The sequence below is a fragment of the Streptomyces sp. NPDC052496 genome (genome assembly GCF_040679095.1).
Taxonomy (GTDB): domain Bacteria; phylum Actinomycetota; class Actinomycetes; order Streptomycetales; family Streptomycetaceae; genus Streptomyces.
Map to the genome: position 1 here is coordinate 57672 of NZ_JBFAUH010000003.1, position 57671 is coordinate 115342.

A 57671-nucleotide genomic window follows, 5' to 3' on the forward strand; every position below is an offset into this window, starting at 1 on the left:
TCACCGACCACTGCGTGACCGGCATCGCCTGCCGCCAGCCGGTGAAGCCGCCCACCGGTACCGCGTGCGCGACCGCGAGCCGTACGAGCTCGCCGCCGTGCCGCCGGTACCAGTCGGCGAGCAGCGCCTCGGACTCCAGCGTGACGGTGTTGGCGACCAGTCGGCCGCCCGGCGGCAGCGCCGCCCAGCACGCCTCCAGGAGGCCGGGCGCGGTCAGGCCGCCGCCGATGAACACGGCGTCGGGCGCCGGGAGCCCGGCGAGCGCTTCGGGCGCGCGGCCGGTGACGACGCGCAGGGCCGGTACGCCGAGCGCGTCCGCGTTGCGGGTGATGCGGCCGGCCCGTACGGCGTCGCGCTCGACGGCGACGGCGCGGCAGGCGCGGTGCGTACGCATCCACTCGATGCCGATGGAGCCGGAGCCGCCGCCGATGTCCCACAGCAGTTCACCGGGCGCGGGGGCCAGGGCGGCGAGCGTGGCGGCGCGTACGTGACGTTTGGTCAGCTGGCCGTCGTGTTCGTACGCGGCGTCGGGGAGGCCGGGGGCGGCGGCGAGCCGGAGGGCGTCCGGGGCGCGGACGCAGTCCAGGGCGACGACGTTGAGCGGGTCGGTGCCGCCGGCAGCCGACGGGGGCGGCCAGTCGGCGGCCGTGGTGTCCCCGGCCTGCCGTTCGCGCGGCCCGCCGAGCTGCTCCAGTACGCGCATCCGGGTCGCCCCGAAACCGCGCTCCCGCAGCAGCCCGGCGACCTGGGCGGGCGTCTCGGCCCCCGCGGAGAGGACGAGCAGCCGGCGGCCGTCGTGCAGGGCGGCCGCCAGTCCGGCGAGGGGGCGGCCGACGAGGGTGACGACCTCCGTGTCCTCCACGGGCCAGCCGAGCCGGGCGCACGCGTACGCGACGGAGGACGGGTGCGGCAGCACCCGGGGCGGCTCGGCACCCGCCTCGGCGAGCACCTCGGTCAGCGTCCGCCCGATGCCGTAGAACATCGGATCGCCGCTGGCCAGGACGCACACCTCGCGCCCGGCGTGCGCGGCGAGCAGCCCCGGTACGGCGGGCCGCAGCGGCGACGGCCACGGCACCCGCTCGCCCGCGCACTCGGCGGGCAGCAGGGCGAGCTGCCGCGCGCCGCCGACGAGCGTCCCGGCGCCGCGCAGTGCCTCCTGCGAGGCGGCCGGCAACCCGTCCCAGCCGTCGGCGCCGATCCCGACGACGGTGACGCGGGCGGCGGGGACACGTGGCGCGGGAGTGTCCGGCACGGACGGCGCGGGCGTCGCGGACGGCGCGGACGGCCCGGAAGTGTCCGGCGCGGACGTCGCGGACGGCCCGGAAGTGTCCGGCGCGGGCGTCGCGGACGGCGGGGCGGGGCTCACTGCCGGTCACCTCATGGCTATCGGGTCGGCCGCCGTACGGGTGGCACGACGGGGTCCGGTTCGGGCTCCGGCCGGACGCGGGAAGTCAACCGGAAGTCGACCGGGTCAACCGGGAGCAGCCACCCGGTCGGTGCGTTTCCAGAGTAAGAGGCGGCCCCCGGCCGCCTCACCGGCGGGCTCGTACGTCCGGATGCGCAGGTATCCGCACAAGCCCTCCCGATTTCGTTTCGTGGCCGCATAATTGGCTACTCCTAGTAATCGTAGTTTCACCGGACGATGCTCTTCGGTGAAGCGCGACATGGGCACCGAGGGAAGGCGCTGCGATCATGGACACAGTGGAACGCGCGACGGCGGACGGCCAGATCAGGGACGCGGAGGCAGCACGCGACGAGCTGCAAGCCGCCCTGGCCGGGGTGGGGATCACCCTGCCGTCACTGGGACTGGACGGCCCGTCGCTGGCGGCCGACGCACCACGGCCCCTGGTGGAACTGGGCCGCTGCGCCCCCGACGTGGCCCGCCGGCTGGCGGCCGCGCTGCGGTGTACGGGCCGGGATCTCTGACGACGCGGCAGGCGGCCCGGGAGACGGACCGGGCCGCCGCGCGGTCTTCTGAGCGCACCGCTGTGACCTGCGGTGATGCGCCGTCCGACGGTAATGACAACGGTCACCGCTGCAGCCTTTGGATCTAGCGGCGAAGTGCGGTTTGCTTCCTTGCGCACGTCCTTTCGGACGCCCCGAGGAGGAGCGCGCCCCATGACCGAGCACGCCCACGCCACCGACGACGCAGCCGCCGCAGACGCGGCCACCGCGGACGCGGCCACCACCGACACCACCACCGGCAGCGGACACCGCCCGCCCACCGCACCCGGGCACGGCCCCCATCAGGACCACGACCACGACCACAACCACAGCCAGGGGCACGCGCACTCGCACTCGCACGCGCACTCCCATGCGCACGCGCACTCCCACTCCCTCTCCCCCGACGCCGACCGCCGCTGGCTGCGGGCCGCGCTGACGCTGATCACCGCGTTCATGGCCGTGGAGGTGGTGATCGGATTCCTGGCGCGCTCCCTGGCGCTGATCTCCGACGCGGCCCACATGCTCACCGACGCCGCGTCGATCGTGCTGGCCCTCGTCGCGATGCGGCTGGCCGCGCGGCCCGCGCGTGGCGGCTACACGTACGGACTCAAGCGCGCCGAGATCCTGTCCGCGCAGGCCAACGGCATCACGCTGCTCGTGCTGTCCCTCTGGCTCGGGTACGAGGCGATCACCCGCCTGGTGTCACCGCCCGAGGTGACCGGCGGCCTGGTCCTGGTCACCGCGCTCGCCGGGATCGTCGTCAACATCGCGGCCGCCTGGTGCATCTCCAAGGCCAACCGCAGCAGCCTGAACGTCGAAGGTGCCTACCAGCACATCCTGACAGACCTGTTCGGCTTCATCGCCACCGCCGTCGCCGGTGCGGTCGTGCTGACCACCGGCTTCGCGCGGGCGGACGCCATCGCCTCGCTCGTCGTGGTCGTCCTGATGCTGCGGGCCGGCACCGGCCTGGTCCGCGAGTCCGGACGGATCTTCATGGAGGCCGCGCCGAGCGGGGTGGACCCGGACGCGCTGGGGGACCACCTCGTCGAGGCGGACCAGGTCGTGGAGGTCCACGACCTGCACATCTGGGAGATCACCTCCGGCGAGCCGGCCCTGTCCGCGCACATCCTGGTGGCCCCGGGCGGCGACTGCCACGCCGTACGCCGCAGCCTGCACGAACTCCTGAGCCTGAAGTACGGCATCACCCACGCCACCCTCCAGGTCGACCACGTGGGAGAACAGCCGCTGCCCGGCGAGGTGCTGCACATAGCGGCCGGCCCGGACGACACGGCGCTCGCGCCCCCGCACTGCGAGGACACCCACGGGCCGGTGCACCGGTCGGGGCCGCACGATCACTGAGCCAGCGTGTGCGGTGTACGGGCGCCTGGGCGTCGGGTTCGGGGCGTACGGCTGCCGGGTGGCCGGACTCCGGCCGTACGGGCGCCTAGAGGTCGGGCTTTAGCCGTACGGCCGCCTGGGCACCGGGCTCCGGGCCTACGACTGCCGAGAGGCCGCACTCCGGCCGTGCCGTACGGGCGTCCCGGCTGCCCCCTCCCCGGCCTCAGAACGTGATGACCAGCTTCCCCTGCGCATGCCCCGCCCGGCTGAGCTCCAGCGCCTCCGGGGCCTCCTCCAGGGCGGCTTCGTGGCCGAAGAGCACGGTCAGCCGTCCCGCGTCGAGCTGCCCGGCGAGGATCTCCAGCAGCTGCGGCGAGGGCCGGTTCTGGAAGTTGAAGCCGCGCAGGTTGTGGTCGGTCAGGACGTCCGCGTCGGCGGACCCGACCGTGGAGACGGCCGTCCCGCCGTCCCGCACGGTCCGGGTCATCTCGCCGAACTCGACCGGTCCGCTGACCAGGTCGAGCAGCACGTCCACGCCGTCCGGGTGGGTCGCCAGCACCTGGTCGGCCACCGGGCCCAGCGTGTGGTCGACCGTCCCCGCGGCGCCCAGGCTGACCATCAGGTCCGCCAGGCCCGGCCGCGCGGTGGCGATCACCTCCGCGCCCCGGCCGGCCGCGAGCTGGGTGGCGAAGGTGCCGACGCCGCCGGTCGCGCCGACGATCAGGACCCGTTTGCCCTCGCCGATCCGGGTCTCCTCCACCAGGTTGTAGGCGGTCGTCCCGGCCGTGGGGACGGCGGCCGACGTCGCGTACGTGACGGTGCGGGCCGCGCCGGCCAACGCCTTCTCCTCGGCCGCCGCGAACTCGCCGTACGACCCGCCGCCCCGCCCCGGCCGCTGGAACTGGCCGAACACCGAGTCCCCGACCGTGAAGCGGCGCACGCCGGTGCCGACGGCGACCACCTCGCCCGCGCCGTCCGACCCCAGGACGAGCGGGAAGGAGTGCTGTGTCGTGTCCTTGAGGAGACCGTCGGCGATCTTCCAGTCGAGCGGGTTGACCCCGGCGGCGGACATCCGCACCAGGACTTCGCCGGGTCCGGGATCGGGCTCCGACAGCTCCATGAGCTGGGGCTGCTCGCCGAATGCGGTCACTGCTACGGCCTTCATCGTCGCGTTCCCTTCCGCCCGAACGATCCACCCTCCCGACCGATGGCAGGGCACGGGCCGCCGTCAACGTGGCGCCCGTCGCGGCCCGCTTTCGGGTGAAACGACGCCGGGTGACGACAGCCCTCAGGATCGTAAGCACGCGAACCGGGCGTATCCGGCAGGACGAGGGGCGGTGCCCCGGAAGCAACTCGTACGGCCCCCCGCCGAACCGGTGCCCTCCGGCCCGCTCGGCGCGCCGCGTTTGCCCCCCGGCCCGCCCGGTTACCCGTCCTCGGTATGAGCGGCAGCAGCGGCGGCGCGGACGACGCACACACCATCAAAGCGGGGCGGCGTACGGTCGAAGTCAGCCGGCCCGGCAAGGTCCTCTTCCCGGACGACGGGATCACCAAGGCCGACCTCGCCGACCATTACAAGGCGGTCGCCCGGCGCGCGGTACCGCACCTGCGCGACCGGCCCCTGATGATGGAGCGCCACCCCGACGGCATCGGCGGCAGGCCCCTGATGCAGAAGAACGCCCCCGAGTATTTCCCCGAGTGGGTACGGCGTTCCGAGCAGTCCAAGGAGGGCGGCACCGTCACCCACGTCGTGTGCGACGACGCGGCGACCCTGGTCTACCTCGCGGACCAGGCCACCGTCACCGTCCACCGCTGGCTCTCCCGCGAACACCGCCCCGACCACCCCGACCTGCTGATCTTCGACCTCGACCCGTCCGAGGGCGCCGGCTTCGAGGACGTACGGTGGACCGCCCACCGGGTCTGCGAGCTGTGGGACGAACTGAAGCTGCCCGCCCGCCTGATGACCACCGGATCGCGCGGCCTGCACGTCATCGCCCCGCTGGACGGCGGCTCCGACTTCGACACGGTGCGCGACTTCGCGCACCTGGCCGCCGAACGGCTCGCCCGGCAGCACCCGGACCGGCTCACCACCGAGCAGCGCAAGGCCGAGCGCAAGGGCCGCGTCTACCTGGACGTGCAGCGCAACGCGTACGCGCAGACGGCGGTCGCGCCCTATTCCGTACGGGCCCTGCCGGGCGCGCCGGTGGCCACCCCGATCAGCCGCGACGAGCTGGACGACCCCGGGCTGACGGCCCGGCGGTGGACGGTGGCCACCCTCCCCGACCGCCTCGCCGAGGACGACCCGTGGGCCGGACTGTCCTGGCGCGGCCGGTCGGTACGGGCGGCGCGGGAGCGGTTGGAGGGGCTGGGAGGGGTGGGAGGGGTGAAGGAGTAGAGCGCGTTTCGGTGCGGAGCAGGGCGCTTCTCGGTACGGAGCAGGGCGCTTCTCGGCGAGAAGGCCCGTTTGCCCGTATAAGGCGACCGGCTCCCGGGTGCGGGCTTCAATGGACCAATGATCCGGTTCGAGTCCGTCACCAAGCGCTACCCCGACGGCACCACCGCCGTGGACGACCTGTCCTTCGAGGTCGCCGAGGGCGAGCTGGTGACGCTGGTCGGGCCGTCCGGCTGCGGCAAGACCACGACGATGAAGATGGTCAACCGGCTCATCGACCCGACCGGCGGCCGCATCCTCGTCGAGGACGAGGACATCGCGACGGCCGACCCCGTACGCCTGCGCCGCCGCATCGGTTACGTCATCCAGCAGACCGGCCTCTTCCCGCACCGCACCGTCCTCGACAACACCGCCACCGTCCCGCTCCTGCTCGGCCGGCCGCGCAAGAAGGCCCGCGCCCGCGCCGCCGAACTCCTGGAGCTGGTGGGCCTGGACCCGGCCCTGCACGGGCCGCGTTACCCGGACCAGCTCTCCGGCGGCGAGCGGCAGCGCGTCGGGGTGGCCCGCGCGCTGGCCGCCGACCCGCCCGTCCTGCTGATGGACGAACCGTTCGGGGCGGTCGACCCGGTCGTCCGCGACCGGCTCCAGAAGGAGTTCCTGCGGCTCCAGGCGGCGCTGCACAAGACGGTGCTGCTGGTCACCCACGACATCGAGGAGGCCATCCGGCTGGGCGACCGGATCGCGGTCTACGGGCAGGGCCGCATCGAGCAGTACGACACCCCGGCGAGCGTGCTGGGCGCGCCGGCCTCCCCGTACGTGGCCGAGTTCGTCGGCAGCGACCGGGCCCTGAAGCAGCTCGCGGTCACCGGCATCGACCCCGGCGACCTGGAGCACCCGCCCTTCGCCCGCCTCGGCGAGCCGGCCGCCCGGGCGGCGGACCGGCTGCGCGCGCAGGACGCGCGCTGGGCCGTCGTCCTGGACGAGGAGGGCGGGCTGCACGGGTGGGTGGGTACGGAGGAGATGTCCGGCACGCAAGGGAACGTTTCGGCGCAGGCCCGCCGGATGGAGGCCTGGGTACCGGTGACCGGCTCCCTCAAGGACGCCTTCAGCGAGATGCTCAAGTACGACGCGGGCTGGATCGCCGTCGTGGACGGCACCCGCTTCCTGGGCGTCCTGACCCCGGCCCGGCTGCACGAGGCACTACGGCGCACGATCGGGTCGGACGAGCAGGGGGTGCCGCGGGAGGAGGCGGAGGTGGACTCGGTGCCTACGGAGTGAGGTGCCTACGGGGGGTGAGGTGTCTACGGGGTGAGGTGCCTACGGAGTGAGGTGCTACGGGCTGAGGTGCCTCGGAGTGATCGGGCGGTCCGGCTCGGGGCCCCCGCGGCCCCGCAGCCCCGGAACCACGGCAGCTCCCTTCCACCGACTCACAGCAGCCCCCCTCCCACCGGCTCACAGCAGCCCCTTCTTCCGCAGATAGTCCCGCGCCACGTCCTCCGGGAGCCGCCGCCAGCTGTCCACCCGCTGGTTCAGCTCGGCCAGGTCCTCCGTCGTCAGGACGGAGTTGAGCTTGCCGAGGGCCGCGGCGACCCGCGCACTGCCCGCACGGGCCCGGTTGACCACCGGAACGACGTAGTCCGCGTTCTGGAGCTTCTTGTCGTCCTCCAGGAAGACCAGCCCGAACTGCTCGACCGTCGCGTCCGTACTGGTCGTCAGCACCATCTGGTCCTGCCCGTTCTGCACGGCCTGCTTGGCGGGCGTGGTGCCCACCCCCTTCGGGTCGACGGCCGTGATGTCGATCCCGTACGTACGCTTCAGGCCCGGCGCGCAGAACGGCCGCTGTACGCACTCGTCGCCCGCCGCCAGCCGTACCGGCAGCTTGGCGCGCCCCAGGTCGCTGAGCGTCTTCAGGCGGTGCTGCTCCGCGTACGGGGCGGCCACGGCGAACGCGTTCTGGTCGACGGCCCGGCCCGGCGGCAGCACGGTCAGGCCGCGGGGCGTGGCCAGGGCGCGCAGCGCCCGCATCGTCGTGCCGAGATCCGGCGAGGCTACCGGGTCGGCGTCGGCGCCGTTGGTCTTGGCGTTCAGCCAGTCGGCGAAGGTCGCCGCGTACTCGGGTACGACGTCGATCTGGCCGCTCTCCAGGGACGGCTCGTACAGCTCACGGTTGCCGACGGTCAGGATGCCGGCCTCGTAACCCGCTTTGCGGAGCAGTACCGCGTACATCTGGGCCAGCAGCTCGCTCTCGGTGAAGCCGGCCGAACCGATGGACAGGTGCTTGCTGTCGCCGGGCGCGGCGGTGACCTGGCCGCGGTTCTCCAGGGAGGGGCCGGTGGCGCAGCCGGCGAGAAGCACCAGCGCCAGCAGTGCGCCCAGGTGAAGCCTCCGGCGCGTACGCCGGAGCCCGCCCACCAGCTCACCACCCCGCCCGCTCATCGCGCCCTCCCCCGTGTCCAGGCCGGCCCCAGCCGCTGCACCACCTCGAACACCGCCTCCATCAGCAGCGCGAACACCGCCACGATCACCGCCCCCGCGACCACCTGCGGCGTACTCGCCAAGTTGAAGCCCGCGGTGATGATCCGTCCGAGCCCGCCCCCGCCGACCAGCGCGGCCAGCGTCGCCGTCGCCACCAGCTGCACCGCCGCGATCCGCACCCCGGTCAGCACCAGCGGCAGCGCCAGCGGCACCTCCACCCGCCACACCAGCTGCCCGCCGGACATCCCCATCCCGCGCGCCGCCTCCACCACGTCCCGGTCCACCTCCCGCATCCCGACGTACGCGTTGGTCAGCAGCGGCGGCAGCGCGAACAGCACGAGCGCGATGAACGTCGGCCAGTCCCCGTGCCGCCCGAGCGGGGTGAGCAGGAGCAGCACCAGTACCGCGAAGGTGGGCACGGCGCGCCCCACGTTGGCGAGATTGACGGCCAGGGCGCCACCGCGGCCGAGGTGCCCGAGGGTGACGGCGACGGGCAGCGCGATCAGGCAGGCGGCGAGCAGACAGCCGACGGTCAGCAGCAGGTGTTCCGTGAGGCGGTGCCAGATGCCGTTCTCACCGGCCCAGTGCGCGCCCGTACCGAGCCAGGACCAGACGTCCGCGAGCGTCTTCACGCGCGCCGCCACGGTGTCAGCAGCCGCTCCAGACCGAGCAGCAGCAGGTCGAAGGCGACCGCGATGACGACGCACAGCACGGACGCCGTCAGCACCTGCGCCTTGAAGAACGAGTTCATGCCCGCGTAGATCAGGTTGCCCAGCCCGCCGTGGCCGACGATCGCCCCGATCGTCGTCAGTGCGACGGCGGAGACGGTCGCGATCCGCAGCCCGGCCATCGCGGCGGGCACCGCCAGCGGCAGCTCGACGGCCAGCAGCTGCCGCAGCGGCCCGTACCCCATGCCGCGGGCCGCCTCCTTCGCCTCCTCCGGTACGCCGGCCAGGCCCGCCAGGATGTTCCGTACGAGGAGGGTGAGCGAGTACAGCGCCAGCCCCACGATCACGAGGGTGGACGACAGCCCGTACAGCGGCAGCAGCAGCGAGAACATCGCCAGCGACGGGATCGTGTAGAGCACGGTCGTGACGCCCAGCACCGGCCCCACCGTCCAGCGCCACTGGCGCGCGATCAGCGCCAGCGGCAACGCGATCACCAGGCCGAGCAGCACGGACACCACGGTCAGGTGCAGATGCTGGAGCGCCGCGTCGAGGAGGATGTGGCGGCGGGTGGCGAGGTAGTCACCACAGATCCAGTCGTTGCGGGCCAGGCAGTCGTCCGGAGGGGCAGTCACTGTAGAAGTCCACCGCGGCGGGGGGTGGGTGTCTTGCGGGGTGGGCTGGACGGGTTACGGGTTACGGGTTACGGGTCATGGGCTACGGATTACGGGCTACGGGCTATGGGTCACGGGTCGCGGGTCACGGGTTACGGGGATGGGCGCAGACGCTGGCTGCTACCGGGGCCTGGCACCGCGGACGGCGTCGCCCCCGCCCCCGGCCGCTTCGGTGGCGCGTGCGCGGACTCCACATCCTGCGGGAACGTCAGCTGCCGGCCCTGCCACTCCAGAGCCGGCGCGACCTCCCGCCGCCACGTCGAGAACTGGTGGCTGCCGCGCGGCAGGATGATGGAGTCCACGGTCATCGGAGGCTTCGCCGCCTGGATGAACCGCAGGGTGTCGCGGTAGTTCGGCTCGCCCAGGCGGCTGCTGGCCACCAGCGCCGAGACCCGCGGTACGTGCAGGCGCGCCAGGCGCCACAGCAGATCGTGCTCGCGCTCCCGCCGCGCGGCAGCCGCTCCGCCGCCGAACAGGTTCCCCGTCGTCAGGTCGTCCTTGACGGCGTAATCGCCGGAGAGCGAGACCGCGGACGTGTAGACGCCGGGGTTGCGCAGGGCCAGCAGCAGCGAGCACGTACCACCGGACGAATACCCGAAGGCACCCCAGGCGCTCGGATCGTGTCCCACTCGGTAGGCCGCCTTGACGGCCTCCGGCAGGTCCTGCGTGAAGAACGTCTCGGCCTGCGGCCCGCCCGGTACGTCCACACACTCGGTGTCCCGCGGCGGCGCGATCGTCGGCCGGACCATCACCAGCACGGTCGGCTGCATCCGGCCCGCCTCGATCAGCTCGCCCGCGGTCTGCGGGATCCGGAGGTGCTGCGCGAGGTTCATGATGCCGCCCGGGTAGCCGCTGATCACGACGGAGACGGGGAAGCGCTGGCGGCGGTACTGGTGCTGGAAGTACTGCGGCGGCAGGTAGACGAAGGCCGGGTTCACGACGCGGGTACGGCGCCCGACGATCCGTACGGACTCCACCTTGCCGGCCTCACTGGGCGCGCCCTGCGGCAGGCCGGTCACCCGGTCCAGCCCCTGCGGGCCCGCGGGCTGGACCAGCCCGCCCCGGAGGCTGCGGGCGTCGGCGTACCGCGGGCCGCCGCCCTTGTTCACCGCCACCGGTGCGTCATCGGTGTTGCCCAGGAGCTCGTCCCAGCTGCTGTAGAACTCGAAACTGGAGTTCACCGCCAGGGCGAGCGAACACAGGACCGCCACCTGGGTGACGAGGATGGAACCGATCCTGCCCAGTACGGGGAGCACGCCGCGCCCGGACAGCCGCGGCCAGCGCCACACCGTGAGCACCACGCACGCCACGGCCAGCGTGATCATCGCGATTTCGAGCGACTGACTGGTCAGCCCCATGCGCCCACCTCTCCCGTCACCCGTACGCGAGCCGCCCGGACCTCCGGACCGCCGCCAGGGTCAACGGGCGTACGGGCTTTGGGTCACCACACGAGCTACACCCCACCCCTTCGCACACCCGCCCGCCGCACATACGCTCTCCCCACACACGCCCCGCCCGCACACCCCCACCAGCTCCCGCACCCCCACACCAGCTCAAGCCACAAAACACTCAAACGGGGCGTACCGCGAGACGCGCGGTGTCCCACGATGGGACCGGCCCAGGCGGCTACCCTTACGTGTCCGGCCTGGTCAGGGACATGTCCGCGCTTCTCGGACATTCGCCGCACCGCACACACGCTAGAGAGGTTCGCCGATGGGCATTCGGAGTCTGCTGCGCAACGCTTTCGGTCGCTCCAAGGCGGCCCGCGAGGAATCGAACGAGGCGGCGAGCGGCACTCGGACGCCGGAAACAGCGACGATCCCGGAGGCCCGCGAAGAGGCCACCCCGGAACCCGCCACCCCCCGCGACCCCGCCGTCCCCACCGCCCGCACCGCCCCCACCGACCCGCCGGCCACATCCCTGCCCAACCAGGCGACATCGTCCGGCAGCCCGTCCCCCTCCGAGAACTCCGCTTCCGACCTCGTCTCCCAGGCCTTCGACACACAGAAGCGTGCATCGGAGGCGGAGGTACGGGAGGCGAAGGTACGTGAGGCGGAGGTACGGGAGGCGGAGGTCCCGGTCGTCGAGACCCCGGAGGCGCCGGTCGTCGAGACCCGGGAGGCGGAGGCGCCGACCGCCGAGACCCGCGAGCCGGAGGCCGGGGCCAAGGCGGAGCCGACGCCTGAAGCCAAGGCGGAGCCGGCGCCCGAGGCTGCCAAGCCCGAGCCGAAGGTCGAACCAGAGGCCGAGCCGCAGGTCGAGCCGAAGGTCGAGCCGAAGACCGAAGCCAAGCCCGAACCTGAGCCCGAGACCAAGCCTGAGCCCGAGCCCGAAACAGAACTCGGAACCGGAACCGGAACCGAACCCGAAACTGAACCCGGAACCGGAACCAAGGTGGCCCCCACCCCCACCCCCACCTCCCTCACCAAAGTCGAAACCCAGGCCCCCGCCCTCGTCAGCCTCTACAAAGCTGCCCGGGTGTCCCTGGAGAAGCAGGGGCTGGCCACCCAGCGGGCCGCGGTCTACCTCGTCCTCGACCGTTCGGGGTCGATGCGCAACTACTACAAGGACGGCACGGTCCAGCACTTGGCCGAACAGGCCCTCGGCCTGTCCGCCAACCTCGACGACGACGGCACCGTACCGGTGGTCTTCTTCTCCACCGACGTCGACGGCACCGCCGAACTCGACCTGGGCAACTACGAGGGCCGCATCGAGGAGTTGCACGCGGGCCTCGGCCACATGGGCCGCACGAACTACCACTGGGCCATCAACGCCGTGATCGAGCACTACGAGAAGTCCGGCGCGACCGACCCCGCCTTCGTCATCTTCCAGACCGACGGCGCCCCCACCTCCAAGCCGGCCGCGGAGAAGGCCCTCTGCGAGGCCGCGAAGCTGCCCATCTTCTGGCAGTTCGTCGGCTTCGGCGACCCGGACGCCAAGGGCTTCGACTTCCTCCGCAAGCTGGACGACCTGGCCGTACCGGAGAAGCGCGTCGTCGACAACGCGGGCTTCTTCCACGCCGGCCGCGACCCCCGCTCCCTCGCCGACGCCGACCTCTACCAGCAGTTGATGGTCGAGTTCCCCGCCTGGCTCCAGGAAGCCCGCACCGCCGGCATCCTCCCCTCCTGACGCCCCAGCCCCACCAGCCCCACCCTGCACCTCGTGCAGACCCAGCCCCACCCACCGGCCGCGGCCGGGCCACCCGGCCCGCCGCGGCCGTGGTCATTTCCACCGCGACGCCTGGTTGAATTCTTCATCACATCAGCCGCCCGGCCGGCTTCCACCCACCTCAGCCGCATTGTCAGTGCCATGTGTAAGAGTGTTACGCGTTGACCACACGGGGGTGGGGGGCTGCTATGCCATTGACCGAAGAAATTGCCGGTATGTACGCGTACGAAGGCGACCCGGCGGCGCTCATCGGGGAATTCCGGCGCACGAGCGTCCTGGTGCCCGTATCCGATGACGGGCTCATGTCCGCCGAATGGGGCGGAATACGCTGGCTCTACGCATTCACGGACGAGGACGCCCTCAACCGCTTCGCGCTCGCCAGAGGCAGCGCACCGGAGACACACTGGCAGTACGTCTCCGCACTGGGCGCCCGGCTGCTCGATGTCGTCGTCCCGGCCGTCGGGGGACCGGCCGGTGTCGCCCTGGACGCCGGTAGTGAACAGGGAATGCTCTTCCCGCCGGCGCCCGGCATCGTGCCGGACTCCGTAGCCGTGCACACCGATGAGGGCGAGCAGGCGCCCGCCTCCGGCTCCACGCCCCTGCCCGGCCCCGGCGGTGACCGCATATGAGCGCGGGGAACGGCTACAAGCTCGACCAGCAGGCACTCCAGCAGGTCAGCAAAGGCATCAACGACACCATCTCGGAACTCAAAGAGCTGGGATTCGACAGCCAGGCACAGCTCGGCCACGGCTTCGAGAAGATCCAGCTGACCGGAATGGAAGCCGGACATGCCGAACTCGCGTCGACTTTCGAGACGTTCTGCGAACGCTGGACCTGGGGAGTCCGCGCCCTGGTGCACGAGGCCAATTCCTTCGCCCGCCGCCTCGACCTGTCGGCCGGCCTCTACCACGAGCAGGAACAGTACGTTTCCGATCAGCTCAAGATCACGACAAACGCGGCGATCGGTGACCCCGCGCTGTCCTCGGAGGAGATCAAGAAGAAGTCCTGGGAGCAGATCCGCGACGACAACCCGTTCACCCAGATCAGGGACGCCGATTACGACATGAACTCGGCGGCTTCGAAGGAGTCGTACGAGCGGATCCGTACGTCGTGGGAGCAGACGAAGCAGGACTGGTCCACGTCCAAGTGGGCGGGCGACGCCGACCACAACCTGGCGCTGAAGGCCATGGGCGTCGGCCAGACCGAGGCCAAGGACGCGCAGCACGACGGTGGTGAGGGCTGATGGGCATCCTCGACGGGCTGGGCAACGTCGTCGACACGGTGGCCGACAAGACCGGGGACATCGTCGACGGCGCCAAGGAAAAGCTGGGCGAGGGGGTCGAGTTCGTCACCGACAAGACCGCCGACGCCCTGGACTCGGTCGGCGCGGAAGGAGTCGCCGACAAGGTCCGCTCCGCGGGCGAGGACGTCGCCGACAACCTCGGCGCCCACGTCGACGAGCGGAACCTGGGCGAGTCCGACGACCCCAAGGACCTGGTGCACGGTGACGCCTCCGCGATCAACGAGTCCGCCGCGCACCTGAAGGACTTCTACACCGCGTTCGAACGGGTCGGGCAGGGCCTGCGCAAGCTGGACTCCGGCGGCTGGGAGGGCAAGGCGGCGGACAGCTTCCACGAGGAGTTCGACGCCCACCCGAAGCAGTGGATGCAGGCCGCGGACGCCTGCGAAGCTGCGAGCAAGGCCCTGCACGCGTACGGGGAGACGGTCTCCTGGGCCCAGAGCAAGGCCGAGACGGCCATCCACAAGTACAAGGCCGCGCAGGACGCCACGAAAAAGGCCGTCGACGCCTACCAGGCCCAGGTGGAGTCGTACAACTCCAAGGTCGACGCGTACAACGCCGCCCTGGAGAAGAACGCCGACCCGGGGCAGCAGCCCCAGAAGCCGGGCGCCTTCACCGACCCCGGTGAGGAAGGGCGCAAGGCCGCCCAGGAATTGCTCAAGAACGCCCGCCACCAGCGGGACGAGGCCGCGGAGCGTGCCCAGCACGCGATCAGCCAGGCGCTGGCCCACGCGCCGCGGGAGCCCAAGTTCACCCAGCAGTTCCTCTCCGACGTGTCGGACGGGGCGGTGTCCGGCGGTATCCAGCTCATGCACCTGGCAGGCGGTGCGCTCAGGGCCGGGGCCGAAACGGTGAAGCTGGTCCGTACGGTCAACCCGCTGGACGTCTACAACCTCACCCATCCCTTCCAGTACATGTCCAACGTGTCCACCACGCTCCTGGGCCTCACCACCACCGTCGCCCATCCCGAGCGGCTGCCCAAGGCCCTGCTCGGCACGGGCTGGGGCAGTGACCCGGCGGACGCGGCAGGATCCCTGATCGTCAACCTCGTGGGCGGCAAGGGGGCGGGCGGCCTGGCCAAGGGAGCCGCCAAGGCCGGCGCGAAGGGTCTCGCCAAGGACACCGCACGCTCCGCGGTCAAGGACGCCGGAAAGACCACCCTGCGCGACCGCGCCCGCCGCGCCTGGTGCAAGACCTTCGGCAGCGACCCGATCGACATGGCCACCGGCCGCATGATCCTGCCGCAGACCGACATCACCCTGCCCGGCAGCCTGCCGCTCACCTTCAGCCGCACCTTCGAATCGTCCTACCGGACGGGCCGCTGGTTCGGCCCCACCTGGATGAGCACCGTCGACCAGCGCCTGGAGATCGACGCCGAGGGCGTCATCCTCGTCGGCGAGGAAGGCAATCTGCTCGCCTACCCGCACCCGGCCGTCGGCGTGCCCACCCTGCCCGTCGAGGGCGAGGGCCACCCGCTGGAGCGGACGCCGGACGGTGACTACGTCGTCGTCGACCCCGTCGGCGGCACCCGCTGGTACTTCACCACGTACACCGACGACATCGCCGTCCTCGACGAGATGTCCGACCGCCGGGGCAACCGCCACACCTTCGACTACGACGAGACCGGCACGCCGACCGCCATCACCCACAGCGCCGGCTACCGTCTGCTGCTCACCACCGAGGCGGGCCGCGTCACCGCCCTCCACCTGGCCGGAGCGGCCCCCGGCGGAGGCGACCAGCTCATCCGCCGCTACGGCTACGACGAGTCCGGCAACCTCACCACCGTCACCGACTCCTCCGAGCTGCCGCTGCGTTTCACGTACGACGCCGCGGACCGCATCACGTCATGGACGGACACCAACCACAGCTCGTACAGCTACGCGTACGACGACCAGCACCGCTGCATATGGCAGAGCGGCACCGAAGGGCACCTGCGCGCCCACTTCGACTGGGGCGACCCCGATCCCGACACCGGGCTGCGGACCAACCTCCACCACAACTCCCACGGCCAGGTCACCCGCCACCTGGTCAACGACCGCCACCAGGTCGTCGCCACCACCGACCCCACCGGCGCCACGACCCGGACGGTCCGCGACGCGAAACACCGCGTCCTGTCCGTGACCGACCCGCTCGGCCGCACGACCCGCTTCACGTACGACGACGAAGGCCGCCCCACCGAGGTCACCCTCCCCGACGGCAGCCGCACCACGTCCACGTACAACGACCGCGGCCTGCCGCTCACCACCACCGGACCGGACGGCACCACCTGGTCCCACACCTACGACCTCGGCGGCAACCGCACCTCCTCCACGGACCCCGCAGGCGCCACCACCCACTACGCCTACGACTCCCGGGGCCACCTCTCCTCCGTCACCGACGCCCTCGGCAACACCACCCGCCTCTACTGCAACGAAGCGGGACTGCCGCTCTCCACCACCGACCCGCTCGGCGCCCGCACCCACTACCGCCGCGACGCCTTCGGCCGCATCACCTCCGTAACAGACCCTCTCGGCGAGACCACACACCTCGTCTGGACCGTCGAGGGCCGGCTCGCCACCCGCATCGACCCCACCGGCGCCGCCGAGCACTGGACGTACGACGGCGAGGGCAACCGCACCTCACACACCGACGCCATCGGCCAGGTCACCCGCTTCGAATACACCCACTTCGACCTGCTCGCGGCCCGCACCGATCCGGACGGCACCCGCCACACCTTCACCCACGACACCGAGCTGCGCCTCACCCAGGTCACCAACCCACAGGGCCTGACCTGGAACTACGCCTACGACGGCGCAGGACGCCTGACCTCCGAGACCGACTTCGACGATCGCGTCCTGACCTACACCCACGACGCGTCCGGCCAACTCACCACCCGCACCGACGCACTCGGCCAGACCACCACCTACACCCACACCCCCCTCGGCCACCTCGCCGAGAAGAACGCCGCGGGCCTCGTCACCACCTACGAGTACGACACCGCCGGCCGCCTCCTCCGCACCAGCAACCCCGACGCGACCGTCACCTACACCCGCGACGCTCTCGGCCGCGCCCTCACCGAAACCGTCAACGGCCGCACGCTTTCCTTCACCTACGACGCGCTCGGCCGCCGCACCTCCCGCACGACACCCACCGGCGCCACCACCACCTACACCTACGACGCCGCCGGCAACCGCACCCACATGTCGGCCTCCGGCCACCCGCTCGCCTTCGACCACGACGCCGCCGGCCGCGAAACCGCCCGCCACCTCTCCGACGCCCTCACCCTCACCCAGGCCTGGGATCCCACAGGCCGCCTGGCCTCCCAGTCCCTCACCTCTTCCTCACCCCACACCCCCCTCACGCCCCTCCTCTCCCGCACCTACACCTACCGCCCCGACGGCAACCTCACCGGAATCGACGACTCCGCCCGGGGCCACCGCACCTTCGACCTCGACCGCGCGGGCCGCGTCACGGCCGTCAACGCCGCGGACTGGTCGGAGACCTACACCTACGACGAGTCCGGCAACCAGACCCACGCCACCTGGCCCACCGAACACGCCGGCGCCGCCGCCCAGGGCCCCCGCTCCTACACCGGCACCCGCATCAACCGCGCCGGCTCGATCCGCTACGAACACGACGCCCTCGGCCGCGTCACCCTCCGCCAGAAGACCCGCCTCTCCCGCAAGCCGGACACCTGGCACTACACCTGGAACGCGGAAGACCGCCTCACCGCCGTCACCACCCCCGACGGCACCCCCTGGCGCTACACCTACGACCCCCTCGGCCGCCGCACCGCCAAACACCGCCTGACCCCCGACGGCTCCACAATCCTCGAATCCACCCACTTCACCTGGGACGGTCCCACCCTCACCGAACAATCCACCACCACCCCCACCTCCCCCCACTCCCTAACCCTCACCTGGGACCACCAGGACCTGACCCCACTCACCCAAACCGAACGCAAACTCACCACGCCCGGCCTGTCCTCCGCACCACAACAGGTGATCGACGAGCGCTTCTTCAGCATCGTCACGGATTTGGTGGGGACTCCTACGGAGTTGGTCTCGGAGTCGGGGGAGGTGGCGTGGCAGACCAGGACCACCCTTTGGGGAACCACGGGGTGGAAGAAGGGTGCCACTGCATACACCCCCCTGCGTTTCCCAGGCCAATACTTCGACGCGGAAACACAGCTTCACTACAACTATTTCCGGCACTACGACCCGGACGTGGGCCGCTACGCGTCGCCGGACCCTCTGGGGCTCGAACCTGCACCGAACCCGATCGCTTACGTAGATAATCCGCACGGCTGGTCGGATCCATGGGGCCTGTCCCCCTGCGCACGGGCATCATGGGAGAAGAAGGCCGACTTTTCGAGCCAAAAGGTGATGAGCAAGAAGTACCATGCGCATGCATCAGACTTCCTGGACTCACCAGGAAACATGAATGGCGCGAATATGAAAAAATTCGAGCAGGCCATGCGCGAACACATGACGGCCGGGGACACAAAAATATACCGCTTCAATTACAGGAACCAGGGATCCGCCGTCGGCTTCATTGACCCCGCCACGAACAAAATGGTCATGCTTCGAGCCGACGGAAGGTTCTGGTCGGCCTGGAAGCTCGGCGACAGGCAATTTTCGGACATTGTTGACAAGGGAAGGCTGTGGTGATGACCAAGTGTCACCCAATGACGACTCATTCCTGACAACCGACCTTATTTCCTCCAACAATTCCTTCTCCCCTTCCTGGCTAAGAAAGAATGGTAAGCGAGTAGCGCCGCTGCCAGTATCCAATGATTCAGATCCTGGCCCCCTACGGCGCTTGATTGCGGGGTGCCGAGAAAGCGGTACGGAAGAATTGTATTTCATCGCCTTGCTAGGCGATCGGAGCCCACAGGGGGTAGGGCGCACAACGCAAGTGCCGGCCGGTCACCTACAGGAAGAATTCCTACGGCGCCCGGGGCAGCGCCTGGCCGCACCCTTGTCGCTCACCGGAGCACTGCTCTACCCGGGTTCTGGTTACGCACTCATCGCCGGAACCCCCCGCTTCCTCAAGGGAGCCTTCCCCGAAGGAGTTGATCAAGCTCTCGTCGACTTTTCGAGGTACGCCAAGAAGGCCACCCGACACCGGTCGACCCTGATTGAGGTAGCCAAAACTTTTCCTCCATTTAAGCATTCTTGGGCAAAGCCAGATGACGTAGCCGACGGAAGCGGGACATATGAGCAACTGGAGCTCATGCAGTCCCTTCTGAACGGACGCCTGGCGGTGTCTCGTTTCGCTGAGGAATGGCTGGCTGCCCGGCGTCGAGCCCTGAGCGAAGGGGATCGCTTGCGCTCCCCTCTTGACGCGGCGTTGGACGAAGTCTTCTACACCCTGGAGGATTACTCGATCGATCCAGCATTCAAGGAGCCCGAAGACCTGACGGAGGCGGAAGTTGTGGAGCGAGTACGAGAGATTTTTGGACGGCTCACGCAAACGGGTCAGTAGCGCCGCATGCTCACTTGAGTGCAGCGCTCAGCGCATGAGTCCGAATCCGTTCGCAGTGGATGGGGAGGGATTAATGGATAAGACCGACCGCATCCGTCGCTGGATCCCGGTACCGATCGAGGAAAGCCAGTCCGAATCGGCCGACGGGCGGGGAGGCGGGGCAGCGCCTACGCTGGATTCGGGCTGCGACCTCCCGGTCGGGGTGGTCGCTGACTGTTGACCACGGCGGAGGCGGGTCCTCATGAGCCAGAGTCGGACGCAGGGGTCGGGGGCGGTGGGTGGGGCTGGGGAGCCTGATCCGCGGCGGTGGTGGGGGCTTGTTGTCATTGCGCTGGCGCAGTTGATGGTGGTGTTGGATGCGACGATTGTGAATATTGCGTTGCCGTCTGCGCAGCGGGAGCTGCATATGTCGGATGCGAATCGGCAGTGGGTGATCACTGCGTATACGTTGGCGTTCGGTGGGTTGTTGCTGTTGGGTGGGCGGATTGCTGATCTGGTGGGGCGGAAGCGGGCGTTCGAGGTGGGGCTGGTCGGGTTTGCCATTGCTTCTGCGTTGGGTGGGGCGGCTTCGGGGCAGGGGTTGTTGTTCGGGGCGCGGGCGTTGCAGGGGGCGTTTGCGGCGATGTTGGCGCCGTCCGCGTTGTCGTTGTTGACGACGACGTTCACGGACGGGAAGGAGCGGGGGAAGGCGTTCGGGATTTATGGCGCCATCGCGGGTGGAGGGTCTGCGATCGGGTTGATCGCGGGTGGGTTGCTGACGGAGTACCTGGACTGGCGGTGGTGTCTTTATGTGAATGTGCCGATCGCGGTGGTGGCCATCGCGGGGGCCTGGGTCTTTCTGCACGACCGGCGGGGGCACGGGGAGGCTCGGCTGGACGTGCCGGGTGCGGTGTTGGGGTGTGGTGGGCTGGTCGCGATTGTTTACGGGTGCAGTGAGGCGCAGCCGCGGGGGTGGGGTGATGGGCTGGTTGTGGGGTTGTTGGTGGGTGGTGTGGTGTTGTTGGCCCTTTTCGCGTGGTGGCAGGGGCGGGCGCGGTCGCCGCTGCTGCCCTTGCACATCGTGCGGGACCGGAATCGTGCGGGTGCGTTTCTGACCATGGCGTTGGCGGTCATCGCCATGTTCGGGATGTTCTTGTTCATGACGTATTACCTGCAGGTGGTGCTGGGGTATTCGCCGGTGAAGACGGGGATGGCGTTCCTGCCGGTTACGGCGGCGATCATTGTGGGGTCGACGCAGATATCGGCGCGCCTGCTGCACCATCTGCCGCCGCGGGCGCTGATGGTGCCGGGTGCGGTGTTCGCGGCGGCGGGGCTGTTCTGGCTGACGACGTTGACCGCGGAGCCCGCGTACGTATCGCATGTGCTGCCGTCCGAGCTGCTGATCGGCCTCGGGATGGGCCTGATCTTCATGCCGGTGATGTCCACGGCCACGTCAGGGGTCGCGCCGCAGGATTCCGGGGTGACGTCCGCGACGGTGAACACGGCGCAGCAGGTGGGCGGTTCGATCGGTACGGCGTTGCTGAACACCATCGCGACGTCGACGAGTGCGACGTACATCGGCAGCCACCTGGCGACGGCCGCGCGGGAGGCCGGCGGGCGTCTCACGCCCGCGATGCGGGAGGGCGTGGTGAAGGACGGGGTGGTGCACGGCTTCACGGTGGCCATCGGGTGGGGCGCGGGGATCATGCTGCTGGCGGCAGTGGTCGCGGGCGTGATGGTGAATGGGAAGGCGCCGAAGCATGGTGGTGCGTCCGGGCCCAGCGCACCCGGAGCGGCTGCGGACAGGGGCTGAGACACGGCTCGGAAAAAATCTTGGTCGTCGGTGTCGAGAATCCGTGAGCGGCTCCGTCCCCGTAGTGAACGCGACCACAATGGGCCGCACCAGTACGGAGGAGACCCACGATGGCCAAGTACCTGCTGCTGAAGCACTACCGCGGCGCCCCGGCTCCGGTGAACAACGTTCCGATGGACCAGTGGAAGCCGGAGGAGATCTCCGCCCACATGCAGTACATGCAGGACTTCGCGGACCGGCTGGAGAAGACCGGCGAGTTCGTGGACGGCCAGGCGCTGGCTGCCGAGGGGGCGTGGGTCCGGTACGACGGGGAGGGGCGTCCGCCGGTCACGGACGGGCCGTTCGCCGAGACCAAGGATCTGATCGCCGGCTGGATGATCATCGACGTCGACAGTTACGAGCGCGCCGTCGAGCTGGCCGGGGAGCTGTCGGCCGCCCCCGGGGCGGGCGGGAAGCCGATTCACGAGTGGCTGGAGGTACGTCCCTTCCTGGCCGCGCCGCCCACCGTCACGGAGTGACTCCGCAGATGGACGGGGCGCTGCTGCGGAGCCTCATCCCGAGTGTGCTCGCCGTCCTCGTCCGCCGCGGAGCCGACTTCGCGGCGGCCGAGGACGCCGTGCAGGACGCGCTGGTCGAGGCGGTCCGCGTCTGGCCGGACGACCAGCCGCACGACCCCAAGGGCTGGTTGGTGACCGTGGCCTGGCGCCGGTTCCTCGACGCCACCCGGGCGGACGCGTCGCGCCGCCGGCGGGAGGACCGCGTCGACCAGGAGCCGGCGCCCGGGCCCGCGCCCGCGGGGGACGACACGCTCCAGCTGTACTTCCTGTGCGCCCATCCGTCGCTCACGCCGTCGTCCGCGGTCGCGCTCACGCTGCGGGCCGTCGGCGGGCTCACCACCCGCCAGATCGCCCGGGCGTACCTGGTGCCCGAGGCGACGATGGCGCAGCGGATCAGCCGGGCGAAACGGACCGTGTCCGGCGTACGTCTCGACCAGCCCGGCGACGTCGCCACCGTGTTGCGCGTCCTGTACCTGGTGTTCAACGAGGGGTACTCCGGCGATGTCGATCTCGCCGCCGAGGCCGTCCGGCTCACCCGGCAGCTCGCGTCCGTGATCGACCACCCCGAGGTGGCGGGCCTGCTCGCGCTGATGCTGCTGCACCACGCGCGGCGCGCCGCCCGTACCGCGCCCGACGGCAGCCTGGTGCCGCTCGCCGAGCAGGACCGCGGCCGGTGGGACACCGGGGCGATCGCCGAGGGTGTCGCGATCCTCCAGGCGGCGCTCGCCCGCGACCGGCTGGGCGAGTTCCAGGCCCAGGCCGCGGTCGCGGCGCTGCACGCCGACGCGCGGACCGCCGAGGAGACCGACTGGGTGCAGATCGTCGAGTGGTACGACGAGCTGGCGCGGCTGACCGACAGCCCGGTCGTACGGCTCAACCGCGCGGTGGCCGTCGGTGAGGCCGACGGGCCGCGGGCCGGGCTGGCGGCGCTCGCGGAGCTGGACGACGCCTTGCCCCGCCATGCCGCGGTGGCGGCGTACCTGCACGAGCGGGACGGTGACCTGGCGACGGCGGCCCGGCTGTACGCGGAGGCCGCCGGAAAGGCGCCCAACCTCGCCGAACGCGATCACCTGACGCGCCAGGCGGCCCGACTCAACGCCCTGAGAGGGGACTGACAGGCGCCCGGCTGCTCAAGGTCCTGAGGGGGCTGGCAGGCGCCCGGTTCAACGACCTGGGAAGGAACTGACAGACCGCCCACCTCAACGACCTGGAAAGGAACTGACAGACCGCCCACCTCAACACCCGCCCTGCGGGCTGACTGCCAGGCGCCCGTCTCAACCCCCGCGGGCTGACAGACAGACCCCCGCGGAACAGCCCGGCACCGGACAGCCCGCCGCCGAACAACCCACCACCGAAGACCCCCGCACCGGACAGCCCGCCGCCGAACAACCCACCACCGAAGACCCCCGCACCGGACAGCCCGCCGCCGAACAACCCACCACCGAAGACCCCGCCTCAGTACCCTGGCCCCGTGTTCACCCCCGAGGGACCGACGCTCCGCGAGCTGACCGTGCAGGCGCTCTCCTCCGTGGAGCGCGGCTACGACCTGCTGGCACCGAAGTTCGATCACACGCCGTTCCGTACGCCGGACCGGATTCTCGACGCGACGGCGGAGGCGTTGCGGGAGCTCGGCCGGGGAGCGGCCGGGCCGGTCGGTGGCCCGGCCGGCGCAGCGCGCGCGGCCACCGCCCCGTTCGAGGCCGGGCTCGACGTCTGCTGTGGCACGGGCGCGGGCATGGGCGTGCTGCGGTCCCTGTGCCGGGAGCGGATCGTGGGGGCCGACTTCAGTACGGGGATGCTCGCGGCGGCTACGGAGAGGCTCGCGGCGGCCCGCCGGGCCGTGGCCGCGCCCCCGCGCACGGAGCCCGCCGTCACGTACGTACGCGCCGACGCCCGCGCCCTCCCCTTCACCTCCGCCTTCGACCTCGCCGTCACCTTCGGTGCCCTCGGCCACTTCCTGCCCGCCGAGCGCGCGGCCGTCTTCGCCGGGGTCCACCGGGCGCTGCGGCCGGGCGGGATCTTCGCCTTTCCGATCGCCGCGCCCCCGCACCCCCGCTCCGCGCTGTACTGGACGCTGCTCGGTTTCGACGCCGTGATGCGCGTACGGAATGTGCTGTGGCGTCCGCCGTTCGTCATGTATTACCGGACCTGCGCGCTGCGCGACATACGGGCGGATCTGCGCGAGGCCGGGTTCGCCGTGGAGCTCCTACCGGTACGCGGGGCCGCCCGCCGCGCCGACGGCAGCCCCGGCTGGGCCCTCGTGGTGGCCCGACGGCCCTGATCGCGCGGAAGAGACGATCAAGGGCCGTACAGGACGCGGAAACCAGGCACGGTCGCCCCGTACCCGTCCAGTACGATATTGACGTTCCGTAGAACAAAACCTCACTCACCGTAGCGACTTGGGAGCAGCCGGCAATGGCTCGACACCTCATCACCAGCGCCCTTCCGTACATCAACGGGATCAAGCACCTGGGCAACATGGTGGGGTCCATGCTCCCGGCCGACGTGTACGGGCGGTATATGCGCCAGCGCGGCCACGAGGTGCTCTACATCTGTGCCACGGACGAGCACGGCACGCCCGCCGAGCTGGCGGCCAAGGACGCCGGGCAGTCCGTCGACGCGTACTGCGGCGAGCAGCACGACGCGCAGAAGGCGATCTACGACGGCTTCCACCTGCAGTTCGACCACTTCGGCCGCAGCTCGTCGCAGCAGAACGTGGAGCTGACGCAGCACTTCGCGCGCAAGCTCCACGAGAACGGCTTCATCGAGGAGCGCGCCATCCGGCAGGTCTACTCGATCGCCGACGAGCGCTTCCTGCCGGACCGCTACATCGTCGGTACGTGCCCGCACTGCGGCTACGACAAGGCCCGCGGCGACCAGTGCGAGAACTGCACCCGCGTCCTGGACCCGACCGACCTGATCGACGCGCGTTCGGCGATCAGCGGCAGCAGCGACCTGGAGGTGCGCGAGACCAAGCATCTCTTCCTGCTCCAGTCCAAGCTCCAGGGCGAGGTCGAGCAGTGGATCGACGACAGCAGCGAGGAGTGGCCGACGCTGGCGTCGTCCATCGCCCGCAAGTGGCTGACCGAGGGTCTGCACGACCGGGCGATCACGCGTGACCTGGACTGGGGCGTGCCGGTGCCGGCCGACGTGTGGCCGGAGCTGGCCGCCGAGGGCAAGGTCTTCTACGTCTGGTTCGACGCGCCGATCGAGTACATCGCCTCGACGAAGGAGTGGGCGGACGCCGACCCGGCGCACCGCGACTGGAAGTCGTGGTGGTACGAGGCCGACGACGTGCGCTACACCGAGTTCATGGCCAAGGACAACGTCCCGTTCCACTCGGTGATGTTCCCGGCCACCGAGCTGGGCACCCGCGAGCCGTGGAAGAAGGTCGACTTCCTCAAGGCGTTCAACTGGCTGACGTACTACGGCGGCAAGTTCTCCACCTCGCAGAAGCGCGGCATCTTCACCGACGCGGCGCTGGAGCTGCTGCCCGCGGACTACTGGCGCTACTTCCTGATCGCCAACGCGCCGGAGTCCGACGACACGTCCTTCACCTGGGAACTGTTCTCCTCCTCGGTCAACAAGGACCTGGCGGACACCCTCGGCAACTTCGTCAACCGGGTGCTGTCCTTCTCCCGCAAGCGCTTCGGCGACGAGGTGCCGGCGGGCGCGGCGGCCGGCGAGGCCGAGGCGAAGCTGGGCGAGCAGATCGCCGAGCTGCTGGCGGAGTACGAGGGTCACATGGAGGCCCTCCAGTTCCGCAAGGCGGCCGCGGCGCTGCGGGCCCTGTGGAGCGCGGGCAACTCCTACCTGGAGGAGAAGGCCCCCTGGCTGGAGATCAAGACCGACCAGGAAGCGGCGGCGCTGACGCTGCGTACGGCGATGAACCTGATCCACCTGTACGCGGTCGTCTCGGAGCCGTTCATCCCGGCGGCGGCGAAGGCGATGCGCGGCGCGTTCGCGCTGGACGGCGATACGGCGGCCTGGGTCACGGCGGACGAGGCCCGCGCGCTGGCCTCGGTCCCGGCGGGTACGGCGTTCACCGTACCGCCGGTGCTCTTCGCGAAGATCACGGAGGATGACCTGGCGGCGTACCGGGAGCGGTTCGGGGCGGCGGAGTAGGCGCACGGCGCAGGCAGGTCGAGGGGCCCGGAACCGGTGAACGGTTCCGGGCCCCTCGGCGTTCGGCGGACGACGCCTACGCGGACGTAGCGCCGGTGCCTCCAGTCCCGCCGTACGGGTGCCAGCCCGCCGTCCGTACCGTGAAGCCCATGGGCTCGGGCAGAGGGATCTCCTGGCCGAAGATGCCCTTCGCGGTCTCGACGTAGTGGCGGCCGTCCAGCTGGAGCACGTGCCAGGTGGCGTCGTTGGGGTCGACGATCAGGTAGACGGGGATGCCGGCCTCGGCGTACCGCTCGCGCTTGTCCTCCCAGTCCCGCTTGATGGCCGTACGGGTCGTGGAGACCGTTTCCACGACGGCGAGGACGATCTGCGGCGGCAGGTCCGCTTCTGCGAAGTCGGGGGCCGGGCGGTCTTCCGCACGGATGATGACGGCGTCGGCACGGGGCCGGTAATCATCGGCCACCAAGATGCCGCGCTCGCTCCATGCCTCGAAAGGCTCTGGAGTGTGCCGGACGAGGCTGCGGGCGGGGAGGTCATGAACGATCCCCGGATTCGCCTGCACGACGAGTTCGCCGTCGAGCAGCTCGGCACGCAGACCACCGGGAATGTCCTGCTCGTGCCACATCTTGATGAGCGCATGGATGTTGCTGTCCACTGGAGGTCCTCCCAGCGCCCTGGCTCAGGTCCAGCTTAGGGCGCGGAGCCCGTGTCGAAGTCGCCGTTCGCTCCCATTTCGCGCAGCTCGGCGAGCGCTATGGCCCGACTACGCCGCCTGACCACCCACCTCCATCAACGCCATGTTGACGGTGTCCTTCTTGGTCTTCGTGCCGAGGAGCTTCTGGGCTTCCGCCAGCGCCTCGTCGTCGATCTCCAGCAGAAGTTTCGACATGCCGACCGGCCTCCATATATGCGCCTACGAAAACCGGCACGCCGCCTCAGTGCACCCAGCCCTTCAGCGGCTCGGTGTCCAGGTCGATGCCCACCGGGTCCGGCAGGGTGACCACCTTCCCGAACGGCACGGTCAGGAGCATCTCGTAGCGTCCGCCGTCGGGCTGCGAGTGCACTTGGACCTCGCAGGTGTCCCGGTCGATCAGCAGGTACACCGGGATGCCGGTCTCGGCGTACGCCTTGGGCTTGTCCTCGCGGTCCCGGCGATTGGTGTCGTAGTCACGGGAAGTGACCTCGACGGCCATGAGCACTCCCTCGGCATCCGCCCACTCACCCTGGCCGACGAAGGCATCACTCGATGCGAGGCAGCCGTCGGGGCGGGCATTGCCCTTGCGGTACGTCTCGACCCGCAGGCCCTGATCCGGATGCAGCCACCAGTCGACGTCGGCCTGGATACACACGCGTGTCAGCCACTGGATGATCCGCCCGTGGTCGCCGTCCGGCAACGCCTTTTCCCCGATCTTCCCGTTGATTCGTTCCAAACGCAGCGCCTCGTCCACGCGCACACCGAGGCGAGCCAGCTCCTCGAACTGCTCCTGGCTCAGGACACTCGTGTGCTCTTCGACGACGCCCACGTCGGTCTCCTCCGGGATCGGTGGTGCCTTCCACCGTACGTCTTCCCGATACACCACGACCGGACTCTCTGCGAGCTGCGTCATGCCCGGAGCGTGGCACGCGAAAGGGCCCGCGATCATAGGATCGCGGGCCCTTCACAGGTACGAACGAACTACTTCACCTGCGGCTTGCGGATCGACAGGTGCAGCTCCTTCAGCCGCGACTCCTCGACCTCGGTCGGGGCGCCCATGAGCAGGTCCTGGGCGTTGCCGTTGAGGGGGAAGGCGATGGTCTCGCGGATGTTGGGCTCGTCGGCGAGGAGCATCACGATGCGGTCGACGCCGGGGGCGATGCCGCCGTGCGGCGGGGCGCCGAACTTGAAGGCGCGGAGCATGCCGCCGAACTCGGCCTCGACGGTCTCCTTGTCGTAACCGGCGATGGCGAACGCCTTGTACATGACGTCCGGCTCGTGGTTACGGATGGCGCCGGAGGACAGCTCGACACCGTTGCAGACGATGTCGTACTGCCAGGCCAGGATGTCCAGCGGGTCCTTGGTCTCCAGCGCTTCCAGGCCGCCCTGCGGCATGGAGAACGGGTTGTGGGAGAACTCGATCTTGCCGGTGTCCTCGTCCTTCTCGAACATCGGGAAGTCGACGATCCAGCAGAAGCGGAACTCGCCGTCGACGAAGTGGCCGGTGCGCTTGGCCGCCTCGACGCGGACCGCGCCCATGATCTTGGAGACCTCGTCGAACTCGCCGGCGCCGAAGAAGACCGCCGAGCCCGGCTTCAGGTCCAGGGCCTCGACCAGGGCCTTCACGTCGTCCTCGGTGAGGAACTTGGCGATCGGGCCGGTGAGCGCGTTCTCGTCACCCACGCGGACCCAGGCCAGGCCCTTCGCGCCCTGCTGGACGGCGAAGTCACCCATCTGGTCGAAGAACTTGCGCGGCTGGTCGGCGGTGTCCGGTACGGCCAGGGCGCGGACGTGCTTGTCGGCGAAGGCCTTGAAGCCGGAGCCGGCGAAGACCGAGGAGACGTCGACCAGCTCCAGCTCGGCGCGGAGGTCCGGCTTGTCGGAGCCGTACTTGAGCATCGACTCGCGGAACGGGATGCGCGGGAACGGCGAGGTGACCGTGCGGCCGCCGCCGAACTCGGTGAACAGCTCGGTCATCAGCTGCTCGATCGGGCCGAAGACGTCCTCCTGCTCGACGAAGCTCATCTCGACGTCGAGCTGGTAGAACTCGCCCGGCGAGCGGTCCGCGCGGGCGTCCTCGTCGCGGAAGCAGGGCGCGATCTGGAAGTAGCGGTCGAAGCCCGCGATCATCAGCAGCTGCTTGAACTGCTGCGGGGCCTGCGGCAGCGCGTAGAACTTGCCGGCGTGCAGACGGGACGGGACCAAGAAGTCGCGGGCGCCCTCGGGGGAGGTCGCGGACAGGATCGGCGTCGCCATCTCGTTGAAGCCGAGCGCGGTCATCTTGTGCCGGATGGCGGAGATGACGGCGGTGCGCAGCATCAGGTTGCGGTGCATCCGCTCGCGGCGCAGGTCGAGGAAGCGGTATTCGAGGCGCTTCTCCTCGTTGACGCCGTCCTCGGTGTTGATCGTGAACGGGATCTGCTCCGCGGCGCCCAGCACCTCGACGGCGGTGACCTCGACCTCGATCTCGCCGGTGGGCAGGTCGGGGTTGACGTTGTCCGCGCCGCGCGCGCTGACCTTGCCGTCGATACGGACGACGGACTCCTTGGTCAGCGAGCCGAGCGCCTCGTTGGCGGGGGTGCCGGGGCGGGCGACGAGCTGGACCAGACCGTAGTGGTCGCGCAGATCGATGAAGAGGATGCCGCCCAGGTCACGTCGGTTGTGCAGCCAGCCGCTGAGGCGGACATCGGTGTCGACGTCCGCGGCTCGGAGCTCGCCACAGTTATGGGACCGGTACCGATGCATCGCTCATCCAAGTCGTCGCAAGTGGAGATGTGACAGTTTCCGCTCCAGGTTACCGGTCACCCCGCCGGCAGAGGTTGTCATATACGCGTCATAAAGGCCATGGGATGATGGTCCTGTCCGCCGCGCTGGTCGGCTCCCCTCAAACCCACATAAAGTGATGCAATGCGCACCAAGGACCTCCTGGCCGCCACCGCGACCGGCCTGTGGCGCTGGGACAACGTCTCGGGTGAAGTGAGCCTCGACGCCGAGACCGCCCGGCTGCTGGGCCTGCCCGCGGAGCCCGTCGAGCTGTCCGAGGCGGCGGTGCGCTCCCGCCTCCACCCGGCCGACTTCGCCGAGATCACCGGCATCGTCAACCTCGCCGTCACCGAGGACAGCATCGCCGAGGCGCGGCTGCGCGTCATGGACAGCGCCGGCCGGGTGCTGCGCACCGTCCGCACCCGCTCCCGCGCCTTCCTGCGCAGCGAGACCGACCACACGGACTACGAGCTGGTCGGCACCGTCCAGGAGATCATCGAGGCGCAGCCCGGCACCGCCTCCCCGCACGCCCCGGCCTCCGGCGACTGGCGCCGCTCCCGTGAGGCGTTCCTGCTGGACGCGGGCCGCGCGCTCGCCGAGGCGCACTCCACCGCCGAGGTGCTGCGGGTCGCCGCCGGCCTGTCCATGCCCGGCTTCAGCCCGGACGGTCTGGCGGTCTTCGGCATCGAGGGCGACCGGATCTCCGTCATCGGCCACCACGGGCACAAGCAGGGCGACATCGCGCCCTTCGTCGACATGCCGGTGGACACCGATTACCCGGCGGCCGAGGTGGTGCGCACCGGCCGCGCCGTCTATCTGCCCACCCCCGAGGACTACCGCCGCCGCTACCCCGCCACCTGGCCGCTGGCCGAGCCCTTCAACCGCACGTCCTGGGCCTTCCTGCCGCTGGTCAGCGCGGGCCGCACGATCGGCGCCTGGATGGCCGGCTTCGGCACGCCGGTCGCCTTCACGCCCGACGAGCGCTCGGTGCTCACCACCGTCGCCCGGATGCTCGCCCAGGCGCTGGCCCGCGCCGGTGACCAGGAGTCGCGGCGCGAGCTGACCGACGGCCTCCAGCGCAGCATGATGCCGACGGTGCACCCGGACATCCCCGGGATGACGGTGGCGGCGCGGTACGTGCCGACCGGCGGCGGCCTGGAGGTCGGCGGCGACTGGTACGACATGATCACGCTGCCGTCCGGGCGGATCGCGCTGGTCATCGGCGACGTACAGGGCCATGACGTACGGGCCGCCGGCCTGATGGGGCAGCTGCGGATCGCGCTGCGCGCCTACGCCTCGGAGGGCCACCACCCGGACGCGGTGCTCTCCCGCGCCTCCCGCTTCCTGTCCGGCATCAACGACACCGAGTTCGGCGGCGAGGACCCGCGCTTCGCCACCTGCCTCTACATCGAGGTGGACCCGGCGACCGGCCTGCTCGACATCGCGCGGGCCGGCCACCCAGATCCGACCGTCCGGATGGCCGACGGGACCGTACTGGTCCGGCCCACCGCGGGCGGCCTGCCGCTGGGCATCGTGCCGGACACCGATTACCCGACCACCCGGCTCGTCCTGGAGCCCGGCGAGACGATGCTGGTCTGCACGGACGGGCTGATCGAGACCGGCGGACACGACCTGGAGTCGGGCTGGGCGCGGCTGCGCAACGTCATCGAGACGTACGGGGCCGAGGACCCGTCCGGCAACGCCACGGACGTGGTCGCGCCGGCCCTGGAGGACACGGCGGGCCTGGAGAAGCTCGCCGACGCCCTGGTCCAGGCCGTGCACGGCCCGTCCTCGTACCACACCACCGGCCCGTTCCTGGACCGCCGTGAGGACGACATAGCGATGCTGCTGCTGTGCCGCGCGGGCGGCAGCTGCGGGGTCGGTACGGGCGGCTCGGCGGCGCACCAGCCCGTACGCCGGACCGTGCTGACCGTCCGGCAGGCCGAGCCCGAGCGGATAGCGGAGGCCCGCAACCAGGTGCGGGACGTGCTGCACGACTGGGGCGACGAGGACCAGGTCGACTCGGCCGTGCTGATGGTCTCCGAGATGGTCACCAACGTGCTGATGCACACCGACGGCGACGCGCTGCTGGTCGCGGAGATCACCGGCGCGAAGGGCAGCCGCCGCATCCGGGTCGACGTCGCCGACAGCAGTGACGAGCTGCCGCACCGCCGCACCCCCGGCGAGCTGGCGTCCTCGGGGCGCGGCCTGATGCTGATGGAGCTGCTGGCGGGCGCGTGGGGCGTGGATCCGCGCGGCGACGGCAAGTCGACGTGGTTCGAGCTCTACGAGGACGCGGCGGACGGCGCGGAGCCGTCGCTGCCGGGCCTGGACGCCTTCTCCGACGACTCGCTGCCCGAGCCCGCGGCGTAGTGCCGGCGCAGCTCCGAGAGCACGCCGAAGGCCGCCGCGGTCAGCGGCACGGACAGCAGCATGCCCATCACCCCGGCGACGCTGGCGCCCGCGGTGATCGCCAGCATCACGATGGCCGGGTGCATCTGCACCGTACGGCTCTGCACGATCGGCTGGAGGATGTGGCCCTCCAGGAAGAACACCACCAGGACGATGCCCAGTGTCCAGATCGCGATGGCCGGGCCGCGGTCGTCGGCGAACGCGACCAGCACGGCGACCGAGCCGGACAGGAACGAGCCCAGGTACGGGATGTAGGCGCCCACGAAGACCAGCGCGCCCAGCCCGAACGCGCCGGGCACCTGGAGGATCAGCAGGCCGACGGTGATGCCGATCGCGTCGATCAGCGCGATCAGCGTCGTACCGCGCATGAAGCCCTCGATGGCCTGGAAGCCGCGGCGGGCCATCTGCTCCAGGCCGGGCGCGGAGTCGCCGGGGGCCCAGTCGTGCAGCGCGCGGACGGCCTTGTCGGAGTCGCGCAGGAAGAAGAACGTCAGGAACAGGGCGAGTACGGAGGCGGCGAGGGTGGCCGCGACGACGCCGACGCCCTCCAGGACGCCGGTGGCCGCGGTGCCGCCGAACTTCCCTATGAGCGGCTTGGCGTTGGAGACGATGTCGTCCAGTGACGTGCCGGCGGCGCCGAAGTGCCGGGACACCTCCTGGACGGCGTCCTTGAGCGAGGCGATGATCTGGTCGCCGGTGTCGATCAGCGCGCTGACCACGATGTACCCGGCGCCGCCGACCACCACGACCAGCAGGGCGCAGGTCAGCCCGGCGGCCAGCGAGCGGTTGAGTTTCATCGCCACCAGCCGCCGGTAGACCGGTCCCAGCAGCGCGCTGCCGAGCAGGGCCAGCAGGACGGGCGTGACGGCGGCGCTCAGGGTCACGCACAGCCAGACGCCGACGGCCGCCACCGCGGCGACGAGCAGGCCCACCCCGCACCAGGCCGCGGCGCGGCGGGCGGCGGCCGGGAGCAGTGGCTGACGGTCCGGGGATCTCAGATCGTTTCGCACCCTGCCAGTGGATCACGAGGCCGCCCGCGGGCGGCGGCATTCCGCCGCGAGCGGATGCGAGCCTGCCGCGGTCGGGGGCGGGTACGGGCCGTGTCCGGGCCGCACCCGCCCTCCTGGCTCAGTGGCCTTCGGCCGGTACCGTCCCGAGCCGGCCCGCCTGGAAGTCCTCGAAGGCCTGGGCCAGTTCGGCGTGGGTGTTCATGACGAACGGGCCGTAGTGCATCATCGGCTCGCGGATCGGCTGCCCGCCGAGCAGCACGACCTCCAGGTTGGGGCTGCGGGACTCCTGCGTGGCGTCCGCCCGGAGGGTGAGCGAGTCGCCGCCGGGGCCGAACACGACGGCCTGCCCGGTACGGAACGGCCGCCCGAGCGGGCCCGCGGTGCCGCGTCCGGCCAGTCCGTACGCCAGCGCGTTGAAGTCCGACCGCCAGGGGATGGTCACCTCGGCCCCGGGATTGACCGAGACGTGCATCATCGTGATCGGGGTGTGGGTGATGCCCGGCCCCTCGTGACCGTCGATGTCACCCGCGATCAGCCGCAGCAGCGCGCCGCCGTCCGCCGAGGTGAGCAGCTTGACCTGGCCGCCGCCGATGTCCTGGTAGCGCGGCGCCATCATCTTGTCCTTCTTGGGCAGGTTCACCCACAGCTGGAGACCGTGGAAGAGCCCGCCGGTCATGACCAGCGCCTCCGGCGGCGCCTCGATGTGCAGCAGGCCGGAGCCGGCCGTCATCCACTGGGTGTCACCGTCGTTGATCACGCCGCCACCGCCGTGCGAGTCGCGGTGGATGAAGCTGCCGTCGATCAGGTACGTGACGGTCTCGAAGCCGCGGTGCGGGTGCCAGGGGGTGCCCTTGGGCTCGCCCGGCGCGTACTCCACCTCGCCCATCTGGTCCATCATGATGAACGGATCCAGGTACGTGTAGTCGATGCCGGCGAAGGCGCGGCGTACCGGGAAGCCCTCCCCTTCGAAACCGCTCGGCGCGGTGCTGACGGCGAGCACGGCGCGCGGCCGGGCGCCGGCGGGCGCCGATACCCGCGGCAGGGTCAGCGGGTTCTCTACGGTCACTGCGGGCATGACGGCCTCCTCGGTCGTTCGGCATTCAACTTAGTTGAACTCTGAACAACCTGCAAGGCGTCGCCCATTCCCGGCCCGCGAACAGCAACAAAGGCGCAGGTCACAGCGGTGTACAAAACCGGTAGGCCGGGCCGGAGGGACGGGCGCGGCAACGGAAGGAGTGCGGCGGCACCGTACGGAACCGCCGCCCGGCGTGCGTCAGCCGTACATCCGGCGCATCGCGAAGTCCACCATCTGCTCCACCGACTTGGCGTCGAAGACCATGCGGTGGTCGCCCTCCATGTCCAGGACGAAGCCGTACCCGGTGGGGAGCAGGTCCAGCACCTCGGCGCCGGTGATCACGAAGTACTTGGACTCCTTGCCCGCGTACCGGCGCAGCTCCTTGAGCGAGGTGAACATCGGGATGACCGGCTGCTGGGTGTTGTGCAGCGCCAGGAACCCGGGGTTGTCGCCGCGGGGGCAGTAGACCTTGGAGGTGGAGAAGATGCCCTGGAAGTCCTCCGCCGACATCGAGCCGGTGGTGAAGGCCCGTACCGCGTCGGCGAGGGAGGGCGGGGACGGCTCGGGGTAGAGCGGCTGCTCGCCATAGCCGCCGGGGGCCGGGTGCTGCGGCGGGGGCGCACCGTACTGCTGCTGCCCGGCGCCCGCGTTCTGGTCGTAGCCGTACATGCGGCACAGCGTACTGAGTCGGCGCGGCGCGTACGCGCCGCTACGTTGGAGGAGCTCCGAGTCCGCCGACCGATCGAGGCCACCCACCGATGACCGACCGCGACCGTCCGAAACCGCGCATCACCCGCGGTGGCGTGCTGCTCACCGTCACCGCCGTGTCCGCCTGCGGGCTGATGCTCTTCGGCGCCCTCCAGCTCAAGCAGGCGGGGGCCGCCTGGTCCTTGACGTACGAGGCCACCTCCACCGGCGGCCCGCCGGAGGCCGCCGAGGTGCGCTACCGGCACTCGGACAGCGGTGACGAGCGCGAGGAGAGGGCCGGCGGGAAGCGGCTGCCCTGGCGCGAGACGGTGGTCGTGGACGCCGGCGAGGAGGCGTGGGTGGAGGTACGGCCGGCCGGGAAGGGTACGGCGTCCTGCCGGATCCTGCTGGACGGCCGGCGGCAGGTCGCCTCGGGGAAGTCGCCGGGGCCGGGCGAGCCGGCCGTGTGCCGGGTGACCACCAGTGACACGGCACAGAAGTGGCAGTAGGGGAGTAGGGGAGGGCGGGAGGGCCGCTCGGCCCTACCGGCCGGCGCGAACAGGGCACCCCGGACCCCGGCGGCGTACGGCAGGGGCCCTGGCGGTGCGCAGGGACGCTCGTCACAGATGGGCGGTCAGGGGTTGCTTCTTATTACCGACGGGTAGCATCATCGTAGCTACTTGCTGGTATTGCGTTTGAGGTCCCGCGCTTCCAAGCGCTGGGTCTCCTCCCGAACCTTACGGAGCCGTACCCATGGGCCACTACAAGTCGAATCTCCGCGACATCGAGTTCAACCTCTTCGAGGTGCTCGGCCGCGACAGCGTGTACGGCACCGGACCGTTCGCGGAGATGGACGTCGACACCGCCAAGAGCGTGCTGAGCGAGATCGCCCGGCTCTCCGAGAACGAGCTGGCCGACTCCTTCGCCGACACCGACCGCAACCCGCCGGTCTTCGACCCGGACACCAACACCGCACCGGTGCCCGACACCTTCAAGAAGAGCTACCAGGCGTACATGGACGCCGAGTGGTGGCGCCTGGGCATCCCGGAGGAGATCGGCGGCACCACCGCGCCGCGCTCCCTGCTGTGGGCCTTCGCCGAGACCATCCTGGGCGCCAACCCGGCGATCTGGATGTACGCCTCCGGCCCCGCCTTCGCGGGCGTGCTCCACGAGGAGGGCACCGAGGAACAGCACAAGATCGCCCAGCTGATGGTGGACAAGCAGTGGGGCTCCACCATGGTGCTGACCGAGCCCGACGCGGGCTCGGACGTCGGCGCCGGCCGCACCAAGGCCATCCAGCAGGCGGACGGCACCTGGCACATCGAGGGCGTCAAGCGCTTCATCACCTCCGGTGAGCACGACATGTCCGAGAACATCGTGCACTTCGTGCTGGCCCGCCCCGAGGGCGCCGGTCCGGGCACCAAGGGCCTGTCGCTGTTCATCGTGCCGAAGTACGACTTCGACTGGGAGACCGGCGAGCTCGGCGAGCGCAACGGCGTCTACGCCACCAACGTCGAGCACAAGATGGGCCTGAAGGCCTCCAACACCTGCGAGATGACCTTCGGCGCCAACCACCCGGCCAAGGGCTGGCTGCTGGGCGAGAAGCACGACGGCATCCGCCAGATGTTCAAGATCATCGAGTTCGCGCGGATGATGGTCGGCACGAAGGCCATCGCCACCCTCTCCACCGGCTACCTCAACGCCCTGGAGTACGCCAAGGAGCGCGTGCAGGGCCCCGACCTGGCCGCCTTCACCGACAAGACCGCGCCGCGCGTCACCATCACCCACCACCCCGACGTGCGCCGCGCCCTGATGACGCAGAAGGCGTACGCGGAGGGCATGCGCGCCCTGGTGCTCTACACCGCGACCGTCCAGGACGAGATCATCGCCAAGGAGGCCGCGGGCGAGGACGCCTCCGCCGCGACCCGCCTGAACGACCTGCTGCTGCCGATCGTCAAGGGCTACGGCTCGGAGAAGTCCTACGAGCAGCTGGCCCAGTCGCTCCAGACCTTCGGCGGCTCCGGCTACCTCCAGGAGTACCCGGTCGAGCAGTACATCCGGGACGCCAAGATCGACACCCTCTACGAGGGCACCACCGCCATCCAGGGCCAGGACTTCTTCTTCCGGAAGATCGTCCGCGACCAGGGCCAGGCCATGACCGCGCTCTCCGAGGAGATCAAGAAGTTCCTCGCGGAGGCCGTCGGCGGCGAGGCGCTGGAGGCCGCCCGCGGCGAGCTGGCCAAGGCCGCCGCCGACCTGGAGGCGATCGTCGGCGCGATGCTGACCGACCTGGCCGCCACCGAGAAGGACGTGAAGTCCATCTACAAGGTGGGCCTGAACACCACCCGCCTGCTGATGGCCTCCGGTGACGTCGTCATCGGCTACCTGCTCCTGAAGGGCGCGGCGGTCGCGAGCGAGAAGCTGGCGGGCGCCTCCAGCAAGGACAAGCCGTTCTACGAGGGCAAGATCGCGGCGGCGAAGTTCTTCGCGCACAACGTGCTGCCCGGCGTGTCCGTGCAGCGTGGCCTGGCCGAGACCGTCGACCAGTCGCTGATGGAGCTGGACGAGGCCGCGTTCTGAGGTGACCCGAGGGGCCTGGCGCGCTCTGCGGGTCTTCTAAGAGCGGCTTAAAACCCGTCCGGAAAAAACCGGTTTACGGGACGCTCTCACAACGTTCTCAGACAAGCGCGCCAAGCTGGCGTTGCCCGCCTCCCATCCCCCGGGGAGGCGGGCATCGTCGTTCGGGGGGCTTTGGGGAGGGCGTCCGGAAGGTTGCCGTCCGGAAGGGGCCATCGGCCGTCCGGAAGGGGGCCGTCCGGAAGGGGGCCGTCCGGAAGGGGGCCGTCGCCCGGCACCGTACCCAGGGGCCGACCACCGGACCACCCGACCATCCGGCAGCCCACGCCCGAACTGCCCCGGCAGCCGGCCACCGGACTGCCCGAAAGGGCAGCAGGGGTTCCCATACCGTGATGCATGCCGATTCGTATACCGGGGAAGGGCACCCGCTAGTCCTTATGCTGAAACCATGAGCCATTCCCCTCGCTTCGACCGCGGCCACACCGACGACCTGATGTCCTTCCTCGCCGCCGCCCCCTCGCCGTACCACGCGGTGGCCAACGCGGCCGAGCGGCTGGAGAAAGCGGGCTTCCGGCAGGTCGCCGAGACCGACGCCTGGGACGGGGAGAGCGGCGGCAAGTACGTCCTGCGCGGTGGGGCGATCATCGCCTGGTACGTACCGGAGGGCGCCACCGCCGCCACTCCGTTCCGCATCGTCGGCGCCCACACCGACTCGCCCAACCTGCGCGTCAAGCCGATCCCGGACACCGGCCACCGCGGCTGGCGGCAGGTCGCCGTCGAGGTGTACGGCGGCACCCTGCTCAACACCTGGCTCGACCGCGACCTGGGCCTGAGCGGCCGCGTCACCCTGCGCGACGGCAGCACCCGGCTGGTCAACGTCGACCGCGCCCTGATGCGCGTCCCGCAGCTCGCCGTGCACCTGGACCGCTCGGTCAACGCCGACGGCCTCAAGCTCGACAAGCAGCGCCACATGACGCCGATCTGGGGCCTGGGCGAGGTGCGCGAGGGCGACCTGGTCGCCTTCGTGGAGGAGGAGATCGGGGTGCCCGCCGGCGACATACGCGGCTGGGACCTGATGCTGCACAGCATCGAGCCGCCGGCCTACCTCGGCCGCGACCGCGAGCTGGTGGCCGGGCCGCGGATGGACAACCTGCTGTCCGTGCACGCCGGTACGGCCGCGCTGGCGGCGGTCGCCACGTCCGGTGAGGAGCCGCCGTACATCCCGGTGCTCGCCGCCTTCGACCATGAGGAGAACGGCAGCCAGTCCGACACCGGCGCCGACGGCCCGCTGCTCGGTACGGTGCTGGAACGTTCGGTCTTCGCCCGCGGCGGCTCGTACGAGGACCGCGCCCGCGCCTTCGCCGGCACGGTCTGCCTGTCCTCCGACACCGGCCACGCCCTGCACCCCAACTACACCGAGCGGCACGACCCCGGCCACCACCCGCTGCCCAACGGCGGCCCGATCCTGAAGGTCAACGTCAACCAGCGCTACGCCACCGACGGCAGCGGCCGCGCGGTCTTCGCAGACGCCTGCGAGCGGGCCAGCGTGCCGTGGCAGTCCTTCGTCTCGAACAACGCGATGCCCTGTGGCACCACCATCGGGCCCATCACCGCCGCCCGGCACGGAATCGCCACGGTCGACATCGGTGTTGCCATCCTGTCGATGCATTCGGCGCGCGAGCTGTGCGGCAGCGAGGACCCGCACCTGCTGGCCAGCGCCCTGACGGCCTTCCTGGAGGGCTGAGTTGGACTTCTCCCTGCTGGGCCCGATATGCGTCACCGCCGGCACCGGTGAGCTGGCGCTCGGACCCGCCAAACGGCGCAGCGTGCTCGCGCTGCTGCTGTTGCAGCCCAACACCACCGTTCCACTGGAGCAGTTGATCGACTCGCTCTGGGAGGAGGAACCACCCGAACACGCCCGTACGGTCGTCCAGGGCCACGTCTCGCGGCTGCGCGCGACGCTGGCCGAGGGCGGCGCCGAGGCGTACGGCATCGAGCTGACCACCCACGGCTCGGCGTACCTGCTGCGCCTGCCCGAGGAGCTGATCGACGCCCACCGCTTCGCCGAACTGGTCGCGCTGGCCCGCCCCGAGGCGGCCCCCGGCGACGCGGTGCCGCTGCTGCGCGAGGCGCTCGGCCTGTGGCGCGGCCCCGCGCTCACCGGCACCGTCACCAGCCCGCCGTTCGCCGCCGCCGCGCACGCGCTGGAGGAACAGCGGCTGGCCGCCACCGAGGCGCTGGCCCGGGCCCACGGCGCGCTCGGCGAGCACGAACAGGCCGCGGCGATCCTCTACACCGCCGCGGTCAACAACCCGCTGCGCGAGGGCATGGTCGCCGAACTGATCCGCGCGCTGTTCCGTACCGGACGGCAGTCGGACGCGATGGAGTGGTTCCACCGGACCCGGCGGCTGCTCGACGAGGAACTGGGCGTCGGCCCGGGGGCGCGGCTCAAGGGCGCGTACGAGGAGATCCTGCGCGCGGAGGAAGCGGGAGCCGCCGGACGTACGCGGGGCGGTGCTTCCGGCACCGGCCGGGGCGGCGCGACCGCGACGGCGCGCGGCGCCGGGGCCGGCGCCGGGGCCGCGGCAGGCGGTGAGCCCCCGGCGGATCCTCGCGTGGCCACCGGGACCATCGGGGCCACCGGTACCCCCGGCACCGCCGCTGCCGACCCTCGCGTACCCGACCAAGGCGGGCGCGGGCCCGCGGGCGGCACCCCCGGCCGGGCCGCCGGACCGCCCGCCGTACCCCGCCTGCTGCCCCGGCCGCCCGCCCGCTTCCTGGGCCGCGAGCAGCAGCTCGCCGCCCTGACCAACGTGGTGCAGTCCGCCGTACCCGGCGAGAGCCCGCTCGCCGTCGTCACCGGACCGGCCGGCGTCGGCAAGACCGCCTGCGCGGTCCAGTGGGCGCACGCGTACGCCGGGGCCTTCCCCGACGGCCAGCTCTTCGCCGACCTGCGCGGCTTCAACGAGGGCGCGGCGGCCGAACCCGTCGAGATCCTGCGGGACTTCCTGCTCGCGCTCGGTACGCCGCCGGAGCGCGTACCGACGTCCGCACAGTCGGCCTCCGCGCTCTTCAGGTCGCTGGTGGCCGAACGCCGGCTGCTGGTCGTCCTGGACAACGCGCAGAGTTCCGCGCAGGTACGCCCGCTGCTGCCCGGCGGCGCGCACTGCGCGACGGTGGTCACCAGCCGCAGCCGCCTGGACGGCCTGGTCGCCACCGACGTCGCCCGGCCGGTGCCCGTCCAGGCGCTCGGCGCGGCGGAGGGCAGCGCGCTGCTCGGCGCGATGCTCGGCGCGGAACGGGTCGCCGACGACCCGGACGCCGCACAGGAACTGGTCGCCCTGTGCGACGGGCTGCCGCTCGCCCTGCGCGCGGCGGCCGCCCAGCTGACCGCCCGTCCGCGCTGGCGGCTGGCCCGCCTGGCCGCCGCCCTGCGCGACGAACGGCGGCGCCTGGCGCTGCTGTCCGCCGAGGACACCGGTGTCGCGGCGGCCCTGCGGATGTCGGTGGCCCGCCTGTCGGCGGACGACGCGCGGCTGCTCAGCGCGCTCGCCGCGAACGCCGACGGCCACCTGAACGCGTCCGTGGCGGCGGCCCTGGCCGGTTCCGATCCGGAGGACATCCAGGAGGGCCTGGACCGGCTCACCGAGATGCACCTGGTCGACGAGGAGGCCACCGACGTCTACACGATCAGCACCCTGACGCAGCTGTTCGCCCGCGACGAGGGGACGGACGGGGGAAGCACCGGGTGAGGCACCGGAGGAAGCACTGGGGGAAGCATCGGGAGAGGTACCGGAGGAAGCACCGGGAGCGCACCGGGGAATGAGCGGGCGGGGGCTGTGCGGCTCCCGCCCGACAGCGGGCGGGTGGACGGGTCCTGACGGAGCCTGACGGGTCCTGACGCACCCAGACGAGTCCAGACGAACCCGGAGATTCCAGCAGCCTTCCAGCAGCCCCCGCTCCCCTCGTCCCGCCCGGCCTGTTCCCTTCCCGGCCGGTTCCCCCTACCGTCTGCGGATGCGCATGATCAAAAGCCGCTCCGCAGCCGCTGCCGCCGCTCTCGCCTGCACGGTGTCCCTCGTCGCCGCCCACTCCGCCACCGCGCGGACCGCTTCCACGCCGGCCACCGGTACCGGCTCCCCGGCCACCGCCGTCCGCACCCCGGCCTGGCAGCAGGTGGGGGACGGCATCACCTCCGGGGTCAGCGGCCTCGCCGTCGTACCGGGCGCCCGGGCGGGCCGTACCGACCTCCTGGTGGCCCGCGACAACAAGGAGCCCGGCGAGAACCGGCTGGCCACCGTACGCCTGCGGCCCGGTGACCGGCCCCAGGTGCGCCCGCTGGCCTGGGAGGGCAGCGAGATACCCGTCGACCTGGAGGGGCTGGACGCGGTCCCGGGCCGGCCCGGTGAGTTCGTCGCCCTGGCCAGCGACGGTACGGGTTACCACCTGCGCCTGAACGCGGCGCGTACTGCGGCCCGCACCCTCGGCACGTTCACCGTCCCCGGCGCCTCGGAGGACGACAATTATGAAGGCTTCGCGCTCACCTACCGGGCGCACCGGCTCGTCGCCGTCTGGGCCGACCGCGGCGAAGGCAGCCGCCCCGGCACCCTGCACGCCGCCCGGCTGGACCTCGCCCGCCACACCTTCTCCGCCCCGGTCACGGCGGCGTTCCGCGCCCCGTACCCCGCCGAGCACGTACGGCACATCAGTGACCTCACCATCGGCGCCGACGGCGCGCTCAAGGTCTCCTCGGCCTCGGACAACGGTGACGACGGCCCGTTCGACTCCGCCCTCTACGACGCGGGTACGGTGTCCGTCGACGGCCGGGGCACGGTGCGGCTGTCCGTACGGAAGACCCCGAAGTCCCTCGGCCGCTACCCCGGCCACAAGATAGAGGCACTGGCCTGCCTGCCGCACTCCCGCCACGGCGTGCTCGGCACCGACGACGAGAATGCCGGCGGCGCGCTGCGCACCGTCACCGGCGGCCCGTGCTGAAGCGCTGCTGTGCCCTACGCGCTGCCCGCATGTGCCGAGGCGCTGTCCCGTAGTGGCGCGCCGGTTCCGTTAGGGAAGCGTTAGCCAGGCGCCAGGGGTTCACGTCAAGGTGGCAGCACACCACGCAGGAGAAGCAGCGACCCCGGGAGACCCCATGCCGCGCCACACCGTTACGGAGGCCGCCACCGCCCTACGCGCTCGCCGCCGTGCCGACGGCGGGCGTGCCCGTACCCGTACGCTGCGGACCGCTGCCGCCGGGCTCACGGCGGTGGCCGCGCTCGGCCTGCTCACCGCCTGCGGCGGGCAGGAGGCGCTCAGGACCAGCGACGCCAAGCCGTTCCACCCCTTCGGGAAGGACTCCGGCGGGTCGGACGAGCCGCTGGGCCCCGGCATGCCCAGCGGCTCCCACACCGACCAGGCGGCCCGGAGCGGCAGCCACCCGGCCTGCGACCCCTCGAAGGTGGTGGTCGCCGCCAAACCGCTCCCGCAGCCGCCCGGCCGCCTCCTCCTCCAGGTCACCAACACCTCCGGCGCCCCCTGCGACCTGTACGGCTACCCCCGTCTGCGGGGCGGCGGCGCCCCGGCCACCGCGCCGAGCGGCAAGGGCGCGCCCCGCACCCCGCTCACCCTCTCCCCTGGCGGCACGGCGTACGCCGCCCTCACGCCGGCCTCCGGCGCCTCCGCCCAGGAAGTGCACACCCTGTCGGTCGGCTTCACGGACCGCGCCGGGCACGGCATACCCGGCGGCCGGGCGCACGTACGGATCCCCGGCGGCGTGCGGGTCGACGGCGGGGCGCGGGTCACCTACTGGCAGTACGACGTGAACCGCGCGATCCGGCCGTGACGGACCGCCCTCCTGGCTCACGCGATTGGCGCCTCCGGGCCCGGGTACCCGGTCAACGACCGGCCCGGAACATCCACTTGCGTACGGAGGCACAACCATGGGCATCGGATGGTGCATCGGTCTGCTCGCGCTGGGAGGCATCCTGACCTTCGCGGTGGACTGGCACATGGCCGGAGTCAACCTCCACCTCGTCGGCCTGATCCTGATGGCGGTCGGCATCATCGGCATCGCGGCGTACGTCAGCATCTTCAAGCGCCGCCGGATGCAGCCGCCCAGCCCCGCGGCCCCCGTGGTCGAGGAGACACACCGGATGCACTACGAGGACTGACGGCAACCACCAGCGACCACCGGCAATCAACCGCCTCGCGCCCGACTCCTCGCCCCTAAACTCCTTCGACACGTCGGGCCGCCGCGAGGATCGTGTACCCCATGCGACTGCGCCAGGACGACGTATGGGACGAAGAAGCCGCTCGCACGTACGACACACCCGGCACCGGCATGTTCGCGCCGGAAGTGCTGGACCCGGCCGTGGACCGCCTCGCGGAACTCGCCGCCGGTGGCCGCGCCCTGGAGTTCGCCATCGGCACCGGCCGCGTGGCCATACCCCTCGCACAACGCGGCGTACCGGTCACCGGCATCGAACTCTCCCGGCCGATGATCGACCAACTACGCACCAAGGCCGACGAGGCAACCGTCCCGGTCATCGCCGGCGACATGGCGACCACCACCGCCCCCGGCCCGTTCCACCTCGTCTACCTCGTCTTCAACACCATCTCCAACCTCCTCACCCAGCCCGGACAGGTCGCCTGCTTCCGCAACGCCGCCCGCCACCTCGTACCGGGCGGCTGCTTCGTCATCGAACTGGGCGTCCCGGACCTGCGCCGCCTCCCACCCGGCCAGCAGGCCATGGTCTTCGCCACAGAACCCGGCTACCTCGGCGTAGACACCTACGCCCCCCTCACCCAACACCTCACCTCCCATCACATCCGCTACGACCGATCCGGCCGAGCCCGCCTCACCCGCTCCCCCCACCGCTACATCTGGCCCGCCGAACTCGACCTCATGGGCCAACTCGCCGGCTTCACCCTGGAGTCCCGGCACGCGGACTGGAAAGGGGGCGAGTTCACGGCGGAGTCGGGGTCGCATGTGTCGGTTTACCGGCTGCCGGGCGCCGCATAGCCGCGCACGCGGTTTCGCCCCCGGACACGCAACGGGACGCGTACCTGACGCATGAGCACGTTGGCGTCGGTCCGTGCGCTGCACGTCTCACAGCCGGGGGTGGGGAATCCGTACCCGGAACACGAAAAGGATCGACGCGTCGATCCGTGCCGTATTCGGAAATGCGACATTCCCCCCCCCCACGTGATCATTACCAATGAGGCCCCCTCCGCAGGCTGCCTCCTGAAAGAAGAAAAGCGACAACGCCGGTCACTGCCGGCGGAACGCCCCCGACGGCTCTGGCGCCCCGCCCGTCACTCGCTATGGTGGCCTAGCCATGCCACCGACACACGCACCGCCGAATCCGCACCGCTGAACGCAGTGACATCACTGGGGGACCACATGACCGCACGCCGCTTCCGACGTCCCGCCGCGTATGCGGTGCTGGCCGTTGCGATGGCTGGATCGCTTGCTCTGACCGGTTGCTCCGGGAATTCGAAGAGCAGTAAGACCTCGAAGAAGTCGTCGTCGAAGTCTTCGAAATCCTCGTCGAAGAGCAAGAAGAAAAAGATCATCGGGGGTGGCGCGGCAGCGGGTGCGGGCGCCGGCACGGCGGCCGGTTCGCGGGGGGCGCGGGCCTGTGGGCCCGGAATGTTCCGCTTCGAGGTGTACGCGCACGCGCCGAACGATCATGTCGTGATCAAGGCCGTGAACACCAGCAGCACCCGCTCCTGCCTGGTCTACAACCACCCCCTGGTCCGCTTCGACGGCGCCAAGAACCCGCTGCCGCTCCTCAAGGGCAGCAACGTCATGGGCGGGGACGTGGAGACCGTACGGCCCAAGGGCACGATCTGGGCGAGCATCCCGACCGCCACCGCCGCGCAGAAGGGCAGCGGCAAGAAGACGTACGCGACGATCGAGTTCAGCGGCAGTGATGTGAACGGCTCCCCGAAGGGGCCGCCGCAGCGCGTCGACTTCCGTAACGCGCCGGTGGCGGTGGGCACCTCCCAGGTCACGCACTGGCAGAGCACGCTGAACCGGGCGGAGAGCTACACCGAGCCCAAGGGGTAGCGACCGATCCCCAGGCCTGGAGAAGGCCGCGGGCCCGGGGCCTCCCCCGGGCCCGCGGCCTCCGTCATCCGGCCGCGCCCTCGTCCATCCCCGCCAGCACCAGCGCCAGCCGGCCCGTGCCGCCCTCGGCCACCCGTACCGGGACACCCCAGTCCTGCTGGTGCACGTGGCAGGCCGGGTACTCGATCGCCGGGTCGTCGTCGCAGGACGCCGCCATCGCCGAGACGTGCAGCACGCCCTCCGTCACGCCGTCCGCGAGCACCAGGTCACGGCTGAGGTCGGTGTCCGCACCGTCCCCCGAGGCCAGCAGCTCCGGCGGCGTCGAGCTGACGAGCAGACGGGTGGACGGGCCGTACCGGAGGTCCAGCTTCTGGCCGGCCGGGGCCTGGAAGATGACGTCCAGGCGGAGCTTGCCGGGGCCCACCTCGGTCGCCGCGCGCTGCGTACGGTGCGCGACCGACTCGACCCGTACGGCCTCCTCGGGCAGCCGCAGCCGGGTCAGCCGGTGCCGCGCCGACTCGACCACGACGATCTCCGGGTCGCCGGAGCCCTCGTCCCCCACGAGCACCGCGTCCGACGGCTCCCGCAGGTCGGTCGCGAGCGTGCTGACCTCGCCGGTCGCCGGGTCGTAGCGGCGCAGCGCGTGGTTGTACGTGTCGGAGACGGCCACCGAGCCGTCGGGCAGCGCGGTGACGCCCAGCGGGTGCTGGAGCAGCGCCTGCGCCGCGTCGCCGTCGCGGTGTCCGAAGTCGAACAGGCCGGTGCCGACCGCGGTGTGCACGACGAGGTCGGTGTCCAGCCAGCGGACCGCGCTGGTCTCGGAGTCCGCGACCCACAGCCGGTCACCGGCCGCCGCCAGCCCGGACGGCTGCGCGAACCACGCCTCCGCGGCCGGCCCGTCCACCAGGCCCTCGTTCGTCGTACCGGCGACCGCCTCGACGGTCCCGGTGGCCGGGTCGTACGTCCACAGCTGGTGCACGCCCGCCATCGCGATCCACAGCCGGCCCTGCCACCAGGCCACGTCCCACGGCGAGGACAGATCGACGTCGAGGGCGGAGCCGGAGGTCGCCGAACCCTGCCACCACTGCTTGCCGGTCCCGGCCACGGTCGCGATCTCGCCGGTCTCCGGGTCGAACGTACGGATCGCGTGGTTGACGGTGTCGGCGACGGCCACCTTGCCGTCCGGCAGCAGCGCCAGGCCCTGCGGCTCGCTGAAGGAGTCCGGGCCGAAGCCGCGCTCTCCGTTGCCGATCCGGCGCAGTACGGTCTCGCCGTCCGCGGCCAGCTCCACGAGCTGGTGGCGGGTGGTGTCCGAGACGAGGAACGTGCCGCCGGGCAGGCGCAGCGCCTTGCCGGGGAAGCGCAGGTCGGTGGCGACCGGCTCCGGCGGCACGTACGGCCCGTCCCCGCGCCGCAGCGTCCCCTTCGCCTCGTGCTCCGCCTCCAGCTCCGCCACCAGCGTCTCGATGGCGTGCGCATGCCCCTCACCGGCGTGCTGCGCGACGACGTAGCCCTCGGGGTCGATCACGACGAGCGTCGGCCAGGCCCGAACCGCGTACTGCTTCCAGGTGGCCAGCTCGGGGTCGTCCAGCACGGGGTGCTCGACCTCGTACCGCTCCACGGCGTCCACCACGGCCTGGTGCTCCGCCTCGTGCACGAACTTCGGCGAGTGCACCCCGATGATCACCACGGTGTCCCGGTGCCGCTCCTCCAGCTCCCGCAGCTCGTCGAGGACGTGCAGGCAGTTCACGCAGCAGAAGGTCCAGAAGTCGAGAATGACGATGCGTCCCCGCAGGTCAGCGAGGGTGTAGTCCTTACCACCGGTGTTCAGCCAGCCGCCCTTGCCGATCAGCTCGGGAGCGCGGACACGGGCACGGCGCGGGGTGTTCGAAGCGGGGGCGGCGTCGTTCATGGTTCAAGGGTGCCACTTGGGCATGAACACGCGGTCACGGGAGTACTGCGTGCGGGGCGGGCAGCCGGCACGCCGGCCGGCCGGCGTCCCCCTCACGTCCACCCCGCCTCCAGCTCCGTCCCGTGTTCCGTGCGCATGTGGTGTCTGATCAGGACTCGGGCGTCCGTTTCGGCGCTGTGGTCGTGGGTGGCCGCCGCGCGGCGGCGGGTCGTGTCGAGGTCGGTGCAGCGGGGGCAGCCCGCTTGCGGGGTGAACCGCCGTGTGGTGACCGCTTCTGCCATGGGGTCATGGTCCGCGCGTGGCGGCCCGTGGCGGGGAAGGACCCGCGCAGGGGGCGTACAAGGTCACCTGGCTGTACGGGCCGGGCGGCGGCGTGTCCCGGGGTGTACGGGTGCTTCCGGGCGGGGTGGGCGGGAACATGGCCGGCATGAGGTTTCTCGTGCACGACCGGATCTTCGGCATCGGGGACGATTACTGGATCGACGACGAGCACGGGCGGCACGTCTATCTCGTCGACGGCAAGGCGCTGCGGCTGCGGGAGACGTTCGAGCTGCGGGACGCCGAGCGGCGGGTGCTGGTCACCATCCGCAAGAAGTGGCTCGCGCTGCGGGACACCATGACCCTCGAACGGGACGACCGGCCGCTGGCCACCGTCCGGCGCAAGCGGCTGTCGCTGCTGCGCAACCACTACCGGGTGGAGCTGGTGGACGGCACCGAGCTGGACGTCAGCGGCAAGGTGCTGGACCGGGAGTTCGCCGTCGAGTACGACGGCGAACTGCTGGCGGACATCTCGCGCCGGTGGCTGTCCGTGCGGGACACGTATGCGGTGCAGGTGGTGCGGGAGGACGCTGATCCGGCGCTGCTGATCGCGGTCGCGGTGTGCGTGATCCGGCTGGCGGAGCGGGAGAGGGGGGTGGGGTGAGAGGGGCGAGGATGAGGAGGGGGTGACGGGGAGCGGAGTCAGGGGGTGGGGAGGCCCAGGACGCGGTCGCGGAGGGCCGGGAAGTCCGCGCGGGTCTTGCTCACCTTGGCCGGATCCAGCTCGACGGTCAGGACTTCCTCGTACGGACCGGCCTCCGCGAGGACCTCGCCCCACGGGTCGACGACGACGCTGTGGCCCGCCTGCTCGACGCCGCCGTTGGTGCCGGCCGTGCCGCAGGCCAGTACGTAACTCTGGTTCTCCACGGCGCGGGCGCGGGCCAGCAGGGACCAGTGGGCGCGGCGGCGGGCCGGCCAGCCGGCGGGGATGACCAGGGTCTGCGCGCCGGCGTCCACCAACTGCCGGAAGAGTTCGGGGAAGCGCAGGTCGTAGCAGGTGGCCAGGCCCAGCGTCGTCTCGGGCAGCGGGACGGTGACCACCGTGTCGCCCGCGCCCATCAGGACCGCCTCGCCCTTGTCGAAGCCGAAGCGGTGGATCTTCCGGTAGGAGGCGGCGAGTCCGCCGTCCGGGGAGAAGACGAGGGAGGTGTTGTAGAGGGTGCCGTCGGGGGCCCGTTCGACGAAGGAGCCGGCGTGCAGCCAGACCCCGGTGTCCCGGGCGGCCTGGGACATGGCCTGGTAGGTGGGGCCTTCGAGCGGTTCGGCCTCGTCGGCGAACGTCTCGAACGCGAAGGCGCCGACCGGCCACAGCTCGGGGAGGACGACGAGATCGCCGACCGTACGCTCACGTACCAGTGAACCGGCCCGCGCACGCCGTACGTCGGCCGGTTCCGCCGGGTCCACGTGCATCTGGATCAGTGAAGCGCGCACAGTACCACCGCCTAAGCATTCGAACCGGTCCGCCGTCAAAAACCGACCTACGATGGTCACCCGAAAGCGCTGCCCGGGTGCCCGTGCGCAGCGTAACTTAACTGCACAGACAGCTGCCCGCGTACGAACCGTCCGAGGTGTCCGTGACCGTCCATCCCAGCCTGCAGCCCTCCATCGACGCCTGGACGCACTCCATCGAAGCGATATCCGAGCTGGTCAAGCCCCTTGTCGAAGGGGAGTGGAACCGGGCAACGGACCTCCCGGGATGGTCCGTTCGCGACATCGTCTCGCACATCATCGGCCTGGAGAGCGAGATGCTGGGGGATCCCCGGCCCATCCACTCCCTGCCGCGCGATCTCTACCACGTACGCACGGAATTCGCCCGCCGGATGGAGCTCCAGGTGGACGTCCGGCGGCATCACACCGGTCCGGAGATGACCGCCGAGCTGGAGTACATGGTCATCCGCCGCGCGCGGTCGCTGCGCAACGAGACCCGCGATCCCGAGACGGTGCTGCGTACCCCGCTCGGTGAGGACCGCACGCTCGCGTACGCCCTGCGGCAGCGGGCGTTCGACGTCTGGGTCCACGAACAGGACCTGCGCCACGCGCTGAACGTGCCCGGCAACCTCGACTCCCCCGGCGCCCAGCTCACCCGCGACCTGCTGCTGCTCGCGCTGCCGAGGGTGGTCGCCAAGGACGCGGGCGCGCCGGCCGGTGCGGCAGTGGTCTTCGACGTGAGCGGCGCGCTGGAGTTCATGCGCACGGTACGGGTGGACGCGCAGGGCAACGGCTCGATCGACGAGAGCGTCTCGCTCGGCCCGGCGGTGACGCTGGCCATGGACTGGGAGACGTTCTACCGGCTGGCCTGCGGCCGGGTGCGGCCCGCCGCCGTCGCCGAGAAGGTGAAGATCGACGGCGACCGGCCGCTGGCGGAGGCGGTGCTGGGGCACTTCGCGGTCACGCCGTAGGAGACGGGGGCCGCGCGGCCGCTGTCGTCACACCGGTACGTGCACCGCCTCCACCCGGCTGGCCACCAGCCGCTCGCGCTCCCGCCGGTGCGCCCGGCCGCGCAGCCGCAGGATCTGCGCGGCGCCCAGTGCCTCCAGGACGAAGACGGAGGCGAACGCGATCCGGTAATTGTCGCCGGTGGCGTCCAGCAGGACGCCGATGGCCAGGAGTGTCGTCATGGAGGCGGTGAAGCCGCCCATGTTGACGATGCCGGAGGCGGTGCCCTGGCGTTCCGGCGGGTTGGCCGGGCGGGCGAAGTCGAAGCCGATCATCGAGGCGGGGCCGCAGGCGCCGAGCACCACGCACAGGACGATCAGCAGCCCTACGGGCGCGTGCTCGCCCGGCCAGGCCAGCGTGAGCGCCCACAGGAGGGCGGTGGCGGCGACGGTGCCGAGCGCCAGCGGCGTACGGGCGCTGTGGTGACGGGCGATGACCTGCCCGTAGACCAGGCCGACGACCATGTTGGACAGCACGACCAGGGTGAGCAGTTCGCCCGCTTCGCCGCGCGTCAGCCCCTGCGCCTCCACGAGGAACGGCAGGCCCCACAGCAGCAGGAAGACCATGGCGGGGAACTGGGTGGTGAAGTGCACCCACATGCCCAGCCGGGTGCCGGGCTCGCGCCAGGCGTCGGCTATCTGGCGGCGGACGAAGGCGGCGCCGGTGTGTGTGGCGGGCGCGGGGGCGGGCTCGTAGCCCTTGGGGTGGTCCTTGAGGAAGGCCAGCACCAGGGCGAGGACGGCGATACCGCCGAGCGCGCTGGACGCGAAGGTCGGTGTCCAGCCGAAGGTGTGCAGCAGGCGGGCCAGGACCAGGGTGGAGACGAGGTTGCCCGCCATGCCGATGAGGGCGGCGATCTGGGCTATCAGCGGGCCCCGGCGGGCCGGGAACCAGCGCGCGCCCAGCCGCAGCACGCTGATGAACGTCATCGCGTCACCGCAGCCGAGCAGCGCCCGCGAGCCCAGCGCCATGGCGTACGACTGCGACAGCGCGAAGCCGAACTGGCCGACCGTGTACAGCACGACGCCCAGGATCAGCACCTTCTTGGTGCCGAGCCGGTCGACCATCAGGCCGACGGGTATCTGCATGCCCGCGTACACGAGCAGTTGGAGGATGGAGAAGGTGGAGAGCGCGGAGGCGTTGATGTGGAAACGTTCCGCCGCGTCCAGTCCGGCGACGCCCAGGCTCGTCCGGTAGGTGATCGCCACGAAGTAGACGGCGACGCCGATGCCCCAGACGGCCATCGCTCTGCGGCCGCCGGGCGGGTCGCCGGGCAGCAGGGTGCCCTGGCCCGGGGCGGTGCCGCTCATCGGACGTCTCCCTGTGCCAGGTTCCGCACCCAGCTGACGTGGCGGTGCACGGCGTCCACGGCCGCCGCCGCGTCCCCGGCGCGCAGCGCCTGGAGGATCTCGCCGTGCTCCGCGATGTTCTTCGCGATGCGGTCCGGGTTGGCGTGCATCACGGCGACGCCCATCCGCAGCTGCCGGTCCCGCAGCTGCTCGTACAGCCGGTCCAGGATCTGGTTGCCGGCGCTGCGCACGATCGCGGCGTGGAAGCAGCGGTCGGCGACGGAGACGGCGGCGAGGTCGCCGGCGGCGGCCAGCTCGATCATCTTCGCGAGCTGCTCCTCCAGCTCGGCGATGAGGGCGGGGGAGGCCGGCACGGCCTTGCGCGCGGCGTGCTCCTCGACCAGCAGCCGGGTCTCCACCACGTCCGCGATCTCCTGCGCGGAGACCGGCAGGACCATCGCGCCCTTCTTCGGGTAGAGCTTCAGCAGCCCTTCGACCTCCAGGCGCAGCAGCGCTTCCCGTACGGGTGTGCGCGAGACGCCGACGGCCTCGGCCAGCTCCCCCTCGGTGAGCAGCACGCCGCCTTCGTAGTGCCGCTCCAGTACGGCCTGCTTGACGTACGCGTAGACGCGTTCGGCGGCGGGCGGGGTTTTGCTCGGGGTAGAGGTGGGGGTGGTGGCGCGATCGGGAGCGTTCGTGGTGCGTGGGGTGTCCGGGGCAGAGGTGACCGGAGCGGCGGCTGATGGCATGCGCACAGCATAGATACAACACGTATGCGTCAGGGAGGGGGTCCAGGATGCGGACGGGTGCGGCGGCGGGGCGCGGGGGGCGCTCAGTGCTGGTGGGCCGACAGTTCCTCGGCGCGGTCCAGGGCGTACGCCCAGATCAGGTGGCGTACGCGGGGAGCGCTGCCGGGCCGGGTCAGGCTGCGGGCCCGCGCCTCCAGCTCCTGGTCCTCCTTGGTCCCGCGCTCCAGGTGCTGGCGCAGGTGCTCCCGCTCGGAGACGACGGTGAACGTCTCCAGGAAGAGCGTCGGATTGTCCATGTCCTCGTACAGGCCCCACATGGTCGCGCCCGTCCGCCGCCGTGCCTGCCCCACCGGCCGCATGGCCCGGATGAACGCCTCCGCGTTCACCCGCTCCACCTGCCACTCCACGATGACCATCACCGGCCCGATGTTGCGTCCGGGCGTCTGCATGGACTCCGGTTCGGGCCAGTGCTGGACGTGCTCCATGTCGATGTGGCCGGTGGGCATCGGCATCGTCCGCATGCCCACGACCGTCGTCAGCGCCAGGCCGATGCCCGCGATCACGAACGCGCTCCGGACGCCGAACCAGTCGGCCACCAGACCCCAGCCCACCCCGCCCAGCGCCTGGCCGCCCATGAAGACCAGCTGGTAGTACGCGAGCGCCCGGGTGCGGGCCCAGACGGGGAGCAGGATCTGCGCGGAGGCGGAGAGGGTGGACAGCACCGCCACCCAGGCCAGGCCGGAGACGATCAGCGCGATGGCGACGACGGCCGACGACGTCACCAGTCCGATCACCGCCATGGTGGCCGCGTAGAAGATCATCGCGACGGTGACCAGGCCGTTCGTCGTCGTACGGGGCCGGACCGCGGGCAGCGCCAGCGCGCCGCCCACCGCGCCCACCCCGACACAGCCCAGCAACAGCCCGTAGCCGCCCGCGCTCATGCCCAGCGGGCCGCGGGCGATCGCCGGGAGCAGCGCCCACAGCCCGCCCGCGAAGAGCATGAACAGCCCGGAGCGGCCGAGTACGGCACCGAACATCGGTGCCCTGCGCACGTACCGGGCGCCCGCCCGGATCGCACCCCGTACGTGCTCCGAGCCCAGCGGCCGGTGGGTGGCGGGCCGGCGCCAGGCGTAGAGGACGACCATGACGCCCAGGAAGGACAGGGCGTTGATCCCGAAGGTGGCCGCCGGGCCCGCCGCCGAGATCAGCAGGCCGCCGAGGGCCGGTCCGGCGGCCCGGGCGACGTTGCCGTTGGCGCTGTTGAGGAGGGCCGCCTGGGGGATCTCGTCGCGGCTGACCAGTTCGGGCTGGATGGACTGGAAGGAGGAGATGCAGAAGGCCTCGCCGACCCCCATCAGGGCGGTGAGCAGGAGCAGCAGGGTCGGGGTCGCCCGGTCGCCCGCGGTGACGGCGGCCAGGCCGGCCGCGCCGAGGAACATCAGCAGCTGTCCCCCGAGGAGCAGCCGCCGCTGGTCGAGGATGTCGCCGAGCGCTCCCGCGGGCACCACCAGCGCGAAGACCGGCAGCGTGGTGGCCGTCTGGACGAGGGCCACCTCCAGCGGCCCGCCGCCCAGGTCGCCCATCAGCCACTGGGCGCCGACGGTCTGCATCCAGGTGCCCATGTTGGCGGCGAGCTGGGCGATCCACAGCGCCCGGAACATCCGGCGGCGCATCGGGGCCCACGCCGAGGGTTCCGGACGGTCCGCCTCCGGGGGAGCTTCCTCCGGGGGCGGCTCGTCCAGCGTGGGGGGCTGATTCACCGGAAACGCTCTCCTCGCCGTGGGCACCGACCGCTGTGTCTCATGTGTCTCAGTGTCCGTACCCGCGACAGGCCTCCAGCGTCCCTTACGTCCGGAGATTCACCGGTCTGGGAGAGCGGGCGGGGGCGGAGGTGGCGGCTCCGGAGGGAGGCGGCGGGTGGTGGGTTCCGGTGCCGGTTCCGGTGTCGGTGCCCGTGCCGGTTCCGGTTCCGGTGTCGGCGCCCGTGCCGGTTCCGGTGTCGGTGCCGGTTCCAGTGCGGGTTCCGGTTCCAGAGCCAGTTCCAGTGCCGGTGCCGGTTCCGCTCCGCCGCGGGTCCGGCCCGTCGCTCCGGGCTTGCCGCCGGCGACGGCCGAGGCGGGCAGCCGGGTGCCGATGCTGCGGTAGCGGACGGGCAGGCCGGCCATCCGCTCGGGGCTGAGGCAGTTCTTCCCGTCGATGACCAGCCGCGGCTCGTACATCACGGCCGCCAGCGCCCGCCAGTCCGCCTCGATCGCCTGCGGCCACTCGGTCAGCACCACGGCGGCGTGGGCGCCCTCGACCGCCTCCCCCAGGCCGGACGCCGGGCGGGCGCCGGGGAAGAGGCCGGCGATGGTGCCGGTGTCGGTGCCGGGATCCCACACCCGTACCCGCGCGCCCTGGCCGAGCAGCGCCGGGACCACCGTACGGCTGGGCGCGGCGCGCAGGTCGTCGCTCCAGGGCTCGTACCGTACGCCGAGCACCGCGATCTCCGCGTCCGCCAGGCCGTCGGCGGGCCCGTCGCCGAGTTCGGTGCGCAGCATCTGGACGGCCAGCCCGAACTGGGCGTCGTTGACGGCGATGGTGGCGCGCAGCAGCGGGGTCGCCAGGCCCGCGGTGCTCGCCCAGTGGGCCAGCGCGTTGGTGTCCTTGGGCAGGCAGGAGTCGCCGTACCCGAGTCCGGGCTGGAGGAAGGCGTGGCCGATCCGGGGATCGAAGCCGACGCCCTGCATCACGTGGTCGATGTCGATGTCCGGGCCGCAGCACATGCCGGCCACCTCGTTCGCGAAACTGATCTTCGTGGCGAGGAAGGCGTTGCTCGCGTACTTGATCATCTCGGCACCGGACGGGGTGGTCTCCACCCACGGCGCGGAGATGCCCGCGTACAGCTCGCGCAGTGCGCGCAGGCCGGCCTCGCCCCAGGCGCCGGCCACGATCCGGGCGGGTACGGCCCAGTCGTCCAGCGCACTGCCCTGGTTGAGGAACTCGGGGTTGTACGCGAAACGTTCACGCAGCCCCGGGTACGTCTCGGCGAGCACGGCGCTCGTACCGGGCGGCACGGTGGACTTCAGCACCACGCACGGGGCGGGCAGCAGCTCCAGGACCTCGGCCAGTACGGCCGTGACCTGCGTCAGATCGGCGGACCCGTCGGACGCGGGCGGCGTGCCGACGGTCACGAGAACGATGTCGAACGGTGTCCGCCGGTGGGTTTCGGTGACGGAGCCGGAGAAATGGAGCCGCCCGGTGGCCTGCGCGGCCGCCAGTTGCTCCGGCAGTCCGGGTTCGAAGACCGGGGCCCGGCCCGCGTCCAGGACGCGCAGCCGCTCCGGATCCTGTTCGATCCCGGTGACATGATGACCCTGCTGGGTGAGGGCGACCGCTCCGGTCAAGCCCACATATCCCTGTCCTATGACCGCTACTCGCATCACAAATCAGCCCCTTCGGTCCTGCTGATTTGATTCGCTCCGCTACGAGAACCACGGGAATGTGCCACGCAACGAGGCAATTGGTCCCAGTCTGCGGGGAACGGCCCGAAGGCGCAGCCGGAGCCGGCCTCCCGTAACGACCGGTTCAGTTCTTCCTCCCGTTCGTACCGACCGGCACGAGACGGCCCTTGCCGCAGTCCCCGCCGAACGACCACGAGCCGCGATTCCGGCCACCCGGCCGCGCTCACCTGAAATCCGCACGGCCTTGCTTCGCCGTTTCCGCACGGCCGTCCCGGGCGCACGCAAGTAAAGGGGCGCGCAACGGAATTGCGCGCCCGCACGCCCGGCGGGAATCCGCGCGGGCCGGGATCATTGTCCCACCGCCGGAATATGAGACGGGGCGCAGAGGGGGAGTGGACGGCGCCCTCCGAGAGGCAGTAGACAGTGTCTACGGTGATGCGGTAGACACTGTCTATGGATAAGCCGAACAGGCCGCACAGCCCCCCGCAGGAAGACACCGGCCCCAGCCTCCGGGCCCGCCTCATCGCCGTCGGAGCCGAACTGGTCGCCGCCGAAGGGGTGCAGGCGCTGACCTTGCGGGAGATCGCCCGCCGCGCAGGCGTCTCGCACGGGGCGCCGCGCCGCTACTTCCCCACGCACCTCACCCTGCTCTCCGCCATCGCGCGGCAGGGGTTCGGCGAGCTGGCGAGCCACCTCGCCGCGGAGACGGCCGGCCACCCGGCGGAGCCGCGTGCGCAGCTGGACGCCCTCGCCCGGGCCTACCTCGGGTTCGCCCGGACGCACCCCGGCATGTACGAGCTGATGTTCCGCCACGACCTCCTGGAGAGCGGCGAACTCGGCCTGCGGGACACCAGCCTGCCGCTGTTCCGTACCCTCGCCGGCCTGATCGCCCAGGTCAGGACGCGTCCCGACGACGATCCCGCGGCCCTCGCCGGCGCCCTGTGGGCCAATCTGCACGGCATCGCCCAGCTGTCGCGCTGGGGCAGCCTCCAGCTCGCGACGGGCACCGAGGACGTCGGACCCCTGCTGCGTGCCGCGCTCGACGCGCACCTGGGCCCGGAGCCCCGGTGACCCCGGCTCGTTCCGTGCCCCCGGCTCGTTCCGTGCCTCCGGCCCGTTCCGTCCCCCCGGTCCGCCCCGTGCCCCCGGTCCGCACCGCGCCCCCGGCCCGCCTCCGCCGTCTCACGCTCGCCGGCAGCATCACCGGGGCCGTGATCGTCGCCCTGGACGGCACCGTGCTGACCGTCGCGCAGCCCACGCTCCAGCGGGACCTGGGCGCCTCGTTCGTCCAGGTGCAGTGGGCCGGCACGGGCTCCCTGATCGCCGTGGCCGGGCTGCTGGTCTTCGCGGGCCGCCTGGGTGACCGGTACGGCCACCGGCGGCTCTTCGCCACCGGAGTGCTCGGTTTCGCCGTCACCTCGGCGGCCATCGGCATGGCCACGGACATCGGCTGGGTCATCGGCCTGCGCGTCGCCCAGGGAGTGTCCGGCGCGCTGCTGCAACCGGCCACGCTGGGAATGCTGCGCGCGGTCTGGCCGCCCGACCGGCTCGGCACGCCCCTCGCGATCCGTACGAGCGCCATCGGGCTCGCGGCCGCGGCCGGGCCGGTGCTCGGCGGTGCGCTCGTCGAGCACCTGGGGTGGCGGGCGGTCTTCTTCCTCAACGTCGCGCCCGCGCTGGGTGCGTGTGCCCTGGCACTGGCCGTACGGCCACCCGCCCCCGAGGCGGTCGAGGACGACTCCCGGAACCTGTCCACCCCCGTACGGCTGGACCTGCCCGGCGCCTGCCTGCTCGCCGCGGCCCTGAGCGGCCTGGTGCACACCCTCGTCGGGCTGCCGGAGTCCGGCTGGACACCCGCCACCACGCTCGGGCTCATGGCCGCCGTGGTGGCCGGGGCAGCGTTCGTACGGCACGAGTCGCGTACCGCCGATCCGCTGATCCCGCCCGGCGTGCTGCGCGCGCCCGGCGTCACCCCCGCCCTCGGCGTCCTCGTGAGCGCGTCGGCGGCGATGTTCGGCGCGCTGTTCCTCTGCACGTACTACCTCCAGGAAGTGCTCGCGCTGGACCCGTTCCGGAGCGGCCTGGAGACGCTGCCGCTGGCCGTGACGATGGTGCTGGGCGCGCCGGCCTCGGCGGTCCTGATGCGGCGGCTGGGCCCGCGCCGTACGACGCTGTACGGGGCGGCGCTGGTCGCCGGCGGCGTGCTGCTGATGTCACGGCTCGGCCCGGCGTCGGGCACGGTGGCCATCGGCAGCTGCTTCCTGCTGCTGGGCGCCGGGTTCGGCACGGTGATGGTCACGGCCACGGCCGCCGTCGTACGCCAGGCGCCCGCGCACACCGCC

The 57671-nt window shown here is 71.3% G+C and carries 49 protein-coding genes (2 of these 49 cut by a window edge); 28 read left to right on the plus strand and 21 right to left on the minus strand.

Annotated features, from left to right (window positions below; all coding sequences use genetic code 11):
* On the minus strand, positions 1-1252 hold the 5' portion of the coding sequence (cbiE, locus tag AB0L45_RS05660) for a precorrin-6y C5,15-methyltransferase (decarboxylating) subunit CbiE (protein WP_365837034.1). 95 nt of this gene lie to the left of the window's left edge; the window shows 1252 of its 1347 coding nt (coding positions 1-1252); it begins with the start codon at positions 1250-1252; its stop codon lies off the left edge, out of view.
* 440 nt (positions 1253-1692) lie between these two features.
* Between cbiE and AB0L45_RS05665 the strand changes: the two genes are divergently transcribed.
* Together AB0L45_RS05665 and AB0L45_RS05670 are read left to right on the plus strand one after the other, a co-directional pair.
* Positions 1693-1926 carry a hypothetical protein gene (locus tag AB0L45_RS05665; protein ID WP_365836476.1) on the plus strand — a complete coding sequence of 78 codons (234 nt, stop codon included), beginning with the start codon at positions 1693-1695 and terminating at the stop codon, positions 1924-1926.
* A 192-nt stretch (positions 1927-2118) separates the two neighbouring features.
* Positions 2119-3303: a cation diffusion facilitator family transporter gene (locus AB0L45_RS05670; RefSeq protein ID WP_365836478.1), complete on the plus strand. Its 1185-nt coding sequence runs from the start codon at positions 2119-2121 to the stop codon at positions 3301-3303.
* Positions 3304-3505: 202 nt separating this feature from the next.
* Here the strand turns inward: AB0L45_RS05670 and AB0L45_RS05675 are convergent, their stop codons facing one another.
* A complete protein-coding gene (locus AB0L45_RS05675) occupies positions 3506-4447 on the minus strand; it encodes an NADP-dependent oxidoreductase (protein WP_365836480.1) in 942 nt (313 codons plus the stop codon).
* A 276-nt stretch (positions 4448-4723) separates the two neighbouring features.
* On the opposite strand from AB0L45_RS05675, the gene ligD reads away from it, so the two are divergent.
* Together ligD and AB0L45_RS05685 are read left to right on the plus strand one after the other, a co-directional pair.
* Complete coding sequence (gene ligD, locus AB0L45_RS05680; RefSeq protein ID WP_365836481.1) at positions 4724-5677, plus strand: non-homologous end-joining DNA ligase; 954 nt, start codon at positions 4724-4726, stop codon at positions 5675-5677.
* A 117-nt stretch (positions 5678-5794) separates the two neighbouring features.
* Positions 5795-6952 carry a betaine/proline/choline family ABC transporter ATP-binding protein gene (locus tag AB0L45_RS05685; RefSeq protein ID WP_365836483.1) on the plus strand — a complete coding sequence of 386 codons (1158 nt, stop codon included), beginning with the start codon at positions 5795-5797 and terminating at the stop codon, positions 6950-6952.
* Positions 6953-7126: 174 nt separating this feature from the next.
* Here AB0L45_RS05685 and AB0L45_RS05690 read toward each other — a convergent pair whose 3' ends face one another.
* The 4 genes from AB0L45_RS05690 to AB0L45_RS05705 all read right to left on the minus strand — a co-directional run bounded on the left by AB0L45_RS05690 (position 7127) and on the right by AB0L45_RS05705 (position 10846).
* Entirely contained in the window at positions 7127-8110 is a 984-nt protein-coding gene (locus AB0L45_RS05690) for an ABC transporter substrate-binding protein (RefSeq protein WP_365836485.1), read from the minus strand.
* Positions 8107-8781 (minus strand): ABC transporter permease subunit, encoded by a 675-nt coding sequence (locus AB0L45_RS05695; RefSeq protein ID WP_365836487.1) that lies wholly within the window; start codon positions 8779-8781, stop codon positions 8107-8109. The genes AB0L45_RS05690 and AB0L45_RS05695 overlap by 4 nt, the downstream gene beginning before the upstream one ends.
* Positions 8778-9449, minus strand: coding sequence for an ABC transporter permease (locus AB0L45_RS05700; protein ID WP_365836489.1), 672 nt, complete (start codon positions 9447-9449; stop codon positions 8778-8780). Before AB0L45_RS05700 ends, AB0L45_RS05695 begins: the two co-directional genes overlap by 4 nt.
* Positions 9450-9580: 131 nt before the next feature.
* Positions 9581-10846: an alpha/beta hydrolase-fold protein gene (locus tag AB0L45_RS05705; RefSeq protein WP_365836491.1), complete on the minus strand. Its 1266-nt coding sequence runs from the start codon at positions 10844-10846 to the stop codon at positions 9581-9583.
* A gap of 355 nt (positions 10847-11201) precedes the next feature.
* On the opposite strand from AB0L45_RS05705, the gene AB0L45_RS05710 reads away from it, so the two are divergent.
* The 10 genes from AB0L45_RS05710 to metG all read left to right on the plus strand — a co-directional run bounded on the left by AB0L45_RS05710 (position 11202) and on the right by metG (position 25896).
* Entirely contained in the window at positions 11202-12617 is a 1416-nt protein-coding gene (locus AB0L45_RS05710) for a VWA domain-containing protein (protein WP_365836493.1), read from the plus strand.
* A gap of 254 nt (positions 12618-12871) precedes the next feature.
* Positions 12872-13285, plus strand: a complete 414-nt coding sequence (locus tag AB0L45_RS05715) for an SseB family protein (RefSeq protein ID WP_365836495.1) — start codon at positions 12872-12874, stop codon at positions 13283-13285.
* Positions 13282-13899 carry a hypothetical protein gene (locus tag AB0L45_RS05720; RefSeq protein ID WP_365836497.1) on the plus strand — a complete coding sequence of 206 codons (618 nt, stop codon included), beginning with the start codon at positions 13282-13284 and terminating at the stop codon, positions 13897-13899. Before AB0L45_RS05715 ends, AB0L45_RS05720 begins: the two co-directional genes overlap by 4 nt.
* Positions 13899-18605, plus strand: coding sequence for a putative T7SS-secreted protein (locus AB0L45_RS05725; RefSeq protein WP_365836499.1), 4707 nt, complete (start codon positions 13899-13901; stop codon positions 18603-18605). The genes AB0L45_RS05720 and AB0L45_RS05725 overlap by 1 nt, the downstream gene beginning before the upstream one ends.
* A gap of 565 nt (positions 18606-19170) precedes the next feature.
* Complete coding sequence (locus tag AB0L45_RS05730) at positions 19171-19422, plus strand: colicin immunity domain-containing protein (protein ID WP_365836501.1); 252 nt, start codon at positions 19171-19173, stop codon at positions 19420-19422.
* A gap of 241 nt (positions 19423-19663) precedes the next feature.
* The gene (locus AB0L45_RS05735; RefSeq protein WP_365836503.1) at positions 19664-21214 is read left to right on the plus strand and encodes an MFS transporter; all 1551 of its coding nucleotides are present in this window, start codon (positions 19664-19666) and stop codon (positions 21212-21214) included.
* Positions 21215-21324: 110 nt separating this feature from the next.
* Positions 21325-21732 carry a YciI family protein gene (locus tag AB0L45_RS05740; protein WP_365836505.1) on the plus strand — a complete coding sequence of 136 codons (408 nt, stop codon included), beginning with the start codon at positions 21325-21327 and terminating at the stop codon, positions 21730-21732.
* Positions 21733-21740: 8 nt separating this feature from the next.
* On the plus strand, positions 21741-22886 hold the full coding sequence (locus AB0L45_RS05745) for a DUF6596 domain-containing protein (protein ID WP_365837036.1): 1146 nt from the start codon (positions 21741-21743) through the stop codon (positions 22884-22886).
* Positions 22887-23242: 356 nt separating this feature from the next.
* A complete protein-coding gene (locus AB0L45_RS05750) occupies positions 23243-24052 on the plus strand; it encodes a class I SAM-dependent methyltransferase (RefSeq protein ID WP_365836507.1) in 810 nt (269 codons plus the stop codon).
* Between the two features lie 134 nt (positions 24053-24186).
* Positions 24187-25896, plus strand: coding sequence for a methionine--tRNA ligase (gene metG, locus AB0L45_RS05755; RefSeq protein ID WP_365836509.1), 1710 nt, complete (start codon positions 24187-24189; stop codon positions 25894-25896).
* Between the two features lie 76 nt (positions 25897-25972).
* Here the strand turns inward: metG and AB0L45_RS05760 are convergent, their stop codons facing one another.
* From AB0L45_RS05760 to aspS, 4 genes are all read right to left on the minus strand, one after another.
* A complete protein-coding gene (locus AB0L45_RS05760) occupies positions 25973-26551 on the minus strand; it encodes a Uma2 family endonuclease (RefSeq protein WP_365836511.1) in 579 nt (192 codons plus the stop codon).
* Positions 26552-26659: 108 nt separating this feature from the next.
* Positions 26660-26785 (minus strand): type II toxin-antitoxin system VapB family antitoxin, encoded by a 126-nt coding sequence (locus AB0L45_RS05765; protein ID WP_365836513.1) that lies wholly within the window; start codon positions 26783-26785, stop codon positions 26660-26662.
* Positions 26786-26831: 46 nt separating this feature from the next.
* Positions 26832-27503 carry a Uma2 family endonuclease gene (locus AB0L45_RS05770; RefSeq protein ID WP_365836515.1) on the minus strand — a complete coding sequence of 224 codons (672 nt, stop codon included), beginning with the start codon at positions 27501-27503 and terminating at the stop codon, positions 26832-26834.
* A gap of 68 nt (positions 27504-27571) precedes the next feature.
* Positions 27572-29335: an aspartate--tRNA ligase gene (aspS, locus tag AB0L45_RS05775; RefSeq protein WP_365836517.1), complete on the minus strand. Its 1764-nt coding sequence runs from the start codon at positions 29333-29335 to the stop codon at positions 27572-27574.
* A 162-nt stretch (positions 29336-29497) separates the two neighbouring features.
* Between aspS and AB0L45_RS05780 the strand changes: the two genes are divergently transcribed.
* Complete coding sequence (locus tag AB0L45_RS05780) at positions 29498-31726, plus strand: SpoIIE family protein phosphatase (RefSeq protein WP_365836519.1); 2229 nt, start codon at positions 29498-29500, stop codon at positions 31724-31726.
* Here AB0L45_RS05780 and AB0L45_RS05785 read toward each other — a convergent pair.
* From AB0L45_RS05785 to AB0L45_RS05795, 3 genes are all read right to left on the minus strand, one after another.
* On the minus strand, positions 31639-32775 hold the full coding sequence (locus AB0L45_RS05785; protein WP_365836521.1) for an AI-2E family transporter: 1137 nt from the start codon (positions 32773-32775) through the stop codon (positions 31639-31641). The two genes, AB0L45_RS05780 and AB0L45_RS05785, sit on opposite strands and share 88 nt — an antisense overlap.
* A gap of 118 nt (positions 32776-32893) precedes the next feature.
* Positions 32894-33850 (minus strand): pirin family protein, encoded by a 957-nt coding sequence (locus tag AB0L45_RS05790; protein WP_365836523.1) that lies wholly within the window; start codon positions 33848-33850, stop codon positions 32894-32896.
* A gap of 198 nt (positions 33851-34048) precedes the next feature.
* Positions 34049-34519, minus strand: a complete 471-nt coding sequence (locus tag AB0L45_RS05795) for an SseB family protein (RefSeq protein ID WP_003980379.1) — start codon at positions 34517-34519, stop codon at positions 34049-34051.
* A gap of 89 nt (positions 34520-34608) precedes the next feature.
* Here AB0L45_RS05795 and AB0L45_RS05800 point away from each other — a divergent pair, with 89 nt between their 5' ends.
* The 8 genes from AB0L45_RS05800 to AB0L45_RS05835 all read left to right on the plus strand — a co-directional run bounded on the left by AB0L45_RS05800 (position 34609) and on the right by AB0L45_RS05835 (position 44132).
* On the plus strand, positions 34609-35046 hold the full coding sequence (locus AB0L45_RS05800) for a hypothetical protein (protein ID WP_365836525.1): 438 nt from the start codon (positions 34609-34611) through the stop codon (positions 35044-35046).
* A gap of 244 nt (positions 35047-35290) precedes the next feature.
* Positions 35291-37117, plus strand: a complete 1827-nt coding sequence (locus tag AB0L45_RS05805) for an acyl-CoA dehydrogenase (protein WP_365836527.1) — start codon at positions 35291-35293, stop codon at positions 37115-37117.
* A 445-nt stretch (positions 37118-37562) separates the two neighbouring features.
* Positions 37563-38858, plus strand: a complete 1296-nt coding sequence (locus tag AB0L45_RS05810) for a M18 family aminopeptidase (RefSeq protein ID WP_365836529.1) — start codon at positions 37563-37565, stop codon at positions 38856-38858.
* A 1-nt stretch (position 38859) separates the two neighbouring features.
* Positions 38860-40866 (plus strand): BTAD domain-containing putative transcriptional regulator, encoded by a 2007-nt coding sequence (locus tag AB0L45_RS05815; protein WP_365836531.1) that lies wholly within the window; start codon positions 38860-38862, stop codon positions 40864-40866.
* Positions 40867-41131: 265 nt separating this feature from the next.
* Positions 41132-42109 carry a hypothetical protein gene (locus tag AB0L45_RS05820; RefSeq protein WP_365836533.1) on the plus strand — a complete coding sequence of 326 codons (978 nt, stop codon included), beginning with the start codon at positions 41132-41134 and terminating at the stop codon, positions 42107-42109.
* 154 nt (positions 42110-42263) lie between these two features.
* Positions 42264-42953, plus strand: a complete 690-nt coding sequence (locus tag AB0L45_RS05825) for a DUF4232 domain-containing protein (protein WP_365836535.1) — start codon at positions 42264-42266, stop codon at positions 42951-42953.
* A gap of 97 nt (positions 42954-43050) precedes the next feature.
* A complete protein-coding gene (locus AB0L45_RS05830; RefSeq protein ID WP_003980373.1) occupies positions 43051-43281 on the plus strand; it encodes a DUF6458 family protein in 231 nt (76 codons plus the stop codon).
* A 107-nt stretch (positions 43282-43388) separates the two neighbouring features.
* A complete protein-coding gene (locus tag AB0L45_RS05835) occupies positions 43389-44132 on the plus strand; it encodes a class I SAM-dependent methyltransferase (protein ID WP_365837038.1) in 744 nt (247 codons plus the stop codon).
* Positions 44133-44425: 293 nt separating this feature from the next.
* Here AB0L45_RS05835 and AB0L45_RS05840 read toward each other — a convergent pair whose 3' ends face one another.
* Positions 44426-44686 carry a hypothetical protein gene (locus AB0L45_RS05840; RefSeq protein ID WP_365836537.1) on the minus strand — a complete coding sequence of 87 codons (261 nt, stop codon included), beginning with the start codon at positions 44684-44686 and terminating at the stop codon, positions 44426-44428.
* Positions 44687-44762: 76 nt separating this feature from the next.
* Between AB0L45_RS05840 and AB0L45_RS05845 the strand changes: the two genes are divergently transcribed.
* Positions 44763-45182, plus strand: a complete 420-nt coding sequence (locus AB0L45_RS05845; protein ID WP_365836538.1) for a DUF4232 domain-containing protein — start codon at positions 44763-44765, stop codon at positions 45180-45182.
* Between the two features lie 64 nt (positions 45183-45246).
* Here AB0L45_RS05845 and AB0L45_RS05850 read toward each other — a convergent pair whose 3' ends face one another.
* The gene (locus AB0L45_RS05850; protein WP_365836540.1) at positions 45247-47094 is read right to left on the minus strand and encodes an NHL domain-containing thioredoxin family protein; all 1848 of its coding nucleotides are present in this window, start codon (positions 47092-47094) and stop codon (positions 45247-45249) included.
* 92 nt (positions 47095-47186) lie between these two features.
* Complete coding sequence (locus AB0L45_RS05855; RefSeq protein ID WP_365836542.1) at positions 47187-47375, minus strand: hypothetical protein; 189 nt, start codon at positions 47373-47375, stop codon at positions 47187-47189.
* A gap of 146 nt (positions 47376-47521) precedes the next feature.
* Between AB0L45_RS05855 and AB0L45_RS05860 the strand changes: the two genes are divergently transcribed.
* Positions 47522-48016, plus strand: coding sequence for an LURP-one-related family protein (locus AB0L45_RS05860; RefSeq protein WP_365836544.1), 495 nt, complete (start codon positions 47522-47524; stop codon positions 48014-48016).
* A gap of 38 nt (positions 48017-48054) precedes the next feature.
* Here AB0L45_RS05860 and AB0L45_RS05865 read toward each other — a convergent pair whose 3' ends face one another.
* Positions 48055-48843 (minus strand): carbon-nitrogen family hydrolase, encoded by a 789-nt coding sequence (locus tag AB0L45_RS05865; RefSeq protein WP_365836546.1) that lies wholly within the window; start codon positions 48841-48843, stop codon positions 48055-48057.
* Positions 48844-48986: 143 nt separating this feature from the next.
* Between AB0L45_RS05865 and AB0L45_RS05870 the strand changes: the two genes are divergently transcribed.
* Complete coding sequence (locus tag AB0L45_RS05870; protein WP_365836547.1) at positions 48987-49811, plus strand: maleylpyruvate isomerase family mycothiol-dependent enzyme; 825 nt, start codon at positions 48987-48989, stop codon at positions 49809-49811.
* Positions 49812-49838: 27 nt separating this feature from the next.
* Here AB0L45_RS05870 and AB0L45_RS05875 read toward each other — a convergent pair whose 3' ends face one another.
* The 4 genes from AB0L45_RS05875 to AB0L45_RS05890 form a co-directional block, all read right to left on the minus strand.
* Complete coding sequence (locus AB0L45_RS05875) at positions 49839-51158, minus strand: MFS transporter (RefSeq protein WP_365836549.1); 1320 nt, start codon at positions 51156-51158, stop codon at positions 49839-49841.
* Entirely contained in the window at positions 51155-51886 is a 732-nt protein-coding gene (locus AB0L45_RS05880; protein ID WP_365836551.1) for a GntR family transcriptional regulator, read from the minus strand. The genes AB0L45_RS05875 and AB0L45_RS05880 overlap by 4 nt, the downstream gene beginning before the upstream one ends.
* Before the next feature lie 83 nt (positions 51887-51969).
* Complete coding sequence (locus AB0L45_RS05885; protein WP_365836553.1) at positions 51970-53646, minus strand: MFS transporter; 1677 nt, start codon at positions 53644-53646, stop codon at positions 51970-51972.
* Positions 53647-53745: 99 nt separating this feature from the next.
* Positions 53746-55308 carry a nucleotide sugar dehydrogenase gene (locus AB0L45_RS05890; protein ID WP_365836555.1) on the minus strand — a complete coding sequence of 521 codons (1563 nt, stop codon included), beginning with the start codon at positions 55306-55308 and terminating at the stop codon, positions 53746-53748.
* 474 nt (positions 55309-55782) lie between these two features.
* Here AB0L45_RS05890 and AB0L45_RS05895 point away from each other — a divergent pair, with 474 nt between their 5' ends.
* Both AB0L45_RS05895 and AB0L45_RS05900 read left to right on the plus strand, forming a co-directional pair.
* Positions 55783-56400 carry a TetR/AcrR family transcriptional regulator gene (locus tag AB0L45_RS05895; protein WP_365836557.1) on the plus strand — a complete coding sequence of 206 codons (618 nt, stop codon included), beginning with the start codon at positions 55783-55785 and terminating at the stop codon, positions 56398-56400.
* Between the two features lie 68 nt (positions 56401-56468).
* Positions 56469-57671, plus strand: the 5' portion of a protein-coding gene (locus AB0L45_RS05900; RefSeq protein WP_365836559.1) for an MFS transporter. 363 nt of this gene lie beyond the right edge of the window; 1203 of the gene's 1566 nt are visible here — the first part of the coding sequence; the start codon lies at positions 56469-56471; its stop codon lies off the right edge, out of view.

What these genes read in the sequence shown, in the direction of transcription:
- AB0L45_RS05800 (WP_365836525.1), top strand. Translation starts at nt 34,609, where the DNA reads ATGACCGACCGCGACCGTCCGAAACCGCGCATCACCCGCGGTGGCGTG.
- AB0L45_RS05685 (WP_365836483.1), top strand. Translation starts at nt 5,795, where the DNA reads ATGATCCGGTTCGAGTCCGTCACCAAGCGCTACCCCGACGGCACCACC.
- ligD (WP_365836481.1), top strand. Translation starts at nt 4,724, where the DNA reads ATGAGCGGCAGCAGCGGCGGCGCGGACGACGCACACACCATCAAAGCG.
- AB0L45_RS05825 (WP_365836535.1), top strand. Translation starts at nt 42,264, where the DNA reads ATGCCGCGCCACACCGTTACGGAGGCCGCCACCGCCCTACGCGCTCGC.
- AB0L45_RS05850 (WP_365836540.1), bottom strand. Translation starts at nt 47,094, where the DNA reads ATGAACGACGCCGCCCCCGCTTCGAACACCCCGCGCCGTGCCCGTGTC.
- AB0L45_RS05805 (WP_365836527.1), top strand. Translation starts at nt 35,291, where the DNA reads ATGGGCCACTACAAGTCGAATCTCCGCGACATCGAGTTCAACCTCTTC.
- AB0L45_RS05675 (WP_365836480.1), bottom strand. Translation starts at nt 4,447, where the DNA reads ATGAAGGCCGTAGCAGTGACCGCATTCGGCGAGCAGCCCCAGCTCATG.
- AB0L45_RS05890 (WP_365836555.1), bottom strand. Translation starts at nt 55,308, where the DNA reads ATGCGAGTAGCGGTCATAGGACAGGGATATGTGGGCTTGACCGGAGCG.
- AB0L45_RS05790 (WP_365836523.1), bottom strand. Translation starts at nt 33,850, where the DNA reads ATGCCCGCAGTGACCGTAGAGAACCCGCTGACCCTGCCGCGGGTATCG.
- AB0L45_RS05725 (WP_365836499.1), top strand. Translation starts at nt 13,899, where the DNA reads ATGGGCATCCTCGACGGGCTGGGCAACGTCGTCGACACGGTGGCCGAC.
- AB0L45_RS05840 (WP_365836537.1), bottom strand. Translation starts at nt 44,686, where the DNA reads ATGATCTTTTTCTTCTTGCTCTTCGACGAGGATTTCGAAGACTTCGAC.
- AB0L45_RS05765 (WP_365836513.1), bottom strand. Translation starts at nt 26,785, where the DNA reads ATGTCGAAACTTCTGCTGGAGATCGACGACGAGGCGCTGGCGGAAGCC.
- AB0L45_RS05720 (WP_365836497.1), top strand. Translation starts at nt 13,282, where the DNA reads ATGAGCGCGGGGAACGGCTACAAGCTCGACCAGCAGGCACTCCAGCAG.
- AB0L45_RS05745 (WP_365837036.1), top strand. Translation starts at nt 21,741, where the DNA reads ATGGACGGGGCGCTGCTGCGGAGCCTCATCCCGAGTGTGCTCGCCGTC.
- aspS (WP_365836517.1), bottom strand. Translation starts at nt 29,335, where the DNA reads ATGCATCGGTACCGGTCCCATAACTGTGGCGAGCTCCGAGCCGCGGAC.
- AB0L45_RS05715 (WP_365836495.1), top strand. Translation starts at nt 12,872, where the DNA reads ATGTACGCGTACGAAGGCGACCCGGCGGCGCTCATCGGGGAATTCCGG.
- AB0L45_RS05730 (WP_365836501.1), top strand. Translation starts at nt 19,171, where the DNA reads ATGCAGTCCCTTCTGAACGGACGCCTGGCGGTGTCTCGTTTCGCTGAG.
- AB0L45_RS05710 (WP_365836493.1), top strand. Translation starts at nt 11,202, where the DNA reads ATGGGCATTCGGAGTCTGCTGCGCAACGCTTTCGGTCGCTCCAAGGCG.
- AB0L45_RS05830 (WP_003980373.1), top strand. Translation starts at nt 43,051, where the DNA reads ATGGGCATCGGATGGTGCATCGGTCTGCTCGCGCTGGGAGGCATCCTG.
- AB0L45_RS05895 (WP_365836557.1), top strand. Translation starts at nt 55,783, where the DNA reads ATGGATAAGCCGAACAGGCCGCACAGCCCCCCGCAGGAAGACACCGGC.
- AB0L45_RS05810 (WP_365836529.1), top strand. Translation starts at nt 37,563, where the DNA reads ATGAGCCATTCCCCTCGCTTCGACCGCGGCCACACCGACGACCTGATG.
- AB0L45_RS05705 (WP_365836491.1), bottom strand. Translation starts at nt 10,846, where the DNA reads ATGGGGCTGACCAGTCAGTCGCTCGAAATCGCGATGATCACGCTGGCC.
- AB0L45_RS05845 (WP_365836538.1), top strand. Translation starts at nt 44,763, where the DNA reads ATGTTCCGCTTCGAGGTGTACGCGCACGCGCCGAACGATCATGTCGTG.
- AB0L45_RS05780 (WP_365836519.1), top strand. Translation starts at nt 29,498, where the DNA reads ATGCGCACCAAGGACCTCCTGGCCGCCACCGCGACCGGCCTGTGGCGC.
- AB0L45_RS05735 (WP_365836503.1), top strand. Translation starts at nt 19,664, where the DNA reads ATGAGCCAGAGTCGGACGCAGGGGTCGGGGGCGGTGGGTGGGGCTGGG.
- AB0L45_RS05665 (WP_365836476.1), top strand. Translation starts at nt 1,693, where the DNA reads ATGGACACAGTGGAACGCGCGACGGCGGACGGCCAGATCAGGGACGCG.
- AB0L45_RS05690 (WP_365836485.1), bottom strand. Translation starts at nt 8,110, where the DNA reads ATGAGCGGGCGGGGTGGTGAGCTGGTGGGCGGGCTCCGGCGTACGCGC.
- AB0L45_RS05880 (WP_365836551.1), bottom strand. Translation starts at nt 51,886, where the DNA reads ATGCCATCAGCCGCCGCTCCGGTCACCTCTGCCCCGGACACCCCACGC.
- AB0L45_RS05795 (WP_003980379.1), bottom strand. Translation starts at nt 34,519, where the DNA reads ATGTACGGCTACGACCAGAACGCGGGCGCCGGGCAGCAGCAGTACGGT.
- AB0L45_RS05860 (WP_365836544.1), top strand. Translation starts at nt 47,522, where the DNA reads ATGAGGTTTCTCGTGCACGACCGGATCTTCGGCATCGGGGACGATTAC.
- AB0L45_RS05875 (WP_365836549.1), bottom strand. Translation starts at nt 51,158, where the DNA reads ATGAGCGGCACCGCCCCGGGCCAGGGCACCCTGCTGCCCGGCGACCCG.
- AB0L45_RS05770 (WP_365836515.1), bottom strand. Translation starts at nt 27,503, where the DNA reads ATGACGCAGCTCGCAGAGAGTCCGGTCGTGGTGTATCGGGAAGACGTA.
- AB0L45_RS05670 (WP_365836478.1), top strand. Translation starts at nt 2,119, where the DNA reads ATGACCGAGCACGCCCACGCCACCGACGACGCAGCCGCCGCAGACGCG.
- AB0L45_RS05820 (WP_365836533.1), top strand. Translation starts at nt 41,132, where the DNA reads ATGCGCATGATCAAAAGCCGCTCCGCAGCCGCTGCCGCCGCTCTCGCC.
- AB0L45_RS05855 (WP_365836542.1), bottom strand. Translation starts at nt 47,375, where the DNA reads ATGGCAGAAGCGGTCACCACACGGCGGTTCACCCCGCAAGCGGGCTGC.
- metG (WP_365836509.1), top strand. Translation starts at nt 24,187, where the DNA reads ATGGCTCGACACCTCATCACCAGCGCCCTTCCGTACATCAACGGGATC.
- AB0L45_RS05740 (WP_365836505.1), top strand. Translation starts at nt 21,325, where the DNA reads ATGGCCAAGTACCTGCTGCTGAAGCACTACCGCGGCGCCCCGGCTCCG.